Genomic DNA, 56,708 nt, shown 5'->3' with positions numbered 1-56,708 from the left:
CAGATAGTCACTCAGGGACTCGTTAATCATCCAGTCGGTACGACGCTGTTCGTCGGTGCTGGTCATATTCTCGTCGACGATGCGCACATCGGTGAACCCGCAGCGCTCGACCCAGCGTGTGAGGGCCGCGCTCGAGGGGAGGAACCAGACGTTGCGCATCTTGCCGTAGCGATCGGAGGGCATCAGCACCTGGTTTTCGTCGCCGTCCACCACCAGGGTCTCGAGCACCAGCTCCCCATCGTCTTTGAGCTGGTTGCGCAACTGCTCGATGTGCTCGATGGGGGACTTGCGATGATAGAGCACCCCCATGGAGAAGACGGTGTCAAAGGCGCGCAGCGCCGGCAGCTCCTGGATACCGAGCGGCAGCAGGTGGGCGCGCTGGTCGTTGTCCATGAAGTGGCGAATGGCTTCGAACTGACAGAGGAACAGCGGGCTCGGGTCAATGCCGACCGCCAGTTTCGCCCCTTCCCCCACCATGCGCCAGAGGTGGTAGCCGCTGCCGCAGCCCACGTCCAGCACGTAGCGGCCCTGGAGCGGGCTGATGTGGGGCAGCACCCGATCCCACTTCCAGTCGGAGCGCCACTCGGTGTCGATGTGGATGCCGTGCACATGGAAGGGGCCCTTGCGCCAGGGCATGAGCTGGCGCAACAGGCTCTCGGTCTTCTTGCGCTCACCCTCTCCCAGGCTATCGGAGCCGCCGATGGCGACCCGCTCTTTGAGCTCGATCCGGCCGGGGGCCACGACGGGCAGCTTGGCGAGGGCGCGGTTCCAGCGCGGCAGATCCCCGTGCAGGTTGTCGTGCTGCCAGGCGTGCAGCTGGGCGGGCAGGGTGTGCAGCCAGTGGCTCAACCTGTTCTTGGCGATCAGTTGATAAAAATGGGCGAAATCGATCATGGCTTAGTTGGTGTCGCTGGCTTTGATGGCAATCATGGAGCCGAAGTTGAAGCACTGGAACCAGAGGTCCAGGTGGGTGAAGCCGGCGTCCCGCAGGCGCGCCTGATGGACCGCAAGGGTGTCGGTGCGCATCACGTTCTCAAGGGCGGTGCGCTTCTGGCTGATTTCCAGTTCGCTGTAGCCGTTGGCCCGTTTGAAGTCGAGGTGCAAGTCGATGAGCAGCTCGTTGACCTGCTCGTCATCGAAGCGGAACTTCTCGCTCAGGATGAGGATGCCGCCGGGGCGCAGGCCGTCAAAGATGCGCGCGATGAGGGCGGCTCGCTTCTCGGGGGCGACGAACTGCAGGGTGAAGTTGAGCACCACCACGGAGGCGTTCTCGATGGGGATGTCGCAGATGTCCGCCTCGATGAGTTCCACCGGCACCTCGGACTTGAAGCCCGAGAGGTGAGCGCGGGCCCGCTCGATCATGGGGTGGGAGAGATCCACCGCCGTGATCTGGCAGCCGGGCTGGGTGACGTGGCGGCGCATGGCCTGGGTCGCGGCGCCGAGGGAGCAGCCGAGATCGTAGAGGCGGCTCTGGGGCTGGGCGTAGCGGGCGGCCATCATGCCGATGGCGGAGATGATGTTGCTGTAACCGGGCACCGAGCGCTGGATCATGTCGGGGAAGACGTCGACGACCTGCTCGTCAAAGCAGAAGTCTCCCAGACGGGCGATGGGGGCGGCAAAAATCTGATCGTGCATGCTGACGCAACCTGACAGCCGGTGTGGTAGGCGGCTGTTTTATTCAATTGAATCTTGGGTGGACGGGCATCGAAATGGCGTCGTCACCGGTTGACGAACGGGGTGGCTTGCTCCGGGATCCTTCGGGCTGCCCCTGTTCGCAACGGGCCATGGTCCGGGCCCTCAGGGTGCCGGGCTGGGGTGGGCAACGCATTGCCATGCACCCAGGCCCGGGACCTTACTTGGGGCGCTAGTGTAGAGGAAAGGCGGGCGTTTGTCTTGACGCCAACCCCGGTGGGACCACAAAAAAAGCGGCTTTTTTTGGGGACGGAGAAGGGGCGGGGAGGGGGCCGCTCAAAAGGGCAGCACCCCCTGGCGGGCGCGATCGTTTTCTCCCGGCCAGGGGGCCATCTCCTGGCCGAGCAGGCGGCTGATCTGCCGTGCGAGTTCGGGGGCCCGGGCATTGTCGGCGGTGTGGACAAAGAGGTAGAGATCCTTGCCCTCCTGAAGCCATTGTTTCCAATGTGGCAACCATGGTGGCAAAAATGGGTGATTGTCCTCGATTTGAGGCAAACCAATCAGGCGCACCACCGGGGCACCCCCCGTGGCCAGCAGATGGACCGGCAACCTGGGTTTCTTGCCCTGGGCATCGATCATGGCGGCCGTGGTGGCGGGCACCGAGAAGAGCGGGCGGCTGTCGAGCATGATGCGATTGATGCCCCGCGCCATCAGCATCCGGTTGAGGGCCCGTTCCGCCTCCCCCTTGGCGAAGAAATCGGGGTGGCGCACCTCGAGGGCATAGGTGAAATCCTGGGGCAGCCGCGCGAAGAAGGCATCCAGACGGGCCAGCCCCTCTGGCCCGAAGCGGGCGGGCAGTTGCAGCTTGAGCAGCCCCAGCTTGCCATGCAGGGGGGCCAGCAGGCGGATGAAGGCCGTCACCTGTTTGTCCACGCTCACCAGATCGCTCTGGTGGCTGATCTCCTTGGGAAACTTGAAGCTGAAGCGAAAGTGGTCGGGGACCGCATCGGCCCAGCGCTGCACCGTCTCCGGGGTCGGCGAGGCGTAGAAGGTGGTGTTGCCCTCCACGGAGTTGAACACCCTGGCATAGTCGGCGAGGTGCTCGGCGGGCCTGGCATTCATCCCCAGCAACTGGCCGGGCCAGGCCGGGTGTGACCACTGGGGCAGGCCCAAATAGAGGCTCATGATGGTTCCTGTCGGCAGGTTGGCGGACTTTTGCCCTCCTTTTTGCGCCAGAACAACAAAAAACAGGGTAAAGGGGGCTGCGGGCCATTTTACCCAAATGGAGGTTTTCCTCTATAATGCCAACCCTTTTGTTTGCCACATTGTCGTAATGCGCGCGACCGAGCCCCCGGGTGACGATGATCGCGGCCCGGCAGTGGCCAGACAACGACGCCAGCCGATACCCCGGCGCCACTCGTCATCCCGGTCGGGAGCGGGGGCCTGCCTGGGGCGGCGGCAAGAATCCGGCTCGGGGAGCCGGATGACCCGAGACAGATTTCAAACCGGGCAAGAAGCAGGATCTGGCCAGCTGTGAGACAGACGGTGCTTGCCAGTCGTGCCCGGCGACCCAGGATGAACCGTCTCTCTACCATTTCGAAGGAAGAAGTCCATGCGCTCTATCTATTGCGGACAGGTCAATGAGGCCCATGCCGGGCAGACCATTACATTGTGCGGTTGGGTCCATCGTCGTCGTGATCTCGGCGGCCTCATCTTTATCGACATGCGCGACCGCGAGGGCATCGTGCAGGTGTTCTTCGATCCGGACAAGCCGGACGCCTTTGCCCTGGCCTCCGAGCTGCGCGGCGAGTTCTGCATCCAGGTGACCGGCGTGGTGCGTACCCGCCCCGACTCCCAGCGCAACAGCGACATGGCCACCGGTGCCATCGAGGTGTTCGCCCACGAGCTCACCATCATCAACCGTGCCGAGCCGCTGCCCCTTGACTTCAACCAGGTCAACAGCGAAGAGGTGAGCCTCAAGTACCGCTACCTGGATCTGCGTCGCCCCGAGATGGCCAAGTACCTGAAGACCCGTGCCAAGGCCAGTGCCTTCGTGCGCCGCTTCATGGACGAGCACGGCTTCCTCGACATCGAGACCCCGATGCTGACCAAGGCGACCCCGGAAGGGGCCCGTGACTACCTGGTGCCGAGCCGCGTACACAAGGGCAAGTTCTACGCCCTGCCGCAGTCCCCCCAGCTGTTCAAGCAGTTGCTGATGATGTCCGGCTTCGACCGCTACTACCAGATCGTCAAGTGCTTCCGCGACGAAGACCTGCGTGCCGACCGCCAGCCGGAATTCACCCAGATCGACGTGGAGACCTCCTTCATGACCGCGCCCCAGGTGCGTGAAATCATGGAAGAGATGATCCGCAAGCTCTGGCTGCACATCCTGAACGTGGACCTGGGTGACTTCCCCATCATGACCTTCGACGAAGCCATGCGCCGCTTCGGCTCCGACAAGCCGGACCTGCGCCTGCCCATGGAGCTGGTCGATTTGGCAGATCTCTTGACCGAGGTGGAGTTCGCCGTGTTCGCCGGCCCCGCCAAGGATCCGAAAGGCCGTGTGGCGGCCCTGAAGGTACCGGGCGGCGCGGAGCTGTCTCGCAAGCAGATCGACGAGTACACCAAGTTCGTCGGCATCTACGGTGCCAAGGGCCTGGCCTGGATGAAGGTCAACGACGCCGGGAGCGGCATCGAAGGGGTGCAGTCCCCGGTGGCCAAGTTCCTCTCTGACGCCATCGTGCGCGAGATCCTGGCCCGCACCGGTGCGATGGATGGCGACATCATCTTCTTCGGCGCCGACTCCAAGAAGGTGGTGTGCGATGCCATGGGCGCCCTGCGCTTGAAGGTGGGCCGCGATCTGGGCCTGGTGGAGAACGTCTGGAAGCCGCTCTGGGTCATCGACTTCCCCATGTTCGAAGAAGATGGCGAAGGCGGCCTGGCGGCCATGCACCACCCCTTCACCGCCCCGAGCAACCTGGGCCCGGCCGAGCTGAAAGCGAATCCGGTGGGCGCTTACGCGAACGCCTACGACATGGTGATCAACGGCTACGAAGTGGGTGGCGGCTCTGTGCGTATCCACAACAGCGAGATGCAGTCCACCGTGTTCGACATCCTGGGGATCACCCCGGACGAGCAGCGTCTGAAGTTCGGCTTCCTGCTGGATGCCCTGAAATACGGCACCCCGCCCCACGCCGGCCTGGCCTTCGGTCTGGACCGCCTCAGCATGCTGCTGACTGGCACCGACAACATCCGGGATGTCATCGCCTTCCCGAAAACCACGGCGGCCGCCTGTCTGATGACAGACGCCCCGAGCTTTGCCAACCCGGCCCAACTGGGCGAGCTGGCGATTGCGACCACCGTCAAGGGTGACGAATAAGCCGTTATCGGCAACAAAGGCCGCAGCGATGCGGCCTTTCCCGTTTCCCCCTGGTCGATACCAGTGTTACTGAAATTTCCAACTATAACGGAGAGTCCCTATGGCAGGTCACAGTAAATGGGCCAACATCAAACACCGCAAGGCGGCGCAAGACGCCAAGCGCGGCAAGATCTTCACCAAGCTGATCCGCGAAATCACCACCTCCGCGCGTCTGGGTGATGCCGATCCTGCCAACAACCCCCGCCTGCGTGCGGCGGTGGCGGCAGCCCTGACCAGCAACATGACCCGCGACACCATCAACCGCGCCATCGCCCGTGGGGCCGGCGGCGGTGACGGCGAGCAGCTCGAGACCATCGTGTACGAAGGGTACGGCCCGGCCGGTTCCGCCGTCATGGTGGAGTGCCTGACCGACAACCGCAACCGTACCGTGGCCGAAGTGCGTCACGCCTTCAGCAAGTGCGGCGGCAACCTGGGGACCGACGGCTCCGTGGCCTATCTGTTCACCAAGAAGGGGGTGCTGACCTTCGTGGGCGCCGATGAAGACGCCCTGATGGACGCCGCGCTGGAAGCCGGTGCCGACGACGTAGTGACCGAAGAAGATGGCACCATCGAGGTCTACACCACTCCGAACGACTTCGGCACCGTGCTGGACGGTCTGGAAGCCGCCGGCTTCAAGCCCGAGAGCGCCGAAGTGACCATGATCCCCTCCACCGAGGCGGAACTGGATGCCGAGACCGCGCCCAAGCTGATGCGCCTCATCGACATGCTGGAAGATCTGGACGACGTGCAGGAGGTGTACCACAACGGCTCCATCTCCGACGAGATCGCCGCGACCCTGTGATCCCCCAGAGCAAAGGGGAGGGCGACCACAACGGTCCTCTTCCCCGGCTCCGACGAGATTGCCGCGACCCTGTGATTGCCTCTCGGGAGCGCTGTGATCCCCCAGGGCAAGGGGAGGGCGACCACAACGGCCCTCTTCCCCGGCTCCGGCGAGATCGCCGGCCGCTCGCGACCCTGTTCAGGTTCGCGAACACACAGGTGCAACACCTTGTTCACCTTCGCAAAACGGCAGCCCGGGCTGCCGTTTTTTTATGTGCCAGACCGCGCACCTCCCCTTGTGGTTCGATTTCCTCTCTTAATGTTCGCTTAAGTTTGCCGTCCTAGGATGACCCCGTATCTGGACCTCCCTGGCTCTTTTCCTGTTTTTCAGGGCCGAGTGTCGGGATGGTCACCACGAAGCCTGCTGGCAGGTTGTTAGTTCCACTGGTTTGTCGGAGTCTCTCTATGCGTCTCACTCTGGGAGTGATGAAGGTCAATCTGTTGCTGGTGCTGCTGTTTGCACTGGTCTTCAACTGGCCCATTTTCCTGCACTTTTATCGCATTCTCAGCGCCCTTGAACACGTCAAGGCGGGGTTTGTCCTTTCCATTCCCCTGGTACTGGTGGCGGCCCTCAACGCGGTGTTCCTGCCCTTTACCTTCCGTTATCTGCTCAAGCCCTTCTTCGCCTTGCTCATCATGACCGGCTCCCTCGTCAGCTACGCCATGCTCAAGTACGGGGTGATCTTCGACATGGGCATGATGCAGAACATCATCGAGACCAACAGCGGGGAGGCGGGCTCCTACCTCAACGGCTCCGTGGTGCTCTGGTTCCTGCTGACCGGCCTGCTGCCGGTACTGGTCCTGCTGTGGGTGAAGATTGAGTATCCCCGTCCCTGGTACAAGGGGCTGGGTCTGCGCCTCGGCTCCATCGCCCTCTCCTTGCTGTTTCTGATGGGGGCTGCCGCCCTCTATTACCAGGATTACGCCTCGGTCGGGCGCAACAACAAGTCCCTCGGCAAGGAGATAGTGCCCGCCAACTATGTGCACGGGCTCTACAAGTACGCCCGGGATGTGGTCTTCGCCACTCCCATTCCCTACCAGCAGATCGGCACCGATGCCAGGGTGATCGGCCAGCACGAGAAGCCGACCCTGATGTTCCTGGTGGTGGGGGAGACGGCCCGCAGCCAGAACTACTCCCTCAACGGCTACACGAAGGAGACCAACGGCTTCACCGAGAAGGAGGCCAATGTGGTCTCGTTCAGGAACGTGCGATCCTGCGGCACCGCCACGGCGCTCTCCGTACCCTGCATGTTCTCGAACATGACCCGGCGCGGCTATGACGAGGCCAGGGCCCAGTCCCAGGATGGCTTGCTGGACGTGCTGCAACATGCCGGGATCTCGGTGCTCTGGAAGGAGAACGACGGCGGCTGCAAGGGGGTGTGCAAAAACGTCCCCACCATCGAGATTGAGCCCAAGGCATTCCCCGCATACTGCTCCGGCAATGCCTGTCATGACGAGGTGCTGTTGCAGGGGCTGGATCAGCAGATCGCCGACATGCAGGGCAAGCAGGGCAGCAAGCTGGTGGCCTTCCACCTGATGGGCAGCCACGGTCCGACCTATTATCGCCGCTACCCGGCAGCCGATCGCGTCTTCCTGCCGGACTGCCCGCGCAGCGACATCGAGAACTGCAGTAACGAAGAGCTGGTGAACACCTATGACAACACCATCCGCTACACCGACAAGGTGCTGGCCCAGCTCATCGACAAGCTCAAGAGCCTGGAGAGCCAGTACAACGTGGGGCTGGTCTATCTGTCGGATCACGGTGAATCCCTCGGCGCCATGGGGCTCTATCTGCACGGCACCCCCTACAAGTTCGCACCGGACGATCAGACCCGGGTGCCGCTCCTGACCTGGTTTTCTCCCCAGTTGCAGGCGGACCGTCAGCTCAATCTGGATTGCCTGCAACAGGAGGCAGCCAGCAAGCGCTTCTCCCACGACAACCTGTTCCACTCCATGCTCGGTATCATGGACGTGCAGACCCAGGTCTATGACGGCAAGCTGGATCTGTTCAAACCGTGCCGGGCGGGGTGAACTACGGCGTCCGATTACGCCGCTACGGGGCTCATCGAACCTACGCTCTGTTCAAACCTTGTAGAGCGAGGTAAACCTGCGAAAACAGACCATAAAAAAACGGCAGCCACTGGCTGCCGTTTTCGTGTCCGAAGGGGTGGGCCTTACTTTTGCTCCATGATGATCTGCAGCAGATCCCCTTCCAGCAGGGAGCGCTTGACCAGGGCGAAGCCGCCGATGGTGGGCTGGTTCTGGAAGCGCGCCTTCACGATGGGCAGGCCGCGATGGAAACTTGGCAGAGACTGGTGCTCGACACAGCGGCGGATGGCCGGGATCAGGATCTCTTCGGCGGCGGTGATTTCACCGGCGATGAGCACCTTCTGGGGGTTGAACAGGTTGACCGTGATGGCGATGGCGCGCCCCAGGTGCTCCCCCACGTTCTCGATCACGCTGCGGGCCAGCTCGTCACCGGCCACCGCCGCCTTGCACACCTCCTGAATGGTGATGTGCTTCTCTTGCAGCGAACTCAGGTGACCGCGGCTGATGAGCTCCTTCACCTTGTCGACGATGGCCTCGTTGGAGGCGATGGTCTCGAGGCAGCCGAAGTTGCCGCAGTGGCAGCGCTTGCCAAGGGGTTCGACCTGGATGTGGCCTATTTCGCCGACGTTGCGGTTCTGGCCAAGAAACACCTTGCCCTTGGTGATGATGCCCGAGCCCGTCCCCTGGTGGACACTCACCAGGATGGAGTCCATGCAGTCGCGGGACTCGCCGAAGAAGTGCTCGGCCAGCGCCAGTGAACGGGTGTCGTTGCCCACGTAGCAGGGGAGGTTGAAGTGGTGCTCCAGGAGCTTGGCGAGCCCCAGGTTGCGGATCTGGTAGGTGGGGGTGTAGATGACCATGCCGGATTCCGGGTTGACCAGACCCGGCATGGTCAGCGCGATGCTGATGAGGTTGCGGCTGCGATCCTGATTGGCGTCGATGAAGGCGCCAATCTCCCGCAGCAGCATGTCCACCACGGGTTGCTGCTCGATCTCGGTCACCTGGGTGATGTGCTGATCGAGCTCCTTGCCGTCGAGGTCATACAGGGAGAGCTGCAGGTAGCCGCGACCCAGCTTGGCGGACACAAACTGGAAGCGATGCTTGATGGTGGTCAGGGAGATGGCGCGGCGCCCGCCGGTGGAGGCCTGCGGCGAGGTTTCCCTGATGAGGCCGTGCTCGATCAGTTGCCGGGTTATCTTGGTCACGCTGGCCGGGGCCAGCTGACTCAACTCGGCAATTTTGACCCGCGAGATGGGCCCCTGCAGGTCAATGAGGCGATAGACGACCGCACTGTTTACCTGCTTGATAAGATCTACGTTTGCTATTTGTCCGCCAGTCATAGTGTCACTGTGTTGTGTAGTGTCCGTTAACCACGGTCCCGCAGACCGCGAAGGCCTGATCAAAGACGGTGAGGTTGGCAATTTTTCCGACCTGGATACTACCGAGACGCGAGTCCCATCCAATGGCGCGAGCGGGGTAAAGGGTGGCCATTCTCAGTGCTTCGTCGAGCGGCAATCCGACCTGTTTGACCAGATTTTCCACCCCTTCGATCATGGTGAGGGCGGAGCCGCCGAGTGTACCATTCTCATCGACGCACTGACCATCGCGGAAATAGACGGTTGCGCCGCAAAAATCAAATTTCTCAAAGCCTTCCGGTGCACCTGCCGCCGCGGTTGCATCGGTGACCAGCACCAGCCGCTCCCCCAGCATCCTGTGTGCCAGGCGCACGTTGGCCCAGTGTACGTGGTGGCCGTCGACGATGATGCCCGCATAGACATCCTTGCGATCGTAGATGGCACCGACCACGCCGGGCTCGCGACCATTCAGGGTCGGGGTCATGGCGTTGTAGAGGTGGGTGGCAAAGCGCATGCCGTTGTCAAAGCCCGCCATGGCCTGATCGTAGTTGGCGGCGGTGTGGCCGGCGGAGACCAGGATGCCGGCCTCCACCAGACGGCGGATGTGCTCGGGCTTGTTGCGCTCTGGCGCCAGGGTGATCTTGGCGATGGCGTCCGCGTTGTCGCAGAAGAAGTCGATCATCTCGTCGGCGGGCTGGCGGATCTGTTCGGCCGGGTGGATCCCCTTGCGCTTGAGGTTGGTGTAGGGCCCTTCCAGATGGACGCCAAGCACCTCGTTGGGGTGGGCGGCCATGTAGTCGCGGGTGACGGCGACGGCCTGCTTCATGTCCGCATCCGGGCTGGTGATCAGGGTCGGCAGGAAGCTGGTGGTCCCGGATTTCAGGTTGGCCGCCTGCATGGTGGCCAGGGTGTCCGTGGTGATGTGACCGTTGAACATGACGCCACCGCAGCCGTTGAGCTGGACGTCGATGAAGCCGGCGCTGAGGTTGGCGCCCTGGAGGTCAATCTGCTCGATGCCGGCGGGCAGTTCTGCCTGGCGGGAGATGGCGACAATCTTGTCGCCATCGATGACCACGCCATAACCGGTCAGCACGCAGCTGCCGGTGTAGAGAGTGCAATTAGTCAGAGCGTACATGGGAGCTCCTCAGAGGTGCTTGATATTGTCGGCTTCCAGTTGCTGGAAGTAGCGCACCGTCTTGACCTTCAACTCCATGGTGGAAGGTTCGTCGCACACCACAATCCCTTTCGGATGCAGTTGCAGGGTGGAGATGGTCCACATGTGGTTGACGCTGCCCTCCACGGTAGCCTGCAGGGCCTGGGCCTTGGCGTGACCGACCACCAGGATCAGGATCTCTTCGGCGTCCATCAGGGTGCCGACACCCACGGTCAGGGCCAGCTTGGGCACCTGCTCCATGTCGCCGCCAAAGAAGCGGGAGTTGGCGATGCGGGTGTCTTCGGTCAGGGTCTTGACCCGGGTACGGGAAGCCAGGGAAGAGGCCGGTTCGTTGAAGGCGATGTGGCCGTCATTGCCGACGCCGCCCATGAACAGGTGGATCTTGCCGTAGGACTTGATCTTGTCTTCGTAACGCTGGCACTCGGCCACCAGATCCTCGGCGTTGCCATTGAGGATGTTGATGTTTTCCGGGCGAATGTCCACGTGATTGAAGAAGTTGTTGTGCATGAAGCTGTGGTAGCTCTCCGGGTGTTCCTTGGGCAGCCCCACGTACTCGTCCATGTTGAAGGTGACCACGTTCTGGAAGCTCACCTCGCCGGCTTTATGCAGCTCAATCAGGCGCTTGTAGGTGTTGAGCGGGGTGCCGCCAGTGGGCAGACCCAGCACGAAGGGGCGCTCGGCAGTGGGTTTGAACGCATTGATGCGGTCAACGATGTAACGGGCAGACCAGAGACCCACCTGGCTGGCAGACTTCAACGGGATCAGGCGCATTCTATATACCTCAGTACGGTTGCCGCACAGGGAGTGACGGCAAGGGACCAGACACGGATTCAAGTTGTTTTATAGCGTAAATAAAGATTGCGAACTAAGCCACATCTATCGGCTACCTTTATCTCTGTTGAGTGATAATGATCACGAAAGCTGGTTTATTAATTTGCGCAGCGAAATAAAACACATAGACTGCCAATCAAGCCTTGATGGCTTATGCGTCGAACGTGATAAGCACTTAATTTCTAGAAAAACACCAACTAAGGAGAGGAACCGTGAACATTCTCGGTTATTTGCAAAAGATCGGCCGTGCCCTGATGGTGCCGGTAGCGGTATTGCCTGCCGCCGCGATCCTGATGGGGATTGGCTACTGGATTGACCCGAACGGTTGGGGTGGCGGAAGCCCTCTGGCTGCGTTTCTGATCAAGGCGGGTGCCGCCATCATCGACAGTATGCCCATTCTGTTCGCCGTCGGCGTCGCTTACGGCATGTCCAAGGATAAAGACGGTTCCGCCGCGCTGGCCGGTCTGGTCGGCTTCCTGGTGGTCACCACCCTGCTGAGCCCGGGCGCCGTGGCCCAGATCAAAGGTATCCCGGCCGACCAGGTGCCGGCAGCCTTTGCCAAGATCAGCAACCAGTTCGTCGGCATCCTGTGTGGTGTCATCGCCGCCGAGCTCTACAACCGCTTCAGCAGCGTGGAGCTGCACAAGGCGCTGGCTTTCTTCTCCGGTCGTCGTCTGGTGCCGATCGTGACCTCCGTGGTGATGATCGTCGTCTCCTTCATCCTGATGGCCGTCTGGCCGGTCATCTACGGTGGCCTGGTGAGCTTCGGTGAATCCATCGTCAGCATGGGCTCCACCGGTGCCGGCATCTATGCCTTCTTCAACCGTCTGCTGATCCCGGTCGGTCTGCACCACGCCCTGAACTCCGTGTTCTGGTTCGACGTGGCCGGCATCAACGACATCCCGAACTTCCTGGGTGGCCAATCCTCCATCGACGCCGGCAAGGCAGTCGTGGGCGTGACCGGCATGTACCAGGCCGGCTTCTTCCCCATCATGATGTTCGGTCTGCCGGGTGCCGCACTGGCCATCTACCACAGCGCGAAGAAAGAGAACAAAGAGAAGGTTGCGTCCATCATGATCGCTGCCGCCTTTGCCGCCTTCTTCACCGGGGTGACCGAGCCGCTCGAGTTCTCCTTCATGTTCGTGGCGCCGGTACTGTACGTCATCCACGCCCTGCTGACCGGTATCTCCGTGTTCATCGCAGCCTCCATGCACTGGATCGCCGGTTTCGGCTTCAGCGCCGGTCTGGTGGATATGGTGCTCTCCAGCCGCAACCCGCTGGCGACCCAGTGGTACATGCTGCTGGTACAGGGTCTGGTCTTCTTCGGCCTCTACTACGTGGTCTTCCGCGCCGTGATCGCCAAGTTCAACCTGAAAACCCCGGGTCGTGAAGATGACGAAGCCGTGCCGGTACAGGCTCAAACCACCGACCGCACCGAGCTGGCCAAGCAGTATCTGGAAGTGCTGGGTGGTCAGGAGAACCTGGTGACCATCGATGCCTGCATCACCCGTCTGCGTCTGACCCTGAAAGACCGCAGCATCGTCGATGAGCGCAAGCTCAAAGCCCTGGGCGCGGCCGGTGTGGTCAAGCTCGGTGAGCAGAACCTGCAGGTGATTCTGGGCCCATTGGCCGAGATCATCGCCGGTGAGATGAAAGCCCTGCGTTAATCGAGCGACTCGCTCACCTCAAGTCTAAGTCCATTGTTGACATAACTAAGGGCCCCGCCTCGGGGCCCCATATAAAAAAAGCCAAGAAAATCCAACCTTTACTTCAAATGAGAGCAGCAGTTATGAACTTGAAACATTCTCTGTTAGCCATTGCCATGTCTACCGTTTTCGCCGGTCCCGCACTTGCAGCCGATGCTGCCAGGCAAGCGGTGGTCGACGCCCTCGCCAGCAACCTCGTCGTCAAGTACGAAGTCGTCACCAATGACGGTGCCGGCGCCGGTCTTGATTGCCAGGCGCTGGGCTCCGAGTGGGCGAGCTGCGGCGTTGCCAAGCTGCACCTGACCAATACCGGTGCCGACGTCACCTCCAAGGACTGGAGCATCTATGTCTCCTCCATCCGCCGCATCCAGCGGGTGGACAACGACCAGTTCACCATCACCCACCTGACCGGCGACCTCTATCGTTTGACGCCGACCGAGAAGTTCCAGGGCTTTGCCAAGGACGCCACGGTCGAGGTGCCCCTGGTGGTGGAATACTGGGTATTGTTCGAATCTGACATCATGCCGAACTGGTATGTCGCCAGTGAAGGGGCCGAGCCGAAAGTGCTGGCCAGCATGAGCAACATCGACGATGCCAGCACCTACGAGAAGCCGATGCCTGCCGATGGCTGGAAGCGCACCAAGGATGACAACAACATCCTGATGAACAGCGAGACCCGTTTCGCCGCGAACCAGACCAGCACCCTGCTGCCTGCCGGCAAGATTGACGACCGCATCCTGCCAAGCCCCATGAAGCAGGTGGTCAAGGCCGGCCCGCAAATCGACTTCTCCACCATCAAGCTCAATGCCCTTGACCTGCCGAGCGATCGCGCCGAGGCCCTGAAGGCGCAACTGACCAAGCTGGGTGTTACCCTCTCCGACACCGGCTACCCGGTCACCATCAAGCTCGGCAGCAAGCTCAAGCAGGCCGAAGGCTACGACATGACCATCGGCAAGAAGGGCACCGTCATTCAGGGGCACGACGTTGACGGCGCCTTCTGGGGCGCCCAGTCCCTGATCTCTCTGCTGGGGGTTGACGACAAGCTGGTGAGCCAGATGAGCGTCGAGGATGCGCCGCGCTTTGAATACCGTGGCATGCAGACCGACGTGGCCCGTCACTTCAGAAGCCCGGAGACCATGAAGAAGCTGGTTGACCAGATGTCCGCCATGAAGCTCAACGTGCTGCACCTGGGGCTGACCAACGATGAAGGCTGGCGTCTGGAGATCCCGGGCCTGCCGGAGCTGACCGACGTCGGCAGCCAGCGTTGCCATGACGAGTCCGAAACCAAGTGCCTGATGCCGCAGCTTGGCTCCGGCCCCACCAGCGACAACCAGGGCTCCGGTTTCTACAGCAAGACGGACTACATCGACCTGGTACGCTATGCCAAGGCCCGCGGTGTGACAGTGATCCCCGAGATCAACATGCCGGCCCACGCCCGTGCCGCCGTGGTCTCCATGGAGGCACGCTACAAGCGTCTGATGAGCGAGGGCAAAGAAGCCGAGGCCAACCAGTTCCGTCTGACTGACCCGGCCGATACCTCCAACGTCACCTCGGTGCAGTTCTACGACAAGATGTCCTTCATCAACCCCTGCCAGCCGGGTGCCGCCACCTTCGTGGCCAAGGTGATGGACGAAGTGGCCCAGATGCACCAGGCCGCCGGCCAGCCGCTGACCGCCTGGCACTACGGTGGTGACGAGGCGAAGAACATCATGCAGGGCGGTGGTTACCAGGATCCGGCCGTCACCAAGAAAGAAGATCTGGTGGCCTGGAAGGGCAACGTCGACTCCAGCAAGCAGGACAAGCCGTTCGGCAAGTCCCCCATGTGCCAGAAGATGATCGACGATGGCAAGATCAAGGATGTGGCCGAGCTGCCGGTCTACTTTGCCAAGGAAGTGAGCGAGATGGTCAAGGGCCACGGCTTCTCCACCCTGCAGGCGTGGGAAGATGGCCTGAAGTACGCCACGGATGCCAGCGTATTCGCCACCGACAAGACACGGGTCAACTTCTGGGAAACCCTCTACTGGGGTGGTTTCAACGAGGCGATGAAGTGGGCGCACAAGGGCTATGACGTGGTGCTCTCCAACCCGGATTACCTCTACTTCGACTTCCCGAACGAGGTACACCCGGCTGAGCGCGGCTACTACTGGGCAACCCGCTTCAACGACACCCGCAAGGTGTTCGCCTTCGCCCCGGAAAACCTGCCGCAGAACGCCGAGACCTCGGTTGACCGCGATGGCAACGCCTTCGTGGCCAAGGGTGACCAGGATCCGGTCAAGTTCAAGGGGATCTCCGGTCAGCAGTGGAGTGAAACCGTGCGCACCGATGCCCAGTACGAATACATGGTCTATCCGCGCATCTTCTCCGTGGCCGAGCGCGCCTGGCACAAGGGCGGCTTCGAGCTCGATTACGTGAAGGGTCGCGAGTTCTCCGGCACCACCAAGCACGTGAACAAGGCCACCCTGAACAAGGAGTGGAACCAGTTTGCCAACGTGTTGGGTCAGCGCGTACTGCCGAAACTGGACCAGGCCGGGGTGGAATATCGCCTCTCCGTACCGGGTGCCAAGGTGGTGAACGGTGTGCTGGAAGCGAATGTGGATCTGCCGGGTCTGCCCATCCAGTACAGCCTGGATGGCAAGAGCTGGAGCGCCTACGACGCTGCCGCCAAGCCGACCGTGGATGGCAAGGTCTACCTGCGTACCACCAGCTTCGATGGCAAGCGCACCAGCCGCGTCACCGAGCTGAACTGATAGCTAGCCTTCAATCCATAACGCAAGGTGGGTCGCAAGACCCGCCTTTCCCAAGGTCGATGGCCATCGGGTTTGGGAAAGGTTGACTCTGCGTGTGAACCTTTGTTGTGTGTGTTTTGTCTGTTTTTCATCACTTGAGACCCCGCCCCGTGCGGGGCTTTTTTTAACCAGGATCTCTGCAATTTCTCCCGTTTCGCCGTTTTTGGTGCGCCAATGACCCGAATTGGCCAAATTCAGGTTGAGGCAGGGCGCGTAATGAGGGATCATACCCGGCTTGACGGCGGGGGTATGAGGGTGCCAGCCGGCACAACGTCCGCCAGTGACGCATTTTTGAGGTGAGCCATGAGTCAGGCGAACAGCCCAACTAACTTTATTCGTCAGATCATTGATGAAGATCTGGCCAGCGGTAAGCACAGCAGCGTGCATACCCGTTTCCCGCCGGAGCCGAACGGTTATCTCCATATCGGCCACGCCAAATCCATCTGCCTGAACTTCGGCATCGCCCGCGACTATCAGGGTCAGTGCAACCTGCGTTTCGATGACACCAACCCGGCGAAGGAAGACATCGAGTTCGTGGAGTCCATCAAGCAGGACGTCCAGTGGCTGGGCTTCCAGTGGAGCGGCGAGATCTGCTACTCCTCCGACTATTTCCACAAGCTGCACGGCTATGCCATCGAGCTCATCGAGAAGGGACTGGCCTATGTGGACGAGCTCTCCCCGGAGCAGATGCGCGAATACCGCGGCACGCTGACCGCCCCTGGCAAGAACAGCCCGTTCCGCGATCGCAGCGTGGAAGAGAACCTGGCCCTGTTCGCCAAGATGAAGAACGGTGAGATGGCCGAAGGGAGCGCCTGCCTGCGCGCCAAGATCGACATGGCATCCCCCTTCATGGTGATGCGCGATCCCGTCATCTATCGCATCAAGTTTGCCCACCACCACCAGACCGGTGACGAGTGGTGCATCTACCCGATGTATGACTTCACCCATTGCATCTCGGACGCCCTGGAGGGGATCACCCACTCCCTGTGTACCCTGGAGTTCCAGGACAACCGTCGCCTGTATGACTGGGTGCTGGACAACATCAGCATCGACTGTCACCCCCGTCAGTACGAGTTCTCCCGTCTGAACCTCGAATACACCGTCATGTCCAAGCGCAAGCTGAACCTGCTGGTGACCGAGGGGCACGTGAACGGCTGGGATGATCCGCGCATGCTGACCGTCTCCGGTCTGCGCCGCCGTGGTTACACCCCGGCCTCCATCCGCGAGTTCTGCAAGCGCATCGGTGTGACCAAGCAGGACAACATCGTCGAGATGAGCATGCTGGAAGCCTGCATCCGCGACGATCTCAACGAGAACGCCCCGCGCGCCATGGCCGTGCTGCACCCGGTGAAGGTGGTGATCGAGAACCTGGCGGCGGACGAGGTGCTGACGGCGCCTGCGCACCCGAACAAGCCGGAGATGGGGACCCGTGAGCTGCATTTCTCCCGCGAAATCTTCATCGACGAGGCGGACTTCAAAGAGGAAGCCAACAAGCAGTTCAAGCGTCTGGTGCTGGGCAAGGAAGTGCGCCTGCGCAACGCCTACGTCATCAAGGCCGAACGGGTCGAGAAGGATGCCGACGGCAAGGTCACCTGCATCTACTGCTCTTACGACCCCGAGACCCTGGGCAAGGATCCGGCGGACGGCCGCAAGGTGAAAGGGGTGATCCACTGGGTCAGCGCCACTCACTCCCTGCCGGCCGAAGTGCGTCTCTACGACCGTCTGTTCAAGGTGCCGAACCCGGGCGCCGAGGATGACTTCGAAGCGGCTCTGAATCCGGAATCCCTGGTGATCATCGAAGGGGCCCGGGTGGAAGCTTCCCTGAAGGATGCCAAGCCGGAGTTTGCCTACCAGTTCGAGCGTGAAGGTTACTTCTGCGCCGACAACAAGCTCTCCAGCGCCGAGCGCCTGGTGTTCAACCGCACCGTGGCCCTGCGTGACGTCTGGGGCAAGGCCGAGGCCTGATAGAAGAGGGCAGGGGAGACCCTGCCGCTTCTGGTCCGGATTGCGGACACAAAAAAGCCAGCATCATGCTGGCTTTTTTATTGCGCTGACCCGGCCGAATCAATCGTCGTGCTTGCAGTCACCGTTGGCGCAGTGGCCATACAGGTAAAGGCTGTGGTTGGTCAGGCGGATGTTGTGCGCCTTGGCGATGTCGCGCTGGCGCTGTTCGATCACCTCGTCGGAGAACTCGATCACCTTGCCGCAGTCGAGGCAGACCAGGTGGTCGTGGTGCTCCTGGGTGGCGAGCTCGAACACCGACTTGCCCCCTTCGAAATGGTGACGGGTGACGATACCGGCATCATCAAACTGGTTGAGAACGCGATAAACGGTAGCGAGACCAATCTCCTCGCCCTGATCGATCAGCCGTTTGTACAGATCTTCCGCACTGGTGTGCTGGCAGTCAGGCTGTTGCAGGATTTCCAGGATCTTGACACGGGGCAAGGTGATCTTGAGCCCGGCCTTTTTTAACGCTTGGTTGTTGTCTGCCATTTCTATTTATTCGCATTCTCGAAGGTGTGGTTATTCTGATTGACTGCCGCTGTAATGGCAACCACGAACTCGCTTGGCCTGTCATTATAGGTCGTAGCCAAGTTAAAAATAAACCCAGCAATTCAAGGGCTTTAGATCATCAAGCCCGTCATGGGAATATTCAGGCCCGCTTGCTCGACCAGAGAATGTTGATACTATGTGACTTCTTTATAGTCTGGTCGGATGAGATCCATGGATTGGCTTTTCGGCAATGCCGCCTGGGTGCGCTGCGCCCTCAACGCCTGGCCCCCCTTCTGGGGCGCAGGCATCAAGATAGAAACCCTGAGCCCCGATTTCCGCTTCTGCCGGGTGACGCTCAAGTCCCGCTGGTGGAACAAGAATGCCAACCGGACCCAGTTCGGCGGCAGCATGTTCGCCATGACGGATCCCATCTACCCGTTGATGCTGATGGGCTATTTCAAGAACCGCTACTACGTGTGGGACAAGGCGGGCAGCATCAATTTCATCAAGCCGGGCAAGGGCAAACTGGTGGCGGAGTTCACCCTGAGCGACGCCAAGCTGGCGTCGATCGTGGCGGCGACCGAGGGGGGAGAGAAGCACTTTCCCGAGTTCGAGGTGCAGGTGCAGGATGGCCAGGGCGAGCTGGTGGCCCAGGTGAAGCGCACCCTCTATGTCAGATCCAAGCCCCAGCACAGGGGGGGCTGAATGCCTGCTGCAGATGCAACAAGGGCCCCGTCGGGGCCCTTGTTGCATGAAGAGGGAGGGAGATCAGATCACTCCAGCTCGCCCAGGCACATCTCTTCGTGCAGCTGTTTGCACCAACCCTTGACGCGCTCGGCGGTCAGCTCCGGCTGGCGATCTTCGTCGATGCCCAGGCCCACGAAGTGCTTGTCATCCACGAGCGCCTTGGAGGCTTCGAACTCGTAGCTCGCGGTCGGCCAGTGGCCGATGATGATGGCGCCCTTGGCTTCGACGATGTCACGCAGGGTGCCCATGGCGTCGAGGAAGTACTCGGCATAGTCTTCCTGATCGCCGCATCCGAAGATGGCCACCAGCTTGTTGTTGAAGTCGATCTCTTCGAGTTCGGGGAAGAAGTCGTCCCAATCGGCCTGGGCTTCGCCGTAGTACCAAGTCGGGATGCCGAACATCAGCAGATCGAAGCTGTCGATGTCGGCCTTGCTGCTCTTGGCAATGTCACGGACTTCAATCAGTTGTTTGCCCAGTTCTTTCTGGATCATCTTGGCGACAGCTTCGGTATTACCGGTATCGCTGCCGAAAAACAGACCTACACTAGCCATAGTGTTTCGTTACCCGTATCTGGTGTTGATGCTTGACGGTTCAGATTGCGATGCCTGCTGCATGAGCAGACTCGATCTGTTGCTTCAGGATAGATTGGATCAGCTCGGCTCGGCTGACGTTCTGTTGCAGCGCAAGTTGGTTCAGGCGCTCCAGCAACTCGGCTTCCACCTTTAACTCGACCCGTTTCAGCCCGTTCTCACGATCGCGCTTGAGCTGGTTGCGCTTGTTGATCTTGAGCTGGGTCTCGCGGGGGAGTGGATTGGTCTTTGGCCTGCCGGGGCGCTTCTCAGTTGCGAACAGATCCAGTGTTGTTCGATCAGTTTGCTGTTTGGCCATACATCACAGATGAAAAGTAGTTAGCCGATCCCTGAGCCTTCCCAGCCCATTTCGATCAGCCCCTTGGCGACAAAACCCGCGCAACCCAGAAACAGCACCAGCCAGACGATGAAGCGGCCGAAGCGGGGCACATTGCCCCGTTTGAGCACGTCCTGAATGGCCAGACCAATCAGCAGGAAGATGGCCACGAAGAACAGTTTCAGGCCCAGACTCTCGATGAGATCGATGTGTTCACTCAGCATGGATTGCGCGCACTCCTTAAGACGGGCGCACTATATCACAAAGGATTTGAAACTGTTAACCGCCTGTCGACAGGAAATCCACAACCAGTTTGTTGAACAAAACCGGCTTTTCCGCGTGCAGCCAGTGACCCGTGCCGGCGATGACGCGGGCCTTGGCGGCCGGGAACTGGGCCATCGCGGCCCCGGTGTAGTCGGGCAGCATATAGTCGGAGTCGCCCCCCTTGATGAAGAGTGTCGCGCCTTCGAAGCGGCGTTCATCGTCGGGCCAGCCCATGATGTTGGCGTAGTTGCGCTCAAGGGCCGGCACGTTGAAACGCCACCCCCATCCAGACTCCCCTTTGGCGAAGGATTTGAGCAGGAACTGGCGCACCCCGGCGATCTCGATGTGCTCGGCCAGCATGGCTTCCGCCTCGCTGCGGCTCTGGGGGGGCGTGGCCAGCGTGGCATTGAGCCCGGCAAACACGTTCTTGTGGCGGGCGTGGGGATAGGCCACCGGGGCGATGTCCGCCACTACCAGCTTGCTGACCCTGTGAGGGGCCTGCTTGGCGACCTGCATGGCGACCTTGCCCCCCATGGAGTGGCCCACCAGGGCCACCTGCTCAAGTCCAAGATGGTCCAGCAGGGCCAGGATGTCCGCCGCCTGGGCCGGGTAGCTCATCTCGTCCGAGTGAAAGGAGGCACCGTGATTGCGCAGATCGACGCTGATGACCCGGTATTGTTCGCTGAGGGGGCGCGCCAGCAGGCCGAGGTTGTCCAGGCTGCCAAAGAGGCCATGGATCAGCACGACAGTCGGGCCTTCGCCCTGATCCTTGAAGTTCAATCGTGGATATTGTTGCAAAATGACACCTTATCGGTCGTGGGCTCTATCGCCATACTTTTTAACACACTGAAAGAAAAGGATTTCATTCCTGGTGGGGGATTTTTTTGTGGTTTTTTTTCAAAAATATCGCCCCGGGATCGGCTATCAGTGCGGGGGATCACACACTTGGCCCGTCATTATGCCGTATTCTCAAGGAGATTCATGCACATCTGTCTGCCCCTTGCTTGGGCTGCCGGGTCTGTCTATGTATAATCGCCGCATCCGAATTTCGACGAGTCCAGCGCATCCCTATGAAAACCATCGAGCTTGATGACGATCTCTACTTCTTTATCGCGAGCCAGACCCGGCACATCGGCGAGAGTGCGTCCGATATCCTGCGTCGCCTGCTGGAGCAACCCGCCCAGGCCGGCACGGCAACCGTGGCGGCCGCGCCTGCGATGCAACCGCAACCCGTGGCTGATGCCCTGGGGCTGGAGGCGTTGCTGGATTCCGGCGAGCTTCAGAAAGAAGAGAAGTCCATCAACCGCTTCATGCTGGTATTGAGCACCCTCTATCGGGACAACCCGGAAGGCTTCACCCAGGCGACCGAGATAAAAGGGCGCAAGCGCGTCTACTTCTCCCGTGACCCGGAAGCGCTGCGTGCCAGTGGCAGCACCACCAAGCCCAAGCCGGTACCGGAGACCCCGTTCTGGGTGATCACCAATACCAATACCAGCCGCAAGCAGAACATGGTGGCCCAGCTCATGAACAGCATGGGTTATGACGAGGATCTGACGGCTCGGGTGTGCGGCGCCGTTTAACCCATCAATGACTTCAGGCCTTGCCGGGCAAGGCTCAGCTCAAGGAAAACGCCATGGCACAGCATTCCCACGCCGGTCAGCCGGCTCGTCTTTGCGATCTGACCAACATTCCCCGTCTGGTCAGCGCCTACTACCTCAACAAGCCGGATATGAGCCGCCCTGAGCAGCGGGTCGCCTTCGGCACCTCCGGTCACCGCGGCAGCGCCCTGCACAGCGCCTTCACCGAATCCCACATTCTGGCGGTGACCCAGGCGCTGGTGGAGTACCGCCAGCAGGCCGGTATCACGGGGCCGCTGTTCGTCGGCATGGATACCCATGCCCTGTCTGAATCCGCCTTTGCCAGCGCGGTGGAAGTGCTGGCGGCCAACGGTGTCGAGACCCGCATTCAGGCCGGCCTCGGCTTCACGCCGACCCCGGTCATCTCCCATGCCATCCTGCGCCACAACGCAGGCAAACCCGTGGCCCAGGCGGACGGCGTGGTGATCACCCCGTCCCACAACCCGCCGGAAGATGGTGGCTTCAAATACAACCCGCCCCACGGCGGTCCTGCCGAAGGCGAGATCACCAAGTGGGTGGAAGACCGCGCCAACGCGATCCTGGAAGCGGGCCTGGCCGGCGTGAAGCGGATGCCGTTTGCCGAGGCCCTCAAGAGCCCGTTCGTGGTGGAACACGACTATGTCACCCCTTATGTGGATGATCTCGAAAACGTGCTGGATCTGGCCGCCATCAAGCAGGCTGGCATCAAGATCGGCGTGGATCCGCTGGGTGGCTCCGGCGTCGCCTACTGGGACGTCATCGCCAGGCGCTACGGTCTGGACATCGAGGTGGTGAACTACAAGGTCGACCCGACCTTCTCCTTCATGACCCTGGACAAAGACGGCAAGATCCGGATGGACTGTTCCAGCCCGTTCGCGATGGCGAGCCTGATTGCCCTGAAAGACAAGTTCGACATCGCCCTTGGCAATGACCCTGACTACGACCGTCACGGCATCGTCACCAAGGCGGGCCTGATGAACCCGAACCACTATCTGGCGGTGGCCATCCAGTATCTGTTCACCCACAGAACCGGCTGGCCCAAGGGGGCGGCCGTCGGCAAAACGCTGGTCTCCTCTTCCATGATCGACCGGGTGGCCGGCGAGATCGGTCGCACCCTCAAAGAGGTGCCGGTCGGCTTCAAGTGGTTCGTGGACGGTCTCTACAGCGGCGAGTTCGGCTTTGGCGGCGAGGAGAGCGCGGGTGCCTCCTTCCTGCGCAAGGACGGTACCGTCTGGACCACCGACAAGGATGGCTTCATCCTGGCGCTGCTGGCGGCCGAGATCCTGGCGGTGACCGGCAAGGATCCCCAGGCCCACTACGATGCGCTCGAAGCCAGATTCGGCCGCTCCAGCTACCGCCGCATCGATGCCCCGGCCAACAGCGCCCAGAAGGCGGTGCTCTCCAAGCTGGATCCGGCCCTGGTGGAAGCCTCCACCCTGGCTGGCGAGCCCATCCTCGCCAAGCTGACCAAGGCGCCGGGCAACGATGCCGCCATCGGCGGCCTGAAAGTGGTGACCGAGAACGGCTGGTTCGCGGCGCGCCCCTCCGGTACCGAGTCCATCTACAAGATCTACATGGAGAGTTTCAAGGGGGAGGCGCACCTGGACCTCATCCAGCAGGAAGCCCAGCAGATTGTCTCCGCCGCCCTGGCCAAGGCCGGCGTCTGACCCTTACGGCAACAACCCATGTGAAAGAGGAGCCCTGGTGGCTCCTCTTCTTTTTGTGTCGGGTTGACTGCGGATCAGCCGTTGTCGACGCTGCCGGTGGCGGCCTTGCGGTTCTGCCAGCGCTTGAGGAAGGAGCGGGCCGGCAGCTTCATCAGGAAGAGAGAGAGCAGGATGATGCCGATGCCGAGCCACTGACGGCCATCCAGGGTTTCTCCCACCATCAGCACACCGCAGGAGACCGCCACCATGGGGTTGGTGAGGGCCAGCATCCCCATCACCTCCGGGCCATGGCGTTTGAGTCCCCAGAGCCAGGCCCAGTAGGCCAGAGCCGTATTGAGGATCACCAGCCAGATAAGCCCGGGAGTGGCGTCAGCCCGGGGCAGGGGCATGGGGCCGGCCAGCCACCAGGCCAGCGGGATCAGCATCAGGCCGCCCAGCAGCAGCTGCCAGGCGGTCAGGGCCAGCAGATCGTCCACCGGCCAGCGTTGCATCCAGCGGCTCGACTGGCCGATAAGCAGGGTGGCGAGCAGGGCGCACGCCACGCCGACGGGATCCAGATTGGCAGAGGGATTGAGCAGCAAGAGCACCCCGACGAGCCCCATCACCCCCAGCAACAGCCACTTGATCGTCGGTCTGACACCGTCTTGCAGCCAGGCCAGCCCCATCAGGATGAGGGGCAGCGTCGCTCCCAACGTACCCGCCACGGCGCCGGGCAGGCGAAACGCCGCCACGAACAGCAGGGCGAAGAAGGCGGTGATGTTGCAAAACGCCAGCAGGAACTGCCTGCTCCAGACGAGAGGCGGCCTGCGGGGATGGAGCAACAGCAGCAGCACCCCGGCGGGGAGGGCGCGCCACACGGCCACCCAGTAGGGGGAGTAGTCGGTCAGGTAGAGACTGACGACGGCATAGGTGCTGCCCCAGAGCAGGGGGGCGAGCAGGGCGATCAGCAGTGGCATGGTTATCTCGCAACAAAGTATCTTTAAGTGAAGATACATTAGTCGCGAGTTGGTTTATTATCAAGTATCTTCATGTAAAGATAATGGAGCCCCAATGGAGAGTGATCATGTAGATCAGCTGCTGGCCCAGTGGGCCCGGCAGCGCCCGGACCTCGACTGCACCCCCATGGGGGTGCTGGGGCGGGTGGCGCGCATGGCGGCGATCGCCGGGCGCGAAGTGAGCGAGACCCTCAAGGAGTGCGGTCTGCTGGGGTCCGATTTCGATATCCTGGCGACCCTGCGTCGGGCCGGCGAGCCGCTGACCCCGACCGCGCTCTACCAGTCCGCCATGCTGAGTTCAGGGGCCATGACGGCCCGGCTCGACAAGCTGGAGCAGCGTGGCCTGATAAGACGTGAAGCCTCCCCCGATGACAGGCGCAGCCTGCTGGTCTGCCTGACGGAGCCGGGGCGGGAGCTGGTTGACCATGCGGTGGAGCAGCACGTGGCAAACGAGCGTCGCCTGCTGGCCCCATTGAGCCTGGCCGAACAGGAGCAGCTGGCGGCCCTGCTCAAGCGCTGGTTGCTGGAAAACGAATAGCAAAACGGGCCCATCGGGCCCGTTTTCGTTGGCATTGAGGCTGGCTCAGTAGCCGCCTCTGGCATCCCTGACGGCAAGGCCAAGCTGCCATACCGCCATGGCGTAGTGGGTGCTGTGGTTGTAGCGGGTGATGGCGTAGAAGTTCGGCAAGCCGTACCAGTACTGGTAACCGGTGCCGACATCCAGACGCAGCAGGCTCGCCTCCTTGTGGTTGCCCAGATTGCCGGTAGGAGCCAGCCCGGCACCGCGCAGGGTGGCCACCGGGTAGCGGGTCTGGAAGCCGTGCTCATAGCCCGGCAGCTGTCCCTGACCACGCACCGCCACCGGCTGCCCTTTCTCCCAGCCGTGGGCCTTGAAGTAGTTGGCCACGCTGCCGATGGCATCCACCGGATCCCACAGGTTGGTGTGGCCGTTGCCGTTGAAGTCCACCGCGTAGTTGCGAAAACTCGACGGCATGAACTGGCCGTAGCCCATGGCCCCGGCATAGGAGCCCTTGGGTTCGGTGGGATCCATCCCCTCATCCCGGGTCATCACCAGGAAGGCTTCCAGCTCGCCGGTGAAGAAGTCGGCGCGGCGCGGGTAGTCAAATGCCAGGGTCGCCAGGGCGTCGAGAATGCGGGTCTTGCCCATCACCCGACCCCAGCGGGTTTCCACCCCGATGATGCCGACGATGATCTCGGGTGGCACCCCGTAGATCTGCTGCGCCCGGTTGAGTTCACTCTCGTATTCACGCCAGAAGTTGACGCCGTTTTGCACGTTGTCCGGGGTGATGAACTTGGCGCGGTAGCGATTCCAGGCACCGGTCGGGCCGGTGGGCGGTCTGGTGGTGGGGGCCTGGGCGTCCATCAGCTTGATGATCCAGTCATAACGCTCGGCCTGGGCCAGTACCCGGTGCAGCTCGGCGCCGTCGAAACCGTGCTTTTGCACCATCCGCTGCACGAAGTTGTCCACGTTGGAACGATTGGCGAAGTCCCCCTTGCTGACCCCGGGCTGGCTCACCTGTCCGTAGAAGGGTTTACTCGGCGGCGTCTGGTTGATGAAGGCGCTGTTGGGTTGGGGTTTGACCACGGGCTTGGGCGCCGGCGTGCTGCTGCAGCCGTAGATCAGGGGAAACAGGGAGAGGACACAGACAAGGCGACGCATAGGGTTCTCGTGAGCCTGAAAAAGAGTGCCGTCATGGTAAAACATTGGCGTGCAGGCGCAAGTGCTCCGTGCCGGCGTGCCCCCCGGGATCCCGTCAGCGCAGGGTGTGGTAGCCGCTCCAGATCCGGGTCAGGGTCGTGATGGCACAGAGCAGGGCGAAACCGTAGGCCAGTGGCACGAAGGCGGCGGGCCAGAGGCACATGAGCACGAAGAGGGCGATGGTTTCGCTCCCCTCGGTGAGCCCGCCCAGATAGTAGAGGGATTTGTGGTGGTAGACGGGGCTCTCGATGCCCCGTTTGCCCGCCATGATGGCAAAGGCCAGAAAGCTCGATCCCGTGCCCATGAAGGCGAACAGCAGGGTGGCGGCGGCCAGGGCGTTGACCGGGTCGGCGAGGGCAAAGCCCAGCACCACGGCGGCGTAGAAGATGAAATCCAGCGTGATGTCGAGAAACCCGCCGCAGTCGGTGATGCCCGTATCCCGCGCCACGGCGCCATCCAGCCCGTCCAGCAGCCGGTTGAGCAGAATCGCCGCCAACGCCCACTGATAGCAGCCAAAGGCCAGCAGCGGCAGCGCCAGCATGCCGATGAGAAAGCCGGCGAGGCTCACCTGGTTGGCGCTCACCCCGGCCCGGCACAGGGGGCGGGCGAGTGCGGCGAGGGGGCGGCGGATAACCGGGATCAGGTGGCGATCAAACAAGGTGGTGCTCCTCTTCGGGGCTGGCTGGGGGGATCAGTTGCAAGATGGTGCCCGGCGCATCCTCTTCGTCGTGGGTCACCAGCAGGGCGGGGATGGCCAGTGCCTTGATCTGCGCGAACACCAGTTCGCGAAAGGCGGCCCTCAGCGGCTTGTCGAGGCGGGAGAAGGGCTCGTCCAGCAGCAATGCCCTGGGCTCGGCCAGCAGGGCACGCAGCAGGCTGACGCGGGCTTTCTGGCCGCCGGAGAGCGCCCCGGGCAGCTTGTCCGCCTGAGCCTCCAGCCCGACCTCGGCCAGCGCCTCGCGGGCCCGGGTCTGCCTTGACGCCATCCCCTTGAGATGCGCCGGCATGCCGAACATCAGATTTTCTGCCACCGTCAGGTGGGCAAACAGCAGGTCATCCTGAAACAGGATGCCGACGCCCCTCTCCCGGGGGGGGAGCAGGGTGAGGCGATGTGTGCCGAGCAGGATGTCCCCGGTCAGCAGGATGGGCCCCCCGGGTGGCAGCACTCCCGCCAGGGCCGCCAGCAGGGAGCTCTTGCCACAGCCGCTCGGTCCCATCAGGGTGAGCACCTCGCCCGGGGCCACCCTGAGGGGAGGGAGCGTCAGCAGGGGGGCGCCGTCGAGGAAGAGGGTGAGTGCGGAGGTGTGCAGCATCGGGTCAGGGCCTCAGGGCGGGGTTGATGCGCCGCGGCAGCCAGAGCGCCAGGGCATAGATGAAAAGGGGCAACAGCAGTTGCAGCAGGCCGTAGAGCCCCGCCAGCCGCCGGTTGAGGCCGCTGCCGATGGCCACCGCTTCCGTGGTGATGGTGATGACCCGCCCGCCCCCGAACAGCAGGGTCGGCAGGTATTGGGCCAGGCTCACCGCCGCCCCGACACCGAAGGCGAACAACAGGGGACGGGCGAGCAGGGGGCCCTTGACTCGCCACCAGGCCCCCCAGGGACTGGCCCCGAGCGTGAGGGCCACCCGGGTGAGGCGCTCGTCGAACTGGCGATAGGGGCCGTGCAGGCAGAGATAGACGTATGGAAAGACGAAGATCAACTGGCTCCAGAGTACCCAGCCAGGGCCTATGCCAGTGAATCCCAGCCCGTCGGTCTGAAGGCGCAATCCAAACAGCAGGCTGGCCTGGGGCAGCAGCAGAGGCAGGCAGACAAGCCAGAGGGTGCGTGTGGCGCTGCGCGCAGGCAACGCCTCGAGGCAGAGCACCGCCAGCAGCAGGGAGAGCGCGGCGCAGAGCAGGGCCAGCCACAGACTCTGCCACAGCAGCGGGCCCAGGCTCGGCAGCAGAGCCAGCCAGTGGTGGCTGCTCCATTCGCTCGGCCAGAGGGCGGGAAAGGACCAGCGCCGGGTCAGGGACCAGAGCAGCAGGGCGGCGAGCACCAGCAGATTGGTCAGGAGCAGCCCCCACACGCCGATGCGGGCAATGAATGCGGGCCAGGGCGAGGCGGGGGCGCGTCGCCCATCCAGCCAGCGTGCCTTGCCGAGGGTGAGGTGGGTCCGCTCCAGCAGCCTGAGGACGCCAAGCAGCAGCAGGTTGAGGGCGAGCAGCAAGAGGGCGCCGCTGGCACTGGCGCCGCGCCAGGCAGGGTCGGCATCCTGATACCAGAGCCAGAGTCGCACCGCCAGGGGCGGCGGGGCATCCGGCCCCAGCAGCAGGGCGAGATCCACCACCGCCAGACCATAGGCGGCCACCGCGTAGAGGGGCAGTCGCAGGGCGGGCCAGAGGGCGGGCAGCAGCAGGCGCCACCAGATCCGGGGGGCACTGAAGCCGAGGCTGGCCCCCAGCCACTGCTGGCGCGCCACCTTGGCGGGATCCAGTGCCGCCAGCGCCATCAGCAGCAGGAAGGGAGTCTCCTTGAGGATGAGCACCACGATGAGGCCAAGCCCCCAGGGATCCTTGAGGGTTTGCCAGTCCGGGGGCTGATGGGTGAGGTCAAGCAGGGGGGCGACGAGGCGCAGCAGCCAGCCGGAGGGAGCGAGCAGAAAGGCGATGCCGATGGCAAAGGCGACGTGGGGAAGCGCCAGCAGGGGGGAGAGCAGGCGGCGCAGCCAGCGCATCCAGGGACGCCCGTCCCCCTGGGCGAGCAGCAGGGCGGTGGCGCCGAGGGCCCCCAGAGTGGAGGCCCCCGCCACCCAGAGGCTCAACCCTGCGGAGTGCCAGAGTCCGGGCTGGGGGAGCAAGAGGGATAGATTGGCGGGGGTGAGCCCCTCGATGACCAGCAACAGCATACCCCCGACGAGCGGGATCCCCAGCAGCAGGGCTCCCAGCATCAAAAAGGGCAGCAGGAGGAGAAGAGGGGCGCGCGCCTGCATGATGGATCAGTGGCCGTAGCGCTCGGCCCAGGCCGCTTCCAGCCGGGTCTGCCAGCTGGGGTGGGGCTCTGCCACCCCCTTGAAGCGCAATGCCGGACGGGTCTGGCCTGGCAGCGCCTCCTGGCGCAGCACGCTGGGATCCCCCCAGAAGGCGGGGTCGCTCTTGCGCGCCTGGGCGGCGGGGCTCAGCAGGAAGTTGACCACCACCTTGGCCCCGGCCCGGGCGGAGGCATTGAAGGGGATGGCGAGGAAATGGCTGTTGGTGAGCGCCCCTTTCTCCATGGCGATGGCATGGACGGTGGGGGGCAGGGTGCCGTTTTGCACCGAACTCTGGGCTTCCCCCGGGTTGAAGCTGATGGCCATGGCCAGCTCGCCGTCATCGAGCAACTGCCTGGTCTCGGCGGCGCCGGTGGGGAAGAGCCTGCCCTTTCGCCAGAGCGCGGGGTGAAGCTGGTCGAGCCAGGCCCAGAGAGGGGCGGTGACGCGAAGGAAGTCGGCATCGGTCGCCTCCCGGTAGAGGGGCGCCGGATCTGGTGTCAGCTCCAGCAGGATCTGCTTGAGAAAGCTAGAGCCGTGAAACTGGGGAGGCTTGGGGTAGGTGAAGCGGCCGGGGTGAGCCTTGGCCCAGGCCAGCAGGGCGGCCGCCGAGGTGGGAGGTGCGTCTACCTGGTCGCCATCCACCATCAGATTGAGCTGGCCTATGCCCCAGGGGGCCTCCAGCCCCTCGACCGGCACGGTGAAGTCTTCACTCACCGGCAGGGCGGTGTCCACCAGGGCCATGTTGGGCAGCTCGTCGGTAAAGGGGGCCCCCAGCAGCCCCTGCTCCTTGAGCGCCTTGAAGTTCTCGCCGTTGACCCAGAGCAGGTCGATGGGGCCGTTCGACGTCTTGCCAGCCTGCTTGCCGGCCAGCAACTGGCTCACGCTCTGGGCGATGTCATCCACCTTCACCTGCACCAGCTCGACCTGGTACTGGCGAGCGATCTCCTGCCTGGCCCACACCAGGTAGGCGTTGATCTCGGGGCTGCCCCCCCAGGCGTTGAAGTAGACAGTTTGTCCCCTGGCGGCCAGCAGGGTCTGCTGCCACGATGCGTCATTGGCGTGGAGCGGGGAGGCCAGCAGCAGGGGGACAGCGGCCATCAGGGGACGGAGCAGGGCGCGAAGTCGGGTCGTGAACATGATGGTTGCCTCGTCAGAGTCAGGCGCCGCGGCGCCAGCGGTGATAACGGGCCAGCAGCGCCAGCAGGCGCCCGGGCTGGCGGGCACGGCGCCAGGCGCCAGCCACGTACTTGTTCCCCTCCATCAGGGTGGGGTAGGGGTGAACGGTGGCGAGGATCTTGCCAAGTCCCAGGCGGTGGCGCATGGCGAGGGCAAACTCGGCGATCCGCTCGCCGGCGTGAGCACCCACTATGGTGGCCCCGAGTATCCTGTCACGGCCCGGCACCGTCAGCACCTCGACAAAGCCCCCTGACTCGCCGTCGGCGATGGCTCTGTCCAGCTCGGCCATCTCGAAGCGGGTCGACTCGAAGGGGATGCCTCGGGCCCGAGCCTCTTTCTGGTTGAGGCCGACCCTGGCTATCTCCGGACTGGTATAGGTGGCCGCCGGCATGACCCTGTAGTCTGCCCGAAAGCGCCTGAACTGGCCAAAGAGGGCGTTGATGGCGGCATACCAGGCCTGATGGGCGGCAAAATGGGTGAACTGGTAGGGGCCGGCAACGTCCCCCACCGCCAGGATGCTGGGGTAGTTGGTGGCGAGGAAGCCGTCGATGGCCAAGGTGCCGCCGGGGGCCAGTTCAACCCCCAGCGCCTCCAGCCCGAAACCGCTGACGTTGGCCTCCCGGCCAAGGGCCAGCAGCAGCTGGTCCCCCTCAACCACCAGCGTCTCGTCCCCCCGGCGCAGGTACAGCCGGATGGGCAGGTTGGTGCCTTTACCGTCCATATACTCGGCCGAGGTAGCCTGCCAGCCGAGGTGCAGAGTGACGCCGTCGTGCTCCAGCTGCGCGGCCAGGGCCCCGGCGACGTCCCTATCTTCCCGGGGCAGCAGCTGAGGGCCTTGCTCCACCAGGGTGACGGGGATACCGAGCAGGGCCAGGCTCTGGGCCAGCTCGCAGCCGATGGGGCCTCCTCCCAGCACCAGCAGATGGCGGGGGGGCTCACGCAGTCGCTGCCAGATAGTGTCGGAGGTGAGGTAGGGAACCCTGTCCAGCCCCGGCAGTGCGGGTACCCGGGGTCGGGCGCCGGTGGCGATCACGATATGACGGCTGGTCAGGCGCTTGCCATTGACCTCCACCTCCCAGGGGGAGGTGACTCGCGCCCGCCCCTGGATGCACTCCACCCCAAGTCCTTCATAGCGCGCCACCGAGTCGTGGGGTTCGACCTCCTCGATGACCCGGGCGACCCGCGCCATCACGGCGGCAAAGTCGGCGCGGCTCTGGCTCGGGGTAAAACCAAGCTCCCCGGCCTTGCGCTGTTCAATGGCGAAGCGGGCGCTTCGGATCAGCGCCTTGGAGGGGACGCAGCCGGTATGGAGGCAATCCCCCCCCATCCTGTGCTGCTCGATGAGGGCCACTCTGGCTTTCACCGCGGCGGCGATGTAGCTGGTGACCAGGCCTCCGGCGCCGGCACCTATCACCAGCAGGTTGTAATCAAAGCGCGCAGGCTTGCGGTAGGGGGCGTGCAACCGGTAGAGGGCGAGACGGCGCTGAAAGGCACGCATCAGCCAGGGCATCAGGCCGAGCAGGGTCAGGGCGGCCAGCAGGTCGGGGGAGAAGAGGTTGCCTGTGCTGGTGAGGGTAGCCAGCTCGCTTCCCGCCAGCACGTAGACGAGGGTGCCCGGCAGCATGCCGAGCTGGCTGACCCAGTAGTAGGTGCTGACTCTGATGGGGGTGAGCCCCATCACCAGGTTGACCAGAAAGAAGGGGAAGAGGGGGATGAGGCGCAGGCTCAGCAAATAGAAGGCCCCTTCCTTTTGCATGCCGGCCTGAACGCTCGCCAGCTTGTCGCCAAAGCGTGTCTCGACCCAGTCCCGCAGCAGGAAGCGGGCGCTGAGAAAGGCCAGGGTGGCGCCAAGGGAGCTGGCAAAGGAGACCAGCAAGAGCCCCCCCAGGATGCCGAAGACGGCGCTGCCCGCCAGGGTGAGCAGGGCCGCCCCCGGCAGGGAGAGGGCGGTGGTGAGCACATAGATCACCAGAAACAGCAGGCTGGCCGCGACAACATGGCGGTCGACCCAAAGGGCCAGGCGCTCCTGATGAGCCTGCAACTGGGTGAGGCTCAGATAGTGGTCAAGGTCGAGGGCAAAGAAGGTGCCGACCAGGGCCCCCATCGCCAGCAACAGCAGCAGGCGTGCCTGGTTCATCCCTGCCCCTTGTCGAGGGGGCGCTCGGGTTGCACCGGCAACTGGCAGAACCCTTGGGGAGCGATGTCGAGAGCGGCATTGAACTTGGCGGACATGTTCTGGAAGGCGATGAGGCCGGTGAGCTCCACCAGGGCGTCGTCATCGAACCAGGGCTTGAGGCGGGCGGCCTGCTCGTCGCTCACGCCATCCAGCCCGGTCATGGCCTCGGCATAGTCCAGCACGGCCCGCTCCCGCTCGTCGAACAAGGGGCTGTCGCGCCACCGGGCCAGCGCCTCCACCTTGTCGCTGGAGCCTGCCCGCTTGACGAGGGTCATGGCGTTGATGTCGACACAGAAACGACACCAGTTGAGCTGGGAGACCCGCACCGTCACCAGGGAGCGCAGCACGGGGTCGATGGGGGAGCGCTTGCGGTTGATGACGCCGTAGAGGGTGGCGACCGCGGCGAACAGCCTGGGGGAGCGCCCCCAGCACTTGCCCGGGATCAGCACCTGACCGTAGTTGCGTTTCTGCAGCCAGAAGAAGGGGCGGATGAACCAGGCATAGGCCCGGTCCGGTTTGACCTCAATGCGCATCTTGTTCCTCTTTGAGCTTCTCCATCTTGGGCTTGTAGGCCCCCCCCAGACGCTCGTTCAACCGATTCAGGAAATCGATGATCCGTGCCCGGTTGACCCCCAGATCGCTGCGCCCCTGGCGCGAGGCGGAGCGCATGTCGATACGGGTCTCTTTGGGCCCGGCAAAGACCCGCAGGGCCACGTCATCCTGAAACCCGAACCAGCCGGTGGTGACCACGGCGTCGAGGCCGCTCGGGCTCGGGCGCACCCGCCAGCCGAGCTCCGTCATCAGTTCCTCGGCTTCCGCGAGCACTTCGACCGGGGATGCCCGGGTATAGAGAGGACCGGGGTTGCCTGGAAATAGTTGCAGGGGCGGGGGGGAGACCGGGAGATCCTCCGGGCTTCTGAGCTGCTCGGCCCACTGGAGCCGTGGCGGATGGTAGGGATCCGTGCTGACGTCGTTGGTGAGGGGGGAGCGCAGCGCCTGGACGAGAAACAGCAGGGGCAACAGCAGGGGAGTTATGCCCCAGATATCCGGCCAGAGGTTGGTGGTGCGGCGATAACGCCAGGGCAGGCGCAGCAGCAGCACGAGGCTGAGGAGGGCGCTGGCGAGACAGAGGATGAAGCCGAGCCACCAGGGCCAGAGATGGGCACGGCTGCCAAGGGCCCCGCAAAGGGGCAATAGCCAGGTCAGCAGCGGCCACCACAAAGAGCTGTGCATATGAGGGATCCACGGGTCAGGATGGAATTATGCCCAGAAGGATAAACTTAATTGCCTGATAACGTTAGTAAATGATCATCAATCCCGGGCGTGCGGCTCAGAGAACCGATGGCCTCGTCGCCCTGGATCAGTTGCGATAGAGCACCTTGATGAGGTGGAAGCCGAACTTGGTGCGCACCGGCCCCAGCACGGTCAGCAGCTCCCCCTTGAACACGGCATCGTCGAAGGACTTGACCATGTCCCCCTTGGAGAACTCTCCCAGATCGCCGCCACGCTTGCCGGAAGGGCAGGTGGAGAAACGCTTGGCCATCTGGCTGAAGTCGGCGCCCTTGGCGAGCTTCTCCTTGATCTCCAGACACTGTTTCTCGGTCTTGACCAGGATGTGCTGGGCACAGGCTTTTTTCATCGGAATGCTCCTCGGCGAGGGGAAAGGGGGCGCAAGATTACTGCAATTGCGCCTCCGCGTCAGCCCCTCGGGCGCGAGACCCGGCTCCGGGGGCCGGCGGCCAGGGGGACCCTGGTCCGGGATTGCCAGAGGATCTCCAGCCCCAGCAGGGCATAGAGGCTCCAGATGGCCAGGGGGTTGAGCCAGTTGCCCCCCATCTGCAGGGTGGCCAGAGCTGCGCTAACCAGCAGCAGGACTATGCCGGGCAGGCGCCAGTGGACAGGCAGGGGGGCGAGCAGGGCCATGCCCAGCAGCAGGGCCAGGCCAAAGGGCAGATTGAGGGCGGTGAAGGCGAGGGCCTGCTGACCGTTCATGCCGGTCAGCAGGGCCAGCAGGGCGCTGCAGCAGGCCAGGAAGGTGATGAACTCGAGTCGGTCGGCGATGTAGTCAGCCAGTTGTTCGCTACGTAGGTGCATGGGGTCTCTCCTGCGATGATTGGGATCAGTGTGGGACAGGCAGGAGCGCAGGGGCAGCGGGATAAATCGATTGAATTGAACGAAGCTTTAGTGCCATCTATTCAAGTGATTGATTTAAACTTATTTTCCTGTTCAATAGCAGGCAGGATGGGGAAGAGGGCGCGGAGCAAGTCGAGGGGGACGGGTTGACGAAACCCGCCGGATGCGGGGTGTCCGACAAGGGTTGTCGCGACGAGCCGGACCCTGCTGCCAGCCCAAGGCCGCCAGGGGAGATCCGGCGTGGCGGGGTCGGTGGTGGCGTTTTGTTCGCCCCTTGCCCGGATTGTGCGCAGTTTGGCTCCTCACACCCGGCTGGCTCCTTGCTGGGCCGAAGCGATCCCCGCACCGGGGGTGGCAGAGCGGCACGCAAAGGGGCCCCGAGCGTGGGATTTCGCCGTCGCGATTATGCTAGGATGAGCGGCACTCGCCCGGGATGAGTCTCGGTATCGTACTAAATAACACAATCTTTAAATCATGTTATTCGGGGAAACTGACGTTTGACAGGATGCTATCCTACTTTTCTCACCGGGAGCACTTCATCCGGGCGATCCCGTCGCCCCGGGCCCGGTCTCTTGCTGCTCGCCCTTGCTCTCTGGCTAATGGCGATGCCCGCCATGGCGGCCAAGTTGACCTACCAGATCAAGGGGGTCAGGGGAGAGCAGAAAGACAACGTCGAGGCTTACCTCAACGCCCTGCCCGTCTACCAGGAACGCCAGTACCGCCCCGCCCGCGCCAAGATCACCGAGAGCGTACAGAAGGCGCTGCAGGTCTATGGCTACTACCAGCCCAAGATCACCCTGAACCGCGACAAGAAGACGCCCGCCAAGGTGGTGATCGAGATTGAGCGGGGGGAACCCGTGATCATCTCGCGCCTCGACATCCTGCTGGAAGGGGATGCGGGGAGCGACGAGGTGTACAGCGAGCTGCTGGACAAGCTGCCCCTCAAGGAGGGAGATCCCCTCAACCACGGCAAATATGAATCCATCAAGGCGGATCTCGGCAGTCTGGGGCTGGCCCGCGGCTATTTTGACGCCAAGATCAGCAAGAGCCAGGTCAAGGTTTTCCCGGAACAGGGCAAGGCGGAGATCTACATCCTGTTTCGCTCTGGCCCGCGCTACCATTTCGGCGAGATCCGCTATGACGCGACGCCGGAGGCACTGCACCTTATTCGCCCGCTCATCAACATCAAGAGCGGTGATCCCTATCTGGCGATCCGTCTGGCGGAGATGTCCCAGGATGTCTCCTCCACCAAGCTGTTCAAGCAGGTGGACATCAAACCCCTGATCAGCCAGGCCGAGGGCAACCGGGTGCCGGTGCAGGTGACCCTCTCCAACCGGGTCGATCACGAGATTGAGACCGGTATCGGTTATGCCACGGACGTGGGGCCGCGCCTGAGTGCCACCTGGGAGAAACCCTGGGTGAACCGCTATGGTCACCGCCTCTCCAGCACCGCCAAGATCTCGGCGCCGGAAGCGGAGCTCAGCTTCGACTACCAGATCCCGGTGGGCAACCCGCTGCGGGATTACTACTCCCTGCAGGCGGGCTATCAATACACCGACAACAACGACACCCGCTCCGATCTGGCCACCTTCGGGGTGCACCGCTGGACACGCCGACCGGAGAGCTGGGACAGAGACGTCTTTGTGCGCCTGGAGAACGAGCGCTACGTCCAGGGTCAGGACGAGGGGAACAGCCTGCTGCTGATCCCCGGCGTCTCCTGGTCACGGCTGCGGGTGCGCGGCGGTCTGGTGCCGGATTGGGGGGATCGCCAGCAACTGACGATGGAGTTCTCGAGCCCCTACTGGGGGTCCGACATCAGCTTCATGCGGGTGTGGGGGCGCAGCAAGTGGCTGCGCACCCTGGGCGAAGATCACCGTTTCCTGATGCGGGCCGAACAGGGGGCCATCGTCGGGGATGATTTCTCCCTGGTCCCCCCCTCCCTGCGCTTCTTCACCGGCGGCGATCAGACGGTCCGGGGCTACGGTTACGAGACCATTTCGCCACGGGGGGACGATGGCAAGCTGACCGGCGGGCGCTACGCCAGCGTCGGCAGCCTGGAGTACAACTACCGCTTCAGCGAGAAGTGGCTCGGCGCCCTGTTCGTGGACGCCGGGACCGCCACCGTCGACTACAGCGAGGCCTGGAAGATAGGCACCGGGGTCGGGGTGCGCTGGGTCACCCCCATCGGTCAGGTCAGGCTCGATCTGGCGGTGGGCATCTCCGAGGAGGACAAGCCGCTGCGGCTGCACTTCGCGTTGGGGCCGGAACTATGACCCGGCAACCAGGCGCATATCCTCTTCTTTCTCTTTTCTGGCCGCTGCGGCTGCTTTCCTTGCAGGGGTCTGCATCGTGATCTGGGTAAAACGCATTTTCTTGTGGCTCATGGGCCTCTTCTTCCTACTGCTCATCGGCGTCAGCCTGTTGGGCTTCACCCATCAGGGCAACAAGTGGCTGTGGCAACAGGCCAGAGCCGCGCTGCCCTCCCTCAAGGGGGAGCTGGTGGCGGGGCAACTCGGGTATGGCTGGACCTTCGAAGGGGTTGGCTGGCAGGACGAGCTGGTGGATGTCACCGTGGAGCGGGCCGTGCTGGACTGGGATCTGGGCAAGCTCCTGCAGGGCAAGCTCTGGATCAAGTCTCTGGCGGTGACTCGCCCCGTGGTCCGGGTGGCGGAGTCCGAGCCGGTGCCGGAAGAGCCGTCGGAGCCCTTCGTCTGGCATCCGTTGACGCTCAAAATCCAGGTCGACAGCCTCAAGGTTGCCGATCTCGATGTGGCTGTGCCCGGCGTGACGATCACCCTCAAGGATCTGGACATTGGCGCCGCCCTGGATCGCGCCGGGCTCATCGTGCGCGGCCCCGTGCTCGATGGCCTGAACGTGGTGGTGGCACCCTCCCCGGTGGAGGCGGCCAGTGACAAGGGCGCCAAACCGGCGGATGAGAAAAGCGCCACCCTGGCGGCCGGCGAGCGCAAGGCTGCCCCCGGTGACAAGACGCAGGCCGCAAGCAAGCCCGAGCCCATGGTGCTGCCGGCGGTGCGACTGCCTTTCCCCATCCAGCTGGAGGGGCTGAAAGCCACGGCGTTCCGTTATCAGCAAGGTGAGCTGGTGGAGGGGCTAGACAACCTCTTGCTGTCGGCCACCGCCGAGGAGGAGCGCATCGACATCCGGGAGCTCTCCTTGCGCCATGCCATGGCGGATCTGACCTTGAGTGGTCAGGTGCGCCTGCACGAGGATTACCCCCTCGCCCTGACTCTGGATGCCAAGGCGCGTCAAGGGCTGCTGGACGGGGAGCTCAAGGGGGAGCAGGTCAATCTCGTCCTGGACGGTTCTGTGGGCAAGCTTGGGCTGGCACTCAAGGCCAAGGGGCCGGTGGGCGCCAATCTCAAAGGATCCCTTGCGGCCCTCGACCCGGATCTGCCCTTCGATCTGGCGCTGGACTGGAAGAGCCTCTCCTGGCCCCTACACAAGCCTGCCAAGGATGAGCCCAGCTATCGGCTGGACAAGGGTACCCTGAGCGCCAAGGGCAAGCTCTCCGGTTACCAGTTTGCGCTCAACACCGCCGGCAAGGGGACCGATGTGCCCCCCTTCAAGGTGGCCCTCTCGGGCAAGGGGGATCTCAACCAGCTGAGCCGTATCGAGCTGCTGCTGGGGGCCCTCAAGGGGGAGCTCAAGCTCGACGGCAAGCTGGCCTGGAGCAAGGGGGTCCAGTGGCAGGGGACGACCGAATTCAAGGGGATCAACCCGGCGGAGCTGGTGCCCGAGATCAAGGGGGCACTGGCGGGCAAGATCACCAGCCGTTTCGATCTGGATGAGGCGGGCCACTGGCAGCTGGCCCTGCCCGAGCTCAAGGTGGATGGCAAGCTCAACCAGTATCCTCTGGCCTTGCAGGGCAGGCTCAGTGGCAACGACAAGATGGAGTGGACCATCCCGGCCCTGGCGCTGCAAAGCGGCCCCAACCGGCTGCAGGCCAAAGGCTCGCTCACGACCCAGGCCTGGAAGCTGGATGCGGATCTGGATGCGCCCAAGCTTGGGGGTATCTACCCGGGTCTGGGAGGGGACATCAAGGGCCAGGTGCGCGTCACCGGCAACCAGCAGGCGCCGCGCGTGAATGCCGATCTGGTGTCGGGCCGACTCGCCTACGCGGGCACCGTCCTCAAGGAGACCGTCATCAAGGCCAACGCCCTGGTCGGTGAGAAGCCCGCCGGTGAGGTGGGGGTGACGGTGGCGAGCCTGGCGCAGGGGGAGACCAAGCTCTCGCAAATCGCCCTGAACCTGAGCGGCGATCTCGAGCGCCACGGGCTCACCTTGACCATGAAGGGGGATCCCCTGGCGGCAGACCTCAGCCTGAATGGCAGCCTGCGCGGTGACCACTGGCGTGGCGCCCTTGCCGAGCTGAAGCTCAAGACCCCCCTCAAGCGCTGGTCGCTGGCCGCCCCCTGGTCTCTGGACCTGGATCTGCCGAAACAGCAGTTGACCATGGGGGATCTCTGCCTCGCGTCCCAGAAGGCCAGTCTCTGCGTCAAGGGGAGCCGGATAGCCCAGTCCCAGGGCAATCTGGAATTTGCCCTGAACGAATTTGATCTCAAGCGGCTGCGCCCCTGGTTGCCGGACAATTTCCGCTGGCAGGCGGTGCTGTCGGCCGACGGGCGCGCCAGCTGGCGCGGCAACCAGCCGACCCTGCATGCCACCGTGCGTACCACGCCTGGGACCTTCGTCGCCGACGAACTCAAGACCGACTACCAGCGCCTCGAGCTCGGGATCGATTTCGAGCGCCAGCAGGCCGCCATCCGGGTCGATTTCGCCTCCGAGCAGATAGGCAACATCGACACCGATCTGCTGATCCGGGATCCCGCTGGCCGCGGCAACCTCGGCGGTCAACTCAGGTTTGACGATCTGAAGCTGGCGACCTTTGCGCCCCTCATTCCCGAAGTGCGCTCCCTGCAAGGGGTCATCTCGGCGGATGCCCGCTTCGACGGTACCCTGGCTGCCCCCCTGCTGTATGGCGAGCTGAACCTGAAGGAGGGGGAGGTTCAGACCCACTCCGACATGGTGACCCTCTCCAAGCTGGTGACCCGCCTCAAGATAGAAGGCAACCGGGCCGAACTCGACGGCTCCATGATGGTGGGCAAAGGCCCCCTGGTGCTGGGGGGCTGGCTGAGCTGGGCCCAGCAGCCCGTGACCGGCAGCCTCACCATTCAGGGCAAGGAGCTGGAGGCCCAGTACCCGGGCATGGGCCGGGTCAGGGTGACACCTGACATCGCCATCTCTCTCGGGGAGGAGACCAGGGTGACCGGTCAGGTGGACATCCCCTGGTCGCGCATCCTGGTCAAGAGCCTGCCAGACAGCGCGGTAGCGGTCTCCGATGACGTCACCGTCATCTACGACGATCTGCCGCCGGTCCCCAAGGCGGCACCGCTGCCCATGGAGATCAGGCTCGCCATCCGGCTCGGGGACGACGTCCGCCTCGAAGCCATGGGACTCAAGACCAAGGTGGGAGGGGCCCTCAACATTCGCCAGGATCCCTCCAAGCCGCTCTCGGGCAACGGGCAACTGGAGCTCAGGGACGGGCGCTTCAAGGCCTATGGCCAGAACCTCATCATCAAGGAGGGGCGGATCCTCTTCTCCGGCCCCATCGATCAGCCCTATCTCAACATCGAGACCTATCGGGATCCGGATACCATCGAGGACAACGTGACCGTCGGGGTGCGGGTGACGGGGCCGGCCACCAAGCCGAAGATCACCGTCTATTCCGAGCCGCAGATGGCGCAGTCCGAACAGCTCTCCTATCTGTTGCGGGGCAAGGGATTGCAGACCAGCGGCGAGGATGGCGGCTTCAACGGCCTGCTGGTGGCGGGGGCCGTGAGCCAGGCGAGCGGCGTGGTCTCCAGCATCGGGGAGTCCCTCGGCATGAGCGACGTGGCCCTCGATACCGCAGGCAGTGGCGATGACACCCAGGTGACCCTGTCGGCCTACCTGCTGCCCGGCTTGCAGTTCCAGTACGGGGTCGGGGTGTTCAGCCCCATCGCCGAATTCAAGCTGCGCTACGAGCTGATGCCAAGGCTCTATCTGCAGGCCATGAGCGGGGTGGCCCAGGCGGTGGATATCTTCTATCGCTTCACCCTGTAAGGGGCGCGGATGACAAGACAGATGCCTGGGGAGACGTTTATCCCCCTCTGCCCGACCTGCTGATGACAGCTGTCGCCAGCAGGTTCGGGGTGAGAGCGTGCATATATTGACGGGAGGCCTGGCCTCCCGTTTTTTTGTAGAAGAAGGGGATTTGTGGAAGGCAGAAAAGCGAAAACCCGGCACAAGGCCGGGTTCTCTGAAAGATGGTGGAGGGAGAAGGATTCGAACCTTCGAAGGCAGAGCCGTCAGATTTACAGTCTGATCCCTTTGGCCGCTCGGGAACCCCTCCACGGGGCATGACCTGATTGTGCGCACTTGAATGGTGGAGGGAGAAGGATTCGAACCTTCGAAGGCAGAGCCGTCAGATTTACAGTCTGATCCCTTTGGCCGCTCGGGAACCCCTCCCCAAGTGCGAGGCGCATACTAACAGATCTGTCGCGCTTGTGAACCCCTCTGCCGGGATTTTTAATGCTTAAAGGATCGGGTTGATGGCCGATAAGCAATGAAACCTTCATTTCCAAGATTTATCTCATGCTGCCCAGTGCGATTCGTGACCGCTTGCTCGTGGATGAGGCCCAGTTGGGCCAACGGCTCAATCAGGATCTCCGTGCGGGGGACCGTGCCGACTTCAGGCTGCATCTGGCGCTGCTGACCGATGCAGTGGAAGAGCAGCCCTGGTTTGATGCCCCGCCCAAGCCTGCGTCGGGTGAGATGGATTGGCGCTCCCGTTTCGGTCTGATGCCCCGGGCGTCCCTGCAAGGCGGGGTGGAAGAGAGCGATGCCACCAGCCTCAACGAGCGTCTGCAACAGGGCGGGTGCATGACGGATGTGAGACTCTGGCTGGCGCTGCGCTCCCCGCCACTGGTGAGCCGAACGCCCGCGCTGGATCCCGCGGTGTACGACAACCTCTCGGCACTGGGTCGTGAGCGATGGCAGGCCCGACCTATGGGCGCTGACCCCAGGGAGGAGGCTCCGCAGATGATGTTGCCGCTGCTCGATGAGCTTGCGCAAGGGGTGGATGCCAGGCTGCGCTGGCTGGGGTGACGGTACGGTAGAATGCAAAAAGGCGGGATAACCCGCCTTTTGCTTTATGAATGGTGAAGCTTGTCAGGCGTCTGCTTCGTCCGGTTGGGGCACTTCCTTGCCGGCGGCACGACGGGCGATGGGTTTTTCCGTGTGACGGTTGAGCTGGCGTTCCAGCTTCTGGCCCAGGTCCGTGATGGCGGCATAGAGATCCTCGTGCTCTGCCTGCGCAAACAGTTTGCCGTTGGGAATGCCGATAGTGGCTTCGACGATATACATCAAACGCTCTTTGGAGATGATCACATGGGGTGTGATAAGAGGCACCTGAAGACGCTCGAGCTTTTCAAAACGGGATTCAATGCGCTCGCGGATGGCTGGGGTGATGTCGATGATTTTACTGGTCATTTCGATTTTCATAATGGCCCCCTTCGGGTCGTCTTGCTTGTGTCTTCACCTCCAGATTACCCATGTCGCCAAATCAAAATGTGATCTGCGTCACGAAAAATACCCTTGGGAATCCCGCTGTCCATAAATTGTGAGCTTTTCCCGTTTCATGCCAAAAACCGCTTGAGCTCAGTGAAACAGGCAGGCTATATCAGCAAATAGGATCGTTTCTGTCCCCCCTCGGCAGCGCCTTGTGTCGACCCGATGTTTGGTTTTTGCCGCATAGTCTCGAATTTTCTCCACCCACATCGCCTCATCGCATCGCAACATCATTGCCATGCGCCGGTGGAGATATGCGCGCAAACGGATATGCTTTTCTGCAGGAGTCGGGGTGGATAACGTGGTTGTAGTGGTTGGAGTCGTAGATGAAGCAGCAAGCCACCCAGATGATGTGGTTTTATGATCGGCAGCATGGGCAATGGAGCCTGTCTGATCATGTCTCTTGTGAACCCTGGGCAGGGGAGGGAGCCCACCCCTGGGCCACCCAACTTGAGCGGGAAGATGAAGCGGGTTTCGCCGATTTTCTTGCAAGACTCCACGATTCCGGCCAGCCTGGCCAGTTCATCGGTCACCTGCGCGATGAGGACGGCAAGGTACACCATGCGCTCTGGTACGGCCAGTATGTGCCTGCACAGGGGCTCTGTTGTGGCTGGCTTGCCCCCCTCGAAATGATGCATCGCGAGATGGATCGCGCCGACTCCCCCGCAGGCGTGACACCGCCGCTTCCCATGTTGCAGGCCCCCTTGCTGGCCAAGCTGGCGCAGGCGCTTTCCGCCAAGACGGGGCTCGATTTTTGCCAGACCCTGGTCAACGAACTGGCCCATATCCTGGGAGCCACTGCCGTCTGGCTGACGGAGCGGGTCGGTCTCGACAGGCTCAGAGTGCTGGCGAGCCACGGCATCGACGTCAAGGAGTATGCCCTCTGTGACATGCCCTGCCAGCAGCTCTATCGCCAGGGGCCCTCCAGCGCGGTCCCCGTGAGTGAACCCCTGACCGGGTATCCCGATCTGCCCCCGGGCCAGCACTATTACGCCCAGCCGCTGCTCGATCGCAACGGTCAGATCCTGGGCCATCTCGCCCTGTTGTTCCCGAGCCAGACCCGGACCACGGATCTGGACTCCGTCCTGACCATCTTCTCGGTGCGCATGGTGGCCGAGCTGGAGCGCCTGCAGAGCGACGCCCTGATGCGGCTGTCTGCGGTGGCCTTTGAATCTCACGAAGGGATCATCATCACGGATCCCGAGTTCAAGATCCTGCGGGTCAATTACGCCTTCAGCCAGATCACCGGCTTTGACAACCAGGGGGTGATTGGTCTGCACCTTGGCAACGATCTCTGGTCGGGGCTGGGAGGGCTGGGTTACGAGCTCAATGCCCTGGATCGCTGGCAGGGGGAAACCCTGCGCCTGCACGCCGACGGTCACGCCTATCCCCAGTGGGAGATCGTCACGCCGGTGCAGGATGAGAAGGGGGGGATCAGCCACTATGTCATCTTCTTCGAGGATATTTCCGAGCGCAAGGCGGCGGAGCGCCGCATTCAGGATCTCGCTTTCTATGACGAGCTGACCGGCCTGCCCAATCGTCGTCAGCTGCACGAAACCCTGACCCAGGCGTTCACCGATGCAAATCGCAGTCACCTCATCGGGGCCCTGCTGTTCATCGATCTCGACCACTTCAAGACCATCAATGATTCCCTGGGTCACGCCACCGGCGACTGGCTGCTCAAGGAGGTGGCCAGCCGTCTCAAGCGGCTGGTGCGCCAGGGGGATTGTCTGGCCCGTCTCGGCGGTGACGAGTTCGTGTTGTTGCTGCCAGCGCTCTCCATCAGCCCGCCCCAGGCGGAGATGCAGGCCGACCTCATCGCGGAGCGGCTCATCGGGGAGATCGCCGCCCCCTATGATTTCAGAGGCCAGGTGCTGCACATCGGCGCCAGTGTCGGTATCACCCTCTTCCCCGGTCGGGAGCAGGAGGCGGGGGATCTGCTCAAGCAGGCTGACACCGCCATGTATCAGGCGAAATCGGCGGGCCGCAAGACCCGGCGCTTCTTTGATGCCTCCATGCAGTTGCAGGCCGACCGGCGTCTGCACATTCACAACGAGCTGCGCAGTGCCCTCGACAATGGGGAACTGACTCTCCACTACCAGCCCCAGCACATGGTGGCGGGGGGGGAGATCATCGGTGTCGAGGCGCTGATCCGCTGGCAACCCCCCGGGCGTGCTCTGGTGTCGCCCGCCGAGTTCATCCCCATTGCCGAGGAGACGGATCTCATTGTCGACATCGGCAACTGGGTATTGCACGAAGCCTGTACCCAGTACGTCTCCTGGGAGGAGAGCGGGATCCACGTCCCCCAGCTATCGGTCAACGTGAGCGCCAAACAGTTCCATGCTCCCGACTTTGTCGATCGCATTCACGACGTGCTGGCGGCCACCGGCATGGATCCCGCCTGCCTCAACCTGGAGATCACCGAGTCGGTGGTGCTGGGTCATGCGGAAGACACCATCAGCAAGATGGCAGAACTCAAGACCCTGGGCATCAGCTTTGCCATCGACGACTTCGGGGCGGGGTACTCTTCCCTGAGCTACCTCAAGCGGCTGCCGGCGGACGAGCTCAAGATCGACCGCTCTTTCATCCAGGACATTCCCAAGGATGGTGACAACATGGCCATCGTCGAGGCCGTGATCGCCATGGCCCGCCACATGGGGTTCAACGTGACGGCTGAGGGGGTGGAGTCCCGCCAGCAACTGGAGTTTCTGCAGGCACAGGGCTGCCATTTCTTCCAGGGATACCTCGCCTCCAAGCCGCTCCCTGTTCCCTACCTTGAACGCTATGTCAGCCGCCAGGTACGCGGTGATCGCCCCGTCTGCACCGATAAAAATAGTGTGGCGTAGCCCCCGTGCTTAGCGGGTAGAATGAAGGTATGTCACCACCGCACTTTGGCGGTGGTTATGCCTTCAAGGGGAGAATGCCATTCGTGAAAGTCGTGCAGGGAATCATCTTGTCTGCGCTCTGGATGCCGGGGCTGTTGGCTCCTGCCTTCGCGCAGACCATGGAGCAGTCTCTCTATCGCCAGGCCCATGAGGCCGTGCGTGCCAATGATCAGGTCAAATTCAGCCAGCTTCGGGCACGCCTGATCCACTATCCGCTGCTGCCCTATCTGGATTACTACCAGCTTGCGTTCCGTCCCGGGGCGGCAGACTACAACGATGTGACCCGCTTCATCCGCCAGCACGGGGACACCCCCCAGTCCAACCGACTCGAGCGCAGCTATCTCACCTATCTTGCCCAGAGCCAGCAGTGGTCCCAGTTCCTGCGTTTCTATCCGGCCAAGCCAAGCTCCACCGATCTGCTCTGTCAGCACTATCAGGCCCGCTACTACACGGGGCACCAGAGTGAAGCCCTGCAGGAGGCAGGCAAGCTCTGGTTGAGCGGTCAATCCAGGCCCGATGCCTGCGATCCCCTGTTCCAGCTCTGGCAGCAAGCGGGTCTGCGTACTCAGGAGAAGATCTGGGAGCGCATGAACCTGGCTTTCGAGGCCCAGAACCCCAACCTCATTCGCCACCTCGGTGCCCAGCTCGGCAGCGGCATGAAGGGGTATGGCGATCAGATGATCGCCCTGTATGACCAACCCGTGCGGGCGATGAATCCGGCCAACTTCACGGCGGCGCCCCCGTCGCGGCATCTGCTCTCCCTGGGGCTGGCCCGCTACGCCAATCAGGAGCCCGACGCGGTTCTGCGCCAGCTGGGGGAGATGACCCGTCGCTTCGGCCTGAACCATGCCGAGGTGAGTAGGGTGGAGAAGGCGGCCGCCCGCCGCCTGTTGCTGGACCGATCTTCTGACCAGCGCGCCTGGCTGGATACGGCTCTGGTGCGGCTCAAGGATCCGGAGCTGGTGGAGCTGCGGGCCCGTCTTGCCATCTGGGAGCAGGATTGGCGCGGCCTCGAAGGCTGGGTCAAGCGGATGCCCATGGGGCTGCAAAAAGAGGATCGCTGGCGTTACTGGATGGCGCGTTCGCTGGAGAAACAGGGGCGGCAGAAACCGGCGCGGGACCTCTATCTCGAGACTGCAAACCTGCGCGGCTTCTACGGCTTCATGGCGGCCCAGCGCACCGGTGTGCCCTATCGCATGAAGAACCAGAGCGTGGCGCACAAGGTGCCGGACTGGCAAAGTGCCAGCCGCCGCTGGCCCTTCCTGCTGCGGGTGCGTGAACTGCTGGCGATGAAGGAGATCACGGCGGCCCGCTCTGAGTGGATCCACAACATGGATCGCAACAGCGTGGCCCAGCGCCTGGAGTTTGGCCACATCGCCCTCAACCAGGGCTGGCACGAGCTGGCGATCCTCTCCAGCATCCGTGCCGAGGCCTGGGATGCGCTGGACCTGCGCTTCCCGCTGCCCCTCAAGCGCACCTTCTCCCAGATGGCACAAGAGCGCACCATGAACACCAGTCTGCTCTACGCCATCTCCCGTCAGGAGAGCGCACTCTATCCCCTGGCCCAGTCACCGGTCGGGGCGCGGGGGTTGATGCAGCTGATGCCTGCCACCGCGAAAGAGACGGCCGGCAAGCTTGGGGTGCCCTATCGCAACGAGCAGCAACTGTTCGACCCGGCCATGAACATTCGTCTTGGCAGCGCCTACCTCAAGCGCCTGCTGGATGTGTATGACGGCAACCGGATCCTGGCGGCGGCGGCCTACAATGCGGGTCCTGGCCGGGTCAAGCGCTGGCGCGAGCAGAGCGACAACAAGCCGATGGATGTCTGGGTGGAGAGCATCCCCTATCGGGAGACGCGCAACTATGTCCAGAACGTGCTCTCTTTCGATCTCATCTATCAACACAAGCTGCAGCAGCCCTTGCGTTTCATGTCGGAACGCGAGCTGAATCACGCCTATTGAGTTCGGGGGCAGTCGTTGTCGCGGCTGCCTCCCATTCTTGCCCCAGAATGGTTATCATCCCTTAAGCTTTGTTACAAAAGGAAACCTGCCAGGTGATCGGGCGCCGCGTCTTGGTCTGTCAGGTTCGATACAATGCCCGATCATCACTGACAGGCTTTTCCAACAAAGGAATCGAGAGTGGCAACGATCAAAGATGTGTCTCAGCTGGCGAATGTCTCCATTTCGACAGTGTCTCGAGTGATCAACAACACGGCGCAGGTGGCGCCCGAGAAGCGCGAGGCTGTCCTCGCGGCCATGAAGGAACTCAGCTTTCGTCCAAACAGCTTCGCCCAGGCCCTGGTGAGCAAACGCTCCAACTGTATCGGTGTGCTGGTGGGGGATCTGTGTGGCGGCCCCTTCTTCGCCCAGATGATGCGCGGCATCGAAAGCATGGTCGACAAGGCGAACAAGTTCACCATCGTGGTGTCCGGAAACCACGACGCGACCCGTGAGCGGCACGCCATCCAGGCGCTGCTGCAGCGCCAGTGCGATGCCCTGATCCTGCACAGCAAGGCGCTGCCTGACGAAGAGCTCAGCGAGCTGGCGTCGGGCACGACCCCCATCGTCTTCATCAACCGTCAGGTGCCAGGCTGCGAGGATCGCTGCGTCTGGCTGGACAACCAGGCCGGCATCACCACGGCTTGCCAGCATCTGCTGGACGCGGGACATCGCAAAATTGCCTTCGTCACCTCCGATGACGAGGAGTTTGTGGATGGTCAGCAGCGGATGGCCGGCTATCGCTTCGCCCTGCAACGGGCAGGTATCGAGCTGGATCCTGCCCTCATCGGCCGTGCCTATGCCGATGAAAAAGGTGGCTATGTGGCCATGAGCGAGCTGCTGGCGCGCGGCGTCGAGTTCAGCGCTGTGCTGGGTTTCAACGATGCCATGGTGGCGGGGGCCATCTCCTGTCTGCTGGAGCGGGGTTACAAAATACCCCAGCAGGTCTCTGTGGTCGGTTTTGATGACATCCCCTATGCCCGATACATCTATCCCAAGCTCACCACGGTACGTTACCCCATCGAGGAGATGGGAGAGCGTGCCGCTGAGCTGGCCCTGAGGCTGCTGGATCACAAGCCGGTAGAGGGGCTGGCGCTCAAATTCGAAGCCGAACTGGTACGGCGGGAATCTGTGGCCTGAGTCATGAAGTTGGCCCCGTGCGGGTCGACTTTTTTGCAAAACAGTGAAAGCGCTTTCAGAAATCCTTTTCAACTGTGATCCGCTTCAAAGCTTTTTGACCGCGCTGCCACTAGGATAGGCCCACGAATTAGGAGCGTGCGCTCCCGATTTTCCCGCTGTGGGAGGTAACCGGTTAATCCGGCTATTTCCTTCGTTACTTTCGACGGTCATCATTGGATGGCCGTTTTTTTTTGTCAGGATCCGGGTATGACGAACGAATTTGAGTATCAGACGGGTATCGTGGGCGCCGGCTGGCTGGGGTTGCCCCTGGCCAGGGCATTGCAAGAGCAGGGGCAATCTGTCGCGGTGACGGTCAGTACGGCCGAAAAGGCTGAACGGCTGCGGGGGGAGGGTATTGCCGCCTGGCCGCTGTTGCTTACCCCTGACATGGGATCACTGCCTTTTCGCTGTCATGACCTGGTGATCTGTGTGCCCCCCAGCAAGACCGGTGATTACCCGGCGTCCGTGGCCAGCCTGTGTCGACAGGCGAGGGAGGCGGGTGTTCAGAGGGTTCTGTTTATCAGCGCTACTTCGGTCTGGGGGGCCGGACAGGGGGAGGATGATACGCCCGCTCCAGCTCATGACAGAGGGACGCGGATGCGGGCGGCCGAGCTTGCCGTACTGGAAGGGCATGTTGACTGCGCCATGATCTTGCGCCCGGCCGGACTCTATGGTCCTGACCGTCACCCTGGCCGTTTTCTGGCGGGCAAGACGCTGGCCGGGGGAGGCCAGGCTGTGAACCTGGTGCATCTGGACGACGTGGTGGCCGCCTGTGAGCTGATGCTGGCCCGGGGGCAGGATGGGGATGCCTACAATCTGAGTGCCCCCGTTCACCCGCGCCGGGAGCAGCTCTACCCCTTCGCGAGCCGCCTGCTCGGACTGGTGCCGCCGCAGTTCGTTGAGCCGGCGGGGGAGTTTGCTCCCATCGAAGGTCAGCGCATCTGCCAGCAGCTTGGTTTCGTCTATCGCTGGCCGGATCCGGCCCACTGGTTTGCGGACGGGGCGGCCTTGAAGGGTTGAACGGGTCGTCGCCATCCGGGCCCCGGAGTCGGTCATCTGGCGTGCAAACCAGATATGGCGCGCGCTCCGGGACAATTGAGGTTTGCCAAGGGGGGGATCGCCCCCTATCATGCCGCCATCCATGATAAAGAGAGCGGTAATGATGGAAGAGACCAAGCGCCACCCCGATGGGGAGCTGTTGCTGAGAACCCTGGCAATGCCAGCCGATACCAACCCCAATGGCGATATCTTCGGTGGGTGGATCATGTCCCAGATGGATATAGGTGGGGGCATCATGGCCAAGGAGCTGGCAAAAGGGCGCATCTGTACCGTCTCGGTGGAGGGGATGACCTTCCACAGCCCGGTCAAGGTGGGTGACGTGGTGTGCTGTTACGGTCGCTGCCTCAAGATTGGTCGCAGCTCCATGCGACTCAAGCTGGAGGTCTGGGTCAAGCCGGTATTGCGGGAGAACGAAGCCCAGCGGTACTGCGTGACCGAGGGCGTCTTCACCTATGTGGCCATCGACGATCAGGGCAAATCCCGCCCCGTCCCGGTCTGAGTCTGCTCAGATGAGCCGGGCATTGATGATGGATATTTCCTGCTCAAGCCCGGTTTTTTGCCGTATCATGCGCTCCAGCATCTCTTCCGACCCCACGCACTGCCGGGTGTCGAACAGACAGAGATCACATTGGGGATCCCGCCTGATTTGATAGACGGTGGAAAGCTCCACTTGATGACAGGTTCCCTGTTGATCGTAAAATGTCACGCGGTACTGGTGCTGTCTCGCCATCGTTGAATTCCTTCTGGATGAGTCGGGCCGGACACGAATAATGAGACTAGTCGGCGACCGTGGCCTGTGTGAGGGCCATGTCGTCTTGCAGAGGCAGGTGATTGTTAGCCAATGAAAAATAGTTATCGGATTCTGGGAACGTCCCTGCTGACGTTGGGGCTGGTCGGTTGCTTCGAGGTACCGGATCAAGATCATCTGGTGACTGCGGCAGGTATCATACCTGGCGCAAGCTGTGACAGACCGCCTCTGGTGGCGCTCGCCTCCACGGCCTTGCCGAGGGAGTTTGGCATCACCGTCTGGAACCTCTACAAGGGACAACGCAAGAACTGGCGGGAAGGGCTGGATGAGTATGCCAAGTCCCAGGATCTGGTGCTGCTGCAAGAGTCGGCGACCCGGCCCGAGATGCTGGACTGGCTGAAGAGAGGCGATTTCCAGTGGCAGCAGTTGCAGGCCTTCACCCAGGGAGGTGTCTCCTTTGGCGTGATGACGGTGGCGAAAACGCCGCAGGCGTTTGTCTGTGGCGTCCGTTCCCCCGAACCCCTGCTGCGCATCCCCAAGTCAGGTCTGGTCAGTCTCTATCCCTTGCAAGGGGATCCTGACGGCGTGCTGGTGGTGAATCTCCATGCGGTCAATTTCGAACTGGGCATGGCGACGTTCCGCGAGCAGCTCAACGATCTGACTGCATTGATCCATCGCCACCAGGGGCCGGTCATCCTGGGTGGCGATTTCAACACCTGGAGCGACAAGCGCGCGTTCTGGTTGAACAAGCTGGTGGGTGAGCTTGGTCTGCAGGAGGCCATACCTGTGCCTGATCTGCGTCGCACCGCTTTTGGCCGCCCGCTGGATCACCTCTACTATCGCAATCTGGATCTGGTGGAGGTGAGTTCACCGGCTACCGATGCCTCTGACCACAACCCCATTCTGGCGCGCTTTGCGGCCCAGGCCATCACTCCCTGAGTCATCCCTCAGGGGAGAGCGGCGTAGCCGCTGGTTCATGCAGACAAAAAAATACCCCGCATCAAGCGGGGTATTTTTTGGATTGCGACGAGCGATCAGCTGTTGTTCTTCACGAACAGAGTCAACTCCTGACCCGGCTTGAGATAGTCACTCTTGCCGAGCTGGTTCCAGCGCATCACATCGTTGACGGCGACCTGGAAGCGGGCTGCGATGGAGGAGAGGGAATCACCGCGGCGCACCTGATAGACCATGGACTTGTTGCTGCTCTTGCCCTGCTTGGGCCAGACCACCAGCTTCATGCCAGGCTTGAGGGCCGACTTGGCGTTCAGGCCGTTCCACTTGGCCAGGTCGGCGTGGGTGACCCCGTGTGCCTGGCTGATGCTCCACAAGTTGTCACCGGAGCGCACCTGATAGTTCACCTTGCCACCACTGCGGCTGGCGAGCTGCTGCGGCTTGCTCTGGGCAACCTGGGTTGCGCGCCCACCATTGGGGATGATCAGGCTCTGGCCACGGCGCAGGTTGTTGCCGCGCATGTTGTTGGCCAGCTTGAGCTGTTGCACGGTCACCCCGTGATTCTGGGCGATCCGTGACAGCGTATCACCACTGGTGACCTGATAGGAGCGCACACCACGGGTACGTTCACGCTGGGGCAGATCGGCCAGGGCCAGCTCCAGGGTGTCGGCGTACTCGACGGGGACCAGCAGGTTGTAAGGGCCCTGCGGCGAGGTCATGCCACGCTTGAGCGCAGGATTGAGCGCCTTGAGCTGGGAGGCGGAAACGCCAGCCAGCTGGGCGGCCACGTTCAAATCAATCTGACCACCGGTATTGATGGTTCGCAATTGCGGCTTGTTGGCCAGCACCGGCAGGGTGACATTGTATTTGTCCGCATTGCGGATCATGTCGGCCATGGCCAGGATCTTGGGCACATACATCCGGGTTTCGCGGGGCAGGTCCAGCGACCAGTAGTCGGTCGGACGACCAGCCCGTTCGTTGCGGGTGATGGCGTTGCGCACCCGACCTTCACCGGCATTGTAAGCGGCCAGGGTCTGCAGCCAGTCACCGTCGAAGAACCGGTTCAGGTACTCCAGGTAATCCAGTGCGGCATTGGTGGATGCAAGGACATCGCGTCGACCGTCGTACCAGTTGTCGTGGCGCAGGCCGAAATTCTTGCCGGTTGCAGGAACGAACTGCCAAAGACCGACCGCATTGCTGCGGGAGCGGGCATTGGGATCGAACATGCTCTCGATCATGGGGATGGTAATAAGCTCCATTGGCAGCTCACGCCGTTCGATTTCCTCTACCATCAGATACAGGTAGGGCTCAGCCCGGCTGGCAATGGTCGCCATATGCTTATCATTGCGCAACAACCAATCACGCTGTTGGCGAACCCGGGCATTATCGTGCGAGTCCAGCTGCATATCATCGCTGATACGCACCCACAGGTTATCAGTGTCATCCAGCTCTTCTATCTGTTCGTCGCCGAACAGCATCCGCGAAGAGTGTTTTTTGTACGTTTTCTTGCTGACTTGGGGGGATTTGATCGGCTCGATTGCCGTTACCGCCCGGTCATCCTGATGGCTCAGGTTTTGACAGCCGCTGAGAAACAGCGCTGCCAATAAGGCCGTTCGTAGCTTCATCTCGCTCAGGTCATCTGTGGAAAAACAGCTCGCATCATAAGGGGCAATGCCCCCCTGATCAAGGTTTGTTCAAAAAACGTCCTTCCAGGCTCGCAGAACAGCGAAGGTATCCTCTGGATTTTCCAAGCATTTAAGGGCGTATTTCTCAGCAGAAAATTTTACCGAGTCCTGCTCGCAGCGCAGAAAAACATTGAAATTCCGCTCATCTCCCAGCCGGGAGGGGAGACTCGGGAGGCCCTGCTGACGCAGTTTGCTGATCACGCCGATCTGCCGCTGGATCGCCAGGTTGTCGGGCTCGACCGCATGGGCGAAACGCAGGTTGGAGAGCGTGTATTCATGGGCACAATAAAGGAGGGTCTCATCGGGCAGTGCCGCGAGCCGTTGCAGGGAAGTGTGCATCTGTGCCGGGGTCCCTTCGAACAGACGGCCGCAACCGGCGCTGAAGAGGGTATCGCCACAAAACAGCATGCCCTGGCCGTAATAGGCGATGTGCCCCAGGGTATGACCGGGTACATGGAGGACATCCAGACTCAGGCCATGCCAGTTGATCTGATCCCCGTCGTCGAGCCATTGGCCGTGATGGTCCGGCATGGGGTCATGCTTGGGGCCATAGAGACGAGCGTGGGGGAAGTGTTGCAGCAACTCGGATACGCCCCCGACGTGATCGCGGTGGTGATGGGTCAGGAGGATGGCATCCAGCACCAGATCCAGCGCAGCCAGCCGTTCCAGCACGGGAGCGGCCTCGCCCGGATCGACGACCAGGCAGTGATTTTCATGACGGATCAACCAGATGTAGTTGTCGCTGAAGGCGGGAACTGTGATGACGGTATACATGGGTCGAGGTCTCTTGTGTTCTCTTTAAGGAAGGGATCTTATATAACTGGATGGCATTCGCCCCCGAGTTGGTCCCATTATGCAACTGGCACGTACCGAACAACAGATCGCGCTTCCGACCAGTTGGTCCGCACTGCCCATGGGGGACTGGGTGGCCGCCGAGCTTCAGGAGCGCCTCGACAACTGGTGCCCCCACCTCTTTGGCTATCACTTGCTCAAGATAGGAGCCCTGAGCGCCGAACTCTCCTGCGGCTGTTCCACCATTCGTCATCAAATCGGTGTCGCCCCCGGCGGACGGCTGCTGGACATCCAGGGGGATCCGCTCGCCTTGCCGGTGCGATCGGGGAGCGTGGATGCCTGCCTGCTGGCTCACTGCCTCGATTTCTCGCCGGATCCTCATCAGGTGCTGCGGGAGGCAGAACGGGTGCTGACCGACGATGGCTGGCTCATTGTCAGCGGTTACAACCCGCTCAGCCTGGTGGGGCTGGGCCACTATCTGCCCTTCATGCGGCGGCATCTGCCCTGGTCTGCCCGCATGTTCACGCCCGCACGGGTGACCGACTGGCTGCAATTGCTCGGCTGCGAGGTGATGTTCGACGAGCGGTTCGGTTTCTCCTTCATGGGCAGGCAGAGCAAGATCGGCTGGTGGCGGGAGAGTCTGGGGCGGGACTATTGCCGCTCCCTGGCGTCTGTTTACGTGATTGCCGCCCGCAAGCGGCGTTTCCCCGTGACACCGGTGCGTCGCCGCTGGCGGCTGCCGGAGTCGATGGCCGCGCCAGGAATGGCGCGCCAGGGCGGCTAGCAGGCATCAGGGCTGGTAGCCGCTGTCTTCGGCAAGCTGCTTGCCGCTGGCGGCCTCACGGGCCAGCTCGTCACAGCGTTCGTTTTCCGGGTGGCCCGAGTGTCCTTTCACCCAGAGCCATTCGATCTGGTGACGGGCCACTTCCGCATCCAGGGCCTGCCAGAGATCGACGTTCTTGACCGGCTGACGGTTGGCGGTCATCCAGCCCTTCTTCTTCCAGCCGATGATCCATTGGGTGATCCCCTGGCGCACATACTGGCTGTCTGTGGTAAGCCGCACCTGGCAGGGTTCGTTCAGGGTCCGCAGCCCCATGATGGCTGCCATCAGCTCCATCCGGTTATTGGTGGTCAATCGAAAACCTGCGGAGATCTCCTTGCGATGCTTGCCATAGACCATGACGGCACCATAGCCGCCGGGGCCCGGGTTGCCTAAGCAGGAGCCATCCGTGAATAAATCAATCTGTTTCAACATGAGCAATCAATCTGTTTTAGCGAGAGGCTTGGGGTAAACTAGCGAGTAAAACCGAAGTTTGACATGGATTTGATCATGAGCACACCCCAACTGAATCGCCAGATCATTCTGGATACCGAAACCACCGGCATGAACACCGCGGGCGGCCCTGTCTATCTTGGGCACCGCATCATCGAGATCGGCTGTGTGGAGGTGATCAACCGCAAACTCACCGGCAACCATTTCCACGTCTACATCAAGCCGGATCGGCTGGTGGACCCCGAGGCCATCGCCGTGCACGGCATCACGGATGCCTTCCTGGCGGACAAGCCCTCTTTTAGCCAGATAGCGGACGATTTCATCGAGTTCATTCGCGGCGCCGAGCTCATCGCCCACAACGCCCCCTTTGACGTGAGCTTCATGGACTATGAGTTCAGCAAGCTCGGTCTGAACTTCAAGACGGCGGATATCTGCGGCATCACGGATACCCTGGCGATGGCGCGGGATCTCTTCCCGGGCAAGCGCAACAACCTGGACGTGTTGTGCGATCGCTACGGCATCGACAACTCTCACCGTACCCTGCACGGCGCCTTGCTCGATGCGGAGATCCTGGCGGACGTCTACCTCCTGATGACGGGTGGCCAGACCAAACTCAATCTCGCGAGCGAAACCAGCGAGAGCGAGACCAACCAGGATACCGGCATTCGTCGTCTGGAGAGCAATCGCCCGCCGCTCAGGGTGGTGCGCGCCAGCGACGAGGTGGCGGCTGTCCATGAAGCGAGGCTGGATCTGGTACAGAAAAAAGGAGGTGCCTGCCTGTGGCGGCAATGAGATCGCTTTGGGGGCTGCTGCTGCTGGCCTCCCTCCCGGCCGCGGCCAACGAGGTGTTTGCGCCTTCCGACATTCCTCTGCTCGACAACCGCTTTCGCATCGATTACGGCGTGAAGGAGATCACCTTCATCATCAAGCGCAAGCCGGGGACGCCCTCGGTGATCCTGGTGCGACCCGATGGCAGCAAGCTTTATGTGGGCAAGGTCAAGCCGCCCGACGTGGGCTGGTTGCCCCTCAAGGATCAGGATCTCATCACCATCCGCGACCCCATGCCCGGCCCCTGGCAGGCGATCGGAGAGGTGGCCCCCGACAATCGGGTGCGCCTGCTCACCGACATCCAGGTCGAGAGCGAGCCGCTACCGGCCCGCCTCTATCAGGGTGAGAGGGTCAAACTGCAATCCCGTCTGCTGATCGATGGCGCGGCGCCTGGGGCGGGTTACTACCTCACCGATCTGGGCATGACCGTCAAGCTGCAGCAGTTCAACGATGCCAGCCAGAGCGGCGATCCCGTGTTCGAGGAGACCCTGGGACGCTACATGGATGATGGCAAGGGGGTGGACGAAGTGCCGGGGGACGGTATCTTGACCGCCGAGGCGGTACTGGACGTCCCTGCGGGAAAATACCGAGCCCTCTTCAGCACCGGCAATGAGGTCTTCTCACGAGCCCAGTCACAGCAGGTGCTGCTCTACCCCTGGCCGGTCAGCTATTCCCTGAATCCCCCCTCCGGGGAGGGGGGAGCCAAGCTCTCTCTGGTCATCGATGTGGATGAACTGGATCCCGCCTCCGTGGTCATCCAGGGCAAGGCCGTCGACGGCGGGGGCAGTAGCATGACGTTTAACGAGGTGGCGACAGCGCCGCGTTTTGGCGTGGATCTCTCCGCCCTCAAGGCGGCAGGGCAGTACAAGGTGGAGGCCACCCTCTTTGGAACAACCCGGCTCGGTCGCGAGGTGCAACTGCAATTGCCGGCCAAGTCGTTCACCATAGCACCGCCTCCCCCCCCTCCCGCACCCTCTGCGGCCATGCCC

Annotated in this window: 50 protein-coding genes and 2 tRNA genes (1 of these 52 running past the window's edge); 23 read left to right on the top strand and 29 right to left on the bottom strand. The window is 62.5% G+C overall.

The genetic code is table 11. The features are described from left to right. From cmoB to BN1120_RS17890, 3 genes are all read right to left on the bottom strand, one after another. Window positions 1-894, bottom strand: partial view of a tRNA 5-methoxyuridine(34)/uridine 5-oxyacetic acid(34) synthase CmoB gene (gene cmoB / locus BN1120_RS17900; RefSeq protein ID WP_042017353.1) — the 5' portion only. 84 nt of this gene lie to the left of the window's left edge; 894 of the gene's 978 nt are visible here — the first part of the coding sequence; it begins with the start codon at window positions 892-894; its stop codon lies beyond the left edge, outside the window. A 3-nt stretch (window positions 895-897) separates the two neighbouring features. Further along, the gene (gene cmoA / locus BN1120_RS17895) at window positions 898-1,635 is read right to left on the bottom strand and encodes a carboxy-S-adenosyl-L-methionine synthase CmoA (RefSeq protein ID WP_042017352.1); all 738 of its coding nucleotides are present in this window, start codon (window positions 1,633-1,635) and stop codon (window positions 898-900) included. Between the two features lie 333 nt (window positions 1,636-1,968). Further along, window positions 1,969-2,817, bottom strand: coding sequence for a DUF72 domain-containing protein (locus BN1120_RS17890; RefSeq protein WP_042017351.1), 849 nt, complete (start codon window positions 2,815-2,817; stop codon window positions 1,969-1,971). A gap of 427 nt (window positions 2,818-3,244) precedes the next feature. Between BN1120_RS17890 and aspS the strand changes: the two genes are divergently transcribed. The 3 genes from aspS to BN1120_RS17875 all read left to right on the top strand — a co-directional run bounded on the left by aspS (window position 3,245) and on the right by BN1120_RS17875 (window position 7,921). Further along, entirely contained in the window at window positions 3,245-5,011 is a 1,767-nt protein-coding gene (aspS, locus tag BN1120_RS17885; RefSeq protein ID WP_042017350.1) for an aspartate--tRNA ligase, read from the top strand. A gap of 100 nt (window positions 5,012-5,111) precedes the next feature. Next, window positions 5,112-5,852 (top strand): YebC/PmpR family DNA-binding transcriptional regulator, encoded by a 741-nt coding sequence (locus tag BN1120_RS17880; RefSeq protein WP_010674094.1) that lies wholly within the window; start codon window positions 5,112-5,114, stop codon window positions 5,850-5,852. A 443-nt stretch (window positions 5,853-6,295) separates the two neighbouring features. Further along, a complete protein-coding gene (locus tag BN1120_RS17875; protein WP_042017349.1) occupies window positions 6,296-7,921 on the top strand; it encodes a phosphoethanolamine transferase in 1,626 nt (541 codons plus the stop codon). 143 nt (window positions 7,922-8,064) lie between these two features. Here the strand turns inward: BN1120_RS17875 and nagC are convergent, their stop codons facing one another. The 3 genes from nagC to nagB are packed head-to-tail and all read right to left on the bottom strand — an operon-like array spanning window position 8,065 to window position 11,239. Beyond that, complete coding sequence (nagC, locus tag BN1120_RS17870; protein WP_010674096.1) at window positions 8,065-9,279, bottom strand: DNA-binding transcriptional regulator NagC; 1,215 nt, start codon at window positions 9,277-9,279, stop codon at window positions 8,065-8,067. Between the two features lie 4 nt (window positions 9,280-9,283). Continuing rightward, window positions 9,284-10,429 (bottom strand): N-acetylglucosamine-6-phosphate deacetylase, encoded by a 1,146-nt coding sequence (gene nagA, locus BN1120_RS17865; protein ID WP_039039842.1) that lies wholly within the window; start codon window positions 10,427-10,429, stop codon window positions 9,284-9,286. A 9-nt stretch (window positions 10,430-10,438) separates the two neighbouring features. Further along, window positions 10,439-11,239 (bottom strand): glucosamine-6-phosphate deaminase, encoded by an 801-nt coding sequence (nagB, locus tag BN1120_RS17860; RefSeq protein WP_010674098.1) that lies wholly within the window; start codon window positions 11,237-11,239, stop codon window positions 10,439-10,441. 272 nt (window positions 11,240-11,511) lie between these two features. Between nagB and nagE the strand changes: the two genes are divergently transcribed. The 3 genes from nagE to glnS all read left to right on the top strand — a co-directional run bounded on the left by nagE (window position 11,512) and on the right by glnS (window position 17,756). After that, a complete protein-coding gene (nagE, locus tag BN1120_RS17855; RefSeq protein ID WP_039039841.1) occupies window positions 11,512-12,966 on the top strand; it encodes an N-acetylglucosamine-specific PTS transporter subunit IIBC in 1,455 nt (484 codons plus the stop codon). A 122-nt stretch (window positions 12,967-13,088) separates the two neighbouring features. Then, window positions 13,089-15,752 (top strand): beta-N-acetylhexosaminidase, encoded by a 2,664-nt coding sequence (locus tag BN1120_RS17850; protein ID WP_042017348.1) that lies wholly within the window; start codon window positions 13,089-13,091, stop codon window positions 15,750-15,752. A 342-nt stretch (window positions 15,753-16,094) separates the two neighbouring features. Continuing rightward, entirely contained in the window at window positions 16,095-17,756 is a 1,662-nt protein-coding gene (gene glnS, locus BN1120_RS17845) for a glutamine--tRNA ligase (RefSeq protein ID WP_010674101.1), read from the top strand. A 99-nt stretch (window positions 17,757-17,855) separates the two neighbouring features. Here glnS and fur read toward each other — a convergent pair whose 3' ends face one another. Continuing rightward, window positions 17,856-18,284, bottom strand: a complete 429-nt coding sequence (gene fur / locus BN1120_RS17840; protein WP_010674102.1) for a ferric iron uptake transcriptional regulator — start codon at window positions 18,282-18,284, stop codon at window positions 17,856-17,858. A gap of 231 nt (window positions 18,285-18,515) precedes the next feature. Here fur and BN1120_RS17835 point away from each other — a divergent pair, with 231 nt between their 5' ends. Continuing rightward, window positions 18,516-18,989: a DUF4442 domain-containing protein gene (locus BN1120_RS17835; protein ID WP_010674103.1), complete on the top strand. Its 474-nt coding sequence runs from the start codon at window positions 18,516-18,518 to the stop codon at window positions 18,987-18,989. A 68-nt stretch (window positions 18,990-19,057) separates the two neighbouring features. On the opposite strand, the gene fldA is transcribed toward BN1120_RS17835, so the two are convergent. From fldA to BN1120_RS17815, 4 genes are read right to left on the bottom strand one after another with little or no spacing between them, the layout of a single operon-like run. Continuing rightward, entirely contained in the window at window positions 19,058-19,582 is a 525-nt protein-coding gene (gene fldA / locus BN1120_RS17830) for a flavodoxin FldA (protein WP_010674104.1), read from the bottom strand. Between the two features lie 40 nt (window positions 19,583-19,622). Continuing rightward, a complete protein-coding gene (gene ybfE, locus BN1120_RS17825) occupies window positions 19,623-19,919 on the bottom strand; it encodes a LexA regulated protein (protein WP_005325670.1) in 297 nt (98 codons plus the stop codon). A gap of 20 nt (window positions 19,920-19,939) precedes the next feature. Then, complete coding sequence (locus tag BN1120_RS17820; RefSeq protein WP_010674106.1) at window positions 19,940-20,161, bottom strand: DUF2788 domain-containing protein; 222 nt, start codon at window positions 20,159-20,161, stop codon at window positions 19,940-19,942. Window positions 20,162-20,216: 55 nt separating this feature from the next. Then, window positions 20,217-20,981 (bottom strand): alpha/beta fold hydrolase, encoded by a 765-nt coding sequence (locus BN1120_RS17815; RefSeq protein ID WP_042017347.1) that lies wholly within the window; start codon window positions 20,979-20,981, stop codon window positions 20,217-20,219. A gap of 290 nt (window positions 20,982-21,271) precedes the next feature. Here BN1120_RS17815 and seqA point away from each other — a divergent pair, with 290 nt between their 5' ends. Beyond that, a complete protein-coding gene (gene seqA / locus BN1120_RS17810) occupies window positions 21,272-21,781 on the top strand; it encodes a replication initiation negative regulator SeqA (protein WP_042017344.1) in 510 nt (169 codons plus the stop codon). 53 nt (window positions 21,782-21,834) lie between these two features. Next, entirely contained in the window at window positions 21,835-23,484 is a 1,650-nt protein-coding gene (gene pgm, locus BN1120_RS17805) for a phosphoglucomutase (alpha-D-glucose-1,6-bisphosphate-dependent) (RefSeq protein WP_010674109.1), read from the top strand. A 74-nt stretch (window positions 23,485-23,558) separates the two neighbouring features. On the opposite strand, the gene BN1120_RS17800 is transcribed toward pgm, so the two are convergent. Continuing rightward, the gene (locus tag BN1120_RS17800; protein ID WP_042017343.1) at window positions 23,559-24,440 is read right to left on the bottom strand and encodes a DMT family transporter; all 882 of its coding nucleotides are present in this window, start codon (window positions 24,438-24,440) and stop codon (window positions 23,559-23,561) included. Window positions 24,441-24,534: 94 nt separating this feature from the next. On the opposite strand from BN1120_RS17800, the gene BN1120_RS17795 reads away from it, so the two are divergent. Then, window positions 24,535-25,017, top strand: coding sequence for a MarR family winged helix-turn-helix transcriptional regulator (locus tag BN1120_RS17795; protein WP_042017340.1), 483 nt, complete (start codon window positions 24,535-24,537; stop codon window positions 25,015-25,017). 45 nt (window positions 25,018-25,062) lie between these two features. Here the strand turns inward: BN1120_RS17795 and mltB are convergent, their stop codons facing one another. From mltB to BN1120_RS17745, 10 genes are all read right to left on the bottom strand, one after another. Continuing rightward, window positions 25,063-26,160, bottom strand: a complete 1,098-nt coding sequence (mltB, locus tag BN1120_RS17790; RefSeq protein WP_042017338.1) for a lytic murein transglycosylase B — start codon at window positions 26,158-26,160, stop codon at window positions 25,063-25,065. A gap of 94 nt (window positions 26,161-26,254) precedes the next feature. Further along, window positions 26,255-26,857 carry a CDP-alcohol phosphatidyltransferase family protein gene (locus BN1120_RS17785; protein WP_042017336.1) on the bottom strand — a complete coding sequence of 201 codons (603 nt, stop codon included), beginning with the start codon at window positions 26,855-26,857 and terminating at the stop codon, window positions 26,255-26,257. Further along, complete coding sequence (locus tag BN1120_RS17780; RefSeq protein WP_042017333.1) at window positions 26,850-27,512, bottom strand: ATP-binding cassette domain-containing protein; 663 nt, start codon at window positions 27,510-27,512, stop codon at window positions 26,850-26,852. Before BN1120_RS17780 ends, BN1120_RS17785 begins: the two co-directional genes overlap by 8 nt. A gap of 4 nt (window positions 27,513-27,516) precedes the next feature. Continuing rightward, window positions 27,517-29,169 (bottom strand): ABC transporter permease family protein, encoded by a 1,653-nt coding sequence (locus BN1120_RS17775; RefSeq protein ID WP_080768092.1) that lies wholly within the window; start codon window positions 29,167-29,169, stop codon window positions 27,517-27,519. Between the two features lie 6 nt (window positions 29,170-29,175). Beyond that, window positions 29,176-30,345: an ABC transporter substrate-binding protein gene (locus BN1120_RS17770; RefSeq protein ID WP_042017370.1), complete on the bottom strand. Its 1,170-nt coding sequence runs from the start codon at window positions 30,343-30,345 to the stop codon at window positions 29,176-29,178. 19 nt (window positions 30,346-30,364) lie between these two features. Beyond that, complete coding sequence (locus tag BN1120_RS17765; RefSeq protein ID WP_042017331.1) at window positions 30,365-32,521, bottom strand: FAD-dependent oxidoreductase; 2,157 nt, start codon at window positions 32,519-32,521, stop codon at window positions 30,365-30,367. Further along, the gene (locus BN1120_RS17760; protein ID WP_039039829.1) at window positions 32,518-33,093 is read right to left on the bottom strand and encodes a carboxymuconolactone decarboxylase family protein; all 576 of its coding nucleotides are present in this window, start codon (window positions 33,091-33,093) and stop codon (window positions 32,518-32,520) included. The genes BN1120_RS17765 and BN1120_RS17760 overlap by 4 nt, the downstream gene beginning before the upstream one ends. Continuing rightward, complete coding sequence (locus BN1120_RS17755; protein ID WP_042017330.1) at window positions 33,083-33,793, bottom strand: DUF1499 domain-containing protein; 711 nt, start codon at window positions 33,791-33,793, stop codon at window positions 33,083-33,085. The genes BN1120_RS17760 and BN1120_RS17755 overlap by 11 nt, the downstream gene beginning before the upstream one ends. A 127-nt stretch (window positions 33,794-33,920) precedes the next feature. After that, window positions 33,921-34,199, bottom strand: coding sequence for a peptidylprolyl isomerase (locus BN1120_RS17750; RefSeq protein ID WP_039039827.1), 279 nt, complete (start codon window positions 34,197-34,199; stop codon window positions 33,921-33,923). Window positions 34,200-34,258: 59 nt separating this feature from the next. Continuing rightward, window positions 34,259-34,654 (bottom strand): hypothetical protein, encoded by a 396-nt coding sequence (locus BN1120_RS17745; RefSeq protein ID WP_042017329.1) that lies wholly within the window; start codon window positions 34,652-34,654, stop codon window positions 34,259-34,261. 536 nt (window positions 34,655-35,190) lie between these two features. On the opposite strand from BN1120_RS17745, the gene tamA reads away from it, so the two are divergent. After that, a complete protein-coding gene (tamA, locus tag BN1120_RS17740; RefSeq protein ID WP_042017328.1) occupies window positions 35,191-36,966 on the top strand; it encodes an autotransporter assembly complex protein TamA in 1,776 nt (591 codons plus the stop codon). A 76-nt stretch (window positions 36,967-37,042) separates the two neighbouring features. After that, window positions 37,043-40,816, top strand: coding sequence for an autotransporter assembly complex protein TamB (tamB, locus tag BN1120_RS17735; RefSeq protein WP_042017326.1), 3,774 nt, complete (start codon window positions 37,043-37,045; stop codon window positions 40,814-40,816). 204 nt (window positions 40,817-41,020) lie between these two features. Here tamB and BN1120_RS17730 read toward each other — a convergent pair. Both BN1120_RS17730 and BN1120_RS17725 read right to left on the bottom strand, forming a co-directional pair. Continuing rightward, a tRNA-Tyr gene (locus BN1120_RS17730) sits at window positions 41,021-41,105 on the bottom strand. Window positions 41,106-41,136: 31 nt separating this feature from the next. Continuing rightward, window positions 41,137-41,221, bottom strand: a tRNA-Tyr gene (locus BN1120_RS17725). Between the two features lie 126 nt (window positions 41,222-41,347). On the opposite strand from BN1120_RS17725, the gene BN1120_RS17720 reads away from it, so the two are divergent. Beyond that, on the top strand, window positions 41,348-41,860 hold the full coding sequence (locus BN1120_RS17720) for a VC2046/SO_2500 family protein (RefSeq protein ID WP_042017324.1): 513 nt from the start codon (window positions 41,348-41,350) through the stop codon (window positions 41,858-41,860). Between the two features lie 63 nt (window positions 41,861-41,923). On the opposite strand, the gene hpf is transcribed toward BN1120_RS17720, so the two are convergent. After that, the gene (gene hpf / locus BN1120_RS17715; protein ID WP_010674126.1) at window positions 41,924-42,256 is read right to left on the bottom strand and encodes a ribosome hibernation-promoting factor, HPF/YfiA family; all 333 of its coding nucleotides are present in this window, start codon (window positions 42,254-42,256) and stop codon (window positions 41,924-41,926) included. A 392-nt stretch (window positions 42,257-42,648) separates the two neighbouring features. Between hpf and BN1120_RS17710 the strand changes: the two genes are divergently transcribed. The 5 genes from BN1120_RS17710 to yciA all read left to right on the top strand — a co-directional run bounded on the left by BN1120_RS17710 (window position 42,649) and on the right by yciA (window position 49,941). After that, window positions 42,649-45,168: a putative bifunctional diguanylate cyclase/phosphodiesterase gene (locus BN1120_RS17710; RefSeq protein WP_042017322.1), complete on the top strand. Its 2,520-nt coding sequence runs from the start codon at window positions 42,649-42,651 to the stop codon at window positions 45,166-45,168. An 83-nt stretch (window positions 45,169-45,251) separates the two neighbouring features. Further along, entirely contained in the window at window positions 45,252-47,168 is a 1,917-nt protein-coding gene (locus tag BN1120_RS17705; RefSeq protein WP_042017369.1) for a transglycosylase SLT domain-containing protein, read from the top strand. Between the two features lie 177 nt (window positions 47,169-47,345). After that, on the top strand, window positions 47,346-48,344 hold the full coding sequence (locus BN1120_RS17700; protein ID WP_039038828.1) for a LacI family DNA-binding transcriptional regulator: 999 nt from the start codon (window positions 47,346-47,348) through the stop codon (window positions 48,342-48,344). Between the two features lie 246 nt (window positions 48,345-48,590). Beyond that, window positions 48,591-49,403, top strand: coding sequence for an NAD-dependent epimerase/dehydratase family protein (locus tag BN1120_RS17695; protein ID WP_042017321.1), 813 nt, complete (start codon window positions 48,591-48,593; stop codon window positions 49,401-49,403). Between the two features lie 139 nt (window positions 49,404-49,542). Beyond that, a complete protein-coding gene (gene yciA / locus BN1120_RS17690; protein ID WP_029314261.1) occupies window positions 49,543-49,941 on the top strand; it encodes an acyl-CoA thioester hydrolase YciA in 399 nt (132 codons plus the stop codon). Window positions 49,942-49,947: 6 nt separating this feature from the next. Here yciA and BN1120_RS17685 read toward each other — a convergent pair whose 3' ends face one another. After that, complete coding sequence (locus BN1120_RS17685) at window positions 49,948-50,172, bottom strand: hypothetical protein (RefSeq protein WP_010674132.1); 225 nt, start codon at window positions 50,170-50,172, stop codon at window positions 49,948-49,950. 111 nt (window positions 50,173-50,283) lie between these two features. Here BN1120_RS17685 and BN1120_RS17680 point away from each other — a divergent pair, with 111 nt between their 5' ends. Continuing rightward, window positions 50,284-51,129, top strand: coding sequence for an endonuclease/exonuclease/phosphatase family protein (locus BN1120_RS17680; protein WP_029314263.1), 846 nt, complete (start codon window positions 50,284-50,286; stop codon window positions 51,127-51,129). Window positions 51,130-51,224: 95 nt separating this feature from the next. On the opposite strand, the gene BN1120_RS17675 is transcribed toward BN1120_RS17680, so the two are convergent. After that, window positions 51,225-52,475, bottom strand: coding sequence for a LysM peptidoglycan-binding domain-containing protein (locus tag BN1120_RS17675; protein WP_010674134.1), 1,251 nt, complete (start codon window positions 52,473-52,475; stop codon window positions 51,225-51,227). Between BN1120_RS17675 and BN1120_RS21815 the strand changes: the two genes are divergently transcribed. Further along, on the top strand, window positions 52,476-52,748 hold the full coding sequence (locus tag BN1120_RS21815; RefSeq protein WP_010674135.1) for a hypothetical protein: 273 nt from the start codon (window positions 52,476-52,478) through the stop codon (window positions 52,746-52,748). It begins immediately after the preceding gene. An 87-nt stretch (window positions 52,749-52,835) separates the two neighbouring features. On the opposite strand, the gene gloB is transcribed toward BN1120_RS21815, so the two are convergent. After that, window positions 52,836-53,600 carry a hydroxyacylglutathione hydrolase gene (gene gloB / locus BN1120_RS17670; protein WP_039038832.1) on the bottom strand — a complete coding sequence of 255 codons (765 nt, stop codon included), beginning with the start codon at window positions 53,598-53,600 and terminating at the stop codon, window positions 52,836-52,838. Window positions 53,601-53,679: 79 nt separating this feature from the next. Here gloB and BN1120_RS17665 point away from each other — a divergent pair, with 79 nt between their 5' ends. After that, the gene (locus tag BN1120_RS17665; RefSeq protein ID WP_010674137.1) at window positions 53,680-54,402 is read left to right on the top strand and encodes a class I SAM-dependent methyltransferase; all 723 of its coding nucleotides are present in this window, start codon (window positions 53,680-53,682) and stop codon (window positions 54,400-54,402) included. A gap of 6 nt (window positions 54,403-54,408) precedes the next feature. On the opposite strand, the gene rnhA is transcribed toward BN1120_RS17665, so the two are convergent. Next, a complete protein-coding gene (gene rnhA, locus BN1120_RS17660; protein ID WP_010674138.1) occupies window positions 54,409-54,873 on the bottom strand; it encodes a ribonuclease HI in 465 nt (154 codons plus the stop codon). A 75-nt stretch (window positions 54,874-54,948) separates the two neighbouring features. Here rnhA and dnaQ point away from each other — a divergent pair, with 75 nt between their 5' ends. Both dnaQ and BN1120_RS17650 read left to right on the top strand, forming a co-directional pair. Continuing rightward, the gene (gene dnaQ / locus BN1120_RS17655; protein ID WP_039038833.1) at window positions 54,949-55,683 is read left to right on the top strand and encodes a DNA polymerase III subunit epsilon; all 735 of its coding nucleotides are present in this window, start codon (window positions 54,949-54,951) and stop codon (window positions 55,681-55,683) included. Then, window positions 55,680-56,708: TIGR03503 family protein (locus BN1120_RS17650; RefSeq protein ID WP_042017319.1), on the top strand; the 1,029-nt coding region annotated here is incomplete at its 3' end. The genes dnaQ and BN1120_RS17650, both read left to right, overlap by 4 nt.

This window comes from Aeromonas caviae (assembly GCF_000819785.1).
Taxonomy (GTDB): Bacteria; Pseudomonadota; Gammaproteobacteria; order Enterobacterales; family Aeromonadaceae; genus Aeromonas; species Aeromonas caviae.
The sequence above is the reverse complement of the archived record's forward strand: the minus strand, read 5'-3'. Positions and strand labels throughout refer to the sequence as shown.

What these genes read in the sequence shown, in the direction of transcription:
- cmoA (WP_042017352.1), bottom strand. Translation starts at nt 1,635, where the DNA reads ATGCACGATCAGATTTTTGCCGCCCCCATCGCCCGTCTGGGAGACTTC.
- BN1120_RS17890 (WP_042017351.1), bottom strand. Translation starts at nt 2,817, where the DNA reads ATGAGCCTCTATTTGGGCCTGCCCCAGTGGTCACACCCGGCCTGGCCC.
- aspS (WP_042017350.1), top strand. Translation starts at nt 3,245, where the DNA reads ATGCGCTCTATCTATTGCGGACAGGTCAATGAGGCCCATGCCGGGCAG.
- BN1120_RS17880 (WP_010674094.1), top strand. Translation starts at nt 5,112, where the DNA reads ATGGCAGGTCACAGTAAATGGGCCAACATCAAACACCGCAAGGCGGCG.
- BN1120_RS17875 (WP_042017349.1), top strand. Translation starts at nt 6,296, where the DNA reads ATGCGTCTCACTCTGGGAGTGATGAAGGTCAATCTGTTGCTGGTGCTG.
- nagC (WP_010674096.1), bottom strand. Translation starts at nt 9,279, where the DNA reads ATGACTGGCGGACAAATAGCAAACGTAGATCTTATCAAGCAGGTAAAC.
- nagA (WP_039039842.1), bottom strand. Translation starts at nt 10,429, where the DNA reads ATGTACGCTCTGACTAATTGCACTCTCTACACCGGCAGCTGCGTGCTG.
- nagB (WP_010674098.1), bottom strand. Translation starts at nt 11,239, where the DNA reads ATGCGCCTGATCCCGTTGAAGTCTGCCAGCCAGGTGGGTCTCTGGTCT.
- BN1120_RS17850 (WP_042017348.1), top strand. Translation starts at nt 13,089, where the DNA reads ATGAACTTGAAACATTCTCTGTTAGCCATTGCCATGTCTACCGTTTTC.
- glnS (WP_010674101.1), top strand. Translation starts at nt 16,095, where the DNA reads ATGAGTCAGGCGAACAGCCCAACTAACTTTATTCGTCAGATCATTGAT.
- fur (WP_010674102.1), bottom strand. Translation starts at nt 18,284, where the DNA reads ATGGCAGACAACAACCAAGCGTTAAAAAAGGCCGGGCTCAAGATCACC.
- BN1120_RS17835 (WP_010674103.1), top strand. Translation starts at nt 18,516, where the DNA reads ATGGATTGGCTTTTCGGCAATGCCGCCTGGGTGCGCTGCGCCCTCAAC.
- fldA (WP_010674104.1), bottom strand. Translation starts at nt 19,582, where the DNA reads ATGGCTAGTGTAGGTCTGTTTTTCGGCAGCGATACCGGTAATACCGAA.
- ybfE (WP_005325670.1), bottom strand. Translation starts at nt 19,919, where the DNA reads ATGGCCAAACAGCAAACTGATCGAACAACACTGGATCTGTTCGCAACT.
- BN1120_RS17820 (WP_010674106.1), bottom strand. Translation starts at nt 20,161, where the DNA reads ATGCTGAGTGAACACATCGATCTCATCGAGAGTCTGGGCCTGAAACTG.
- seqA (WP_042017344.1), top strand. Translation starts at nt 21,272, where the DNA reads ATGAAAACCATCGAGCTTGATGACGATCTCTACTTCTTTATCGCGAGC.
- pgm (WP_010674109.1), top strand. Translation starts at nt 21,835, where the DNA reads ATGGCACAGCATTCCCACGCCGGTCAGCCGGCTCGTCTTTGCGATCTG.
- BN1120_RS17800 (WP_042017343.1), bottom strand. Translation starts at nt 24,440, where the DNA reads ATGCCACTGCTGATCGCCCTGCTCGCCCCCCTGCTCTGGGGCAGCACC.
- BN1120_RS17795 (WP_042017340.1), top strand. Translation starts at nt 24,535, where the DNA reads ATGGAGAGTGATCATGTAGATCAGCTGCTGGCCCAGTGGGCCCGGCAG.
- mltB (WP_042017338.1), bottom strand. Translation starts at nt 26,160, where the DNA reads ATGCGTCGCCTTGTCTGTGTCCTCTCCCTGTTTCCCCTGATCTACGGC.
- BN1120_RS17780 (WP_042017333.1), bottom strand. Translation starts at nt 27,512, where the DNA reads ATGCTGCACACCTCCGCACTCACCCTCTTCCTCGACGGCGCCCCCCTG.
- BN1120_RS17775 (WP_080768092.1), bottom strand. Translation starts at nt 29,169, where the DNA reads ATGCAGGCGCGCGCCCCTCTTCTCCTCCTGCTGCCCTTTTTGATGCTG.
- BN1120_RS17770 (WP_042017370.1), bottom strand. Translation starts at nt 30,345, where the DNA reads ATGTTCACGACCCGACTTCGCGCCCTGCTCCGTCCCCTGATGGCCGCT.
- BN1120_RS17765 (WP_042017331.1), bottom strand. Translation starts at nt 32,521, where the DNA reads ATGAACCAGGCACGCCTGCTGCTGTTGCTGGCGATGGGGGCCCTGGTC.
- BN1120_RS17760 (WP_039039829.1), bottom strand. Translation starts at nt 33,093, where the DNA reads ATGCGCATTGAGGTCAAACCGGACCGGGCCTATGCCTGGTTCATCCGC.
- BN1120_RS17755 (WP_042017330.1), bottom strand. Translation starts at nt 33,793, where the DNA reads ATGCACAGCTCTTTGTGGTGGCCGCTGCTGACCTGGCTATTGCCCCTT.
- BN1120_RS17750 (WP_039039827.1), bottom strand. Translation starts at nt 34,199, where the DNA reads ATGAAAAAAGCCTGTGCCCAGCACATCCTGGTCAAGACCGAGAAACAG.
- BN1120_RS17745 (WP_042017329.1), bottom strand. Translation starts at nt 34,654, where the DNA reads ATGCACCTACGTAGCGAACAACTGGCTGACTACATCGCCGACCGACTC.
- BN1120_RS17720 (WP_042017324.1), top strand. Translation starts at nt 41,348, where the DNA reads ATGCTGCCCAGTGCGATTCGTGACCGCTTGCTCGTGGATGAGGCCCAG.
- hpf (WP_010674126.1), bottom strand. Translation starts at nt 42,256, where the DNA reads ATGAAAATCGAAATGACCAGTAAAATCATCGACATCACCCCAGCCATC.
- BN1120_RS17710 (WP_042017322.1), top strand. Translation starts at nt 42,649, where the DNA reads ATGAAGCAGCAAGCCACCCAGATGATGTGGTTTTATGATCGGCAGCAT.
- BN1120_RS17695 (WP_042017321.1), top strand. Translation starts at nt 48,591, where the DNA reads ATGACGAACGAATTTGAGTATCAGACGGGTATCGTGGGCGCCGGCTGG.
- yciA (WP_029314261.1), top strand. Translation starts at nt 49,543, where the DNA reads ATGATGGAAGAGACCAAGCGCCACCCCGATGGGGAGCTGTTGCTGAGA.
- BN1120_RS17685 (WP_010674132.1), bottom strand. Translation starts at nt 50,172, where the DNA reads ATGGCGAGACAGCACCAGTACCGCGTGACATTTTACGATCAACAGGGA.
- BN1120_RS17680 (WP_029314263.1), top strand. Translation starts at nt 50,284, where the DNA reads ATGAAAAATAGTTATCGGATTCTGGGAACGTCCCTGCTGACGTTGGGG.
- BN1120_RS17675 (WP_010674134.1), bottom strand. Translation starts at nt 52,475, where the DNA reads ATGGCGACCATTGCCAGCCGGGCTGAGCCCTACCTGTATCTGATGGTA.
- BN1120_RS21815 (WP_010674135.1), top strand. Translation starts at nt 52,476, where the DNA reads ATGCTTATCATTGCGCAACAACCAATCACGCTGTTGGCGAACCCGGGC.
- gloB (WP_039038832.1), bottom strand. Translation starts at nt 53,600, where the DNA reads ATGTATACCGTCATCACAGTTCCCGCCTTCAGCGACAACTACATCTGG.
- BN1120_RS17665 (WP_010674137.1), top strand. Translation starts at nt 53,680, where the DNA reads ATGCAACTGGCACGTACCGAACAACAGATCGCGCTTCCGACCAGTTGG.
- rnhA (WP_010674138.1), bottom strand. Translation starts at nt 54,873, where the DNA reads ATGTTGAAACAGATTGATTTATTCACGGATGGCTCCTGCTTAGGCAAC.
- dnaQ (WP_039038833.1), top strand. Translation starts at nt 54,949, where the DNA reads ATGAGCACACCCCAACTGAATCGCCAGATCATTCTGGATACCGAAACC.